This window comes from Komarekiella delphini-convector SJRDD-AB1 (assembly GCF_014831675.1).
In the GTDB taxonomy this organism is placed as follows: domain Bacteria; phylum Cyanobacteriota; class Cyanobacteriia; order Cyanobacteriales; family Nostocaceae; genus Komarekiella.
Genome location: NZ_VJXY01000002.1, coordinates 229,780 through 273,941, shown reverse-complemented (window position 1 = coordinate 273,941; position 44,162 = coordinate 229,780). Strand labels below are relative to the sequence as shown.

Annotated in this window: 36 protein-coding genes and 2 tRNA genes (1 of these 38 running past the window's edge); 17 read left to right on the top strand and 21 right to left on the bottom strand. The window is 41.8% G+C overall.

Annotated features, from left to right (window positions below):
* Positions 1–284: 284 nt before the first annotated feature.
* The 3 genes from FNW02_RS03925 to FNW02_RS03915 all read left to right on the top strand — a co-directional run bounded on the left by FNW02_RS03925 (position 285) and on the right by FNW02_RS03915 (position 2,072).
* On the top strand, positions 285–887 hold the full coding sequence (locus FNW02_RS03925; RefSeq protein ID WP_191756270.1) for a Uma2 family endonuclease: 603 nt from the start codon (positions 285–287) through the stop codon (positions 885–887).
* Positions 888–1,437: 550 nt separating this feature from the next.
* Positions 1,438–1,731, top strand: coding sequence for a DUF433 domain-containing protein (locus tag FNW02_RS03920; protein ID WP_191756269.1), 294 nt, complete (start codon positions 1,438–1,440; stop codon positions 1,729–1,731).
* Positions 1,728–2,072, top strand: a complete 345-nt coding sequence (locus FNW02_RS03915) for a DUF5615 family PIN-like protein (protein ID WP_191756268.1) — start codon at positions 1,728–1,730, stop codon at positions 2,070–2,072. The genes FNW02_RS03920 and FNW02_RS03915 overlap by 4 nt, the downstream gene beginning before the upstream one ends.
* Before the next feature lie 62 nt (positions 2,073–2,134).
* On the opposite strand, the gene FNW02_RS03910 is transcribed toward FNW02_RS03915, so the two are convergent.
* Together FNW02_RS03910 and FNW02_RS03905 are read right to left on the bottom strand one after the other, a co-directional pair.
* Complete coding sequence (locus FNW02_RS03910) at positions 2,135–4,024, bottom strand: S9 family peptidase (RefSeq protein ID WP_191756267.1); 1,890 nt, start codon at positions 4,022–4,024, stop codon at positions 2,135–2,137.
* A 500-nt stretch (positions 4,025–4,524) separates the two neighbouring features.
* Entirely contained in the window at positions 4,525–5,967 is a 1,443-nt protein-coding gene (locus FNW02_RS03905; protein ID WP_191756266.1) for a RecQ family ATP-dependent DNA helicase, read from the bottom strand.
* Between the two features lie 163 nt (positions 5,968–6,130).
* Between FNW02_RS03905 and FNW02_RS03900 the strand changes: the two genes are divergently transcribed.
* Positions 6,131–6,568 carry a GNAT family N-acetyltransferase gene (locus FNW02_RS03900; RefSeq protein WP_191756265.1) on the top strand — a complete coding sequence of 146 codons (438 nt, stop codon included), beginning with the start codon at positions 6,131–6,133 and terminating at the stop codon, positions 6,566–6,568.
* Positions 6,569–6,658: 90 nt separating this feature from the next.
* On the opposite strand, the gene FNW02_RS03895 is transcribed toward FNW02_RS03900, so the two are convergent.
* From FNW02_RS03895 to FNW02_RS03880, 4 genes are all read right to left on the bottom strand, one after another.
* Complete coding sequence (locus FNW02_RS03895; protein WP_191756264.1) at positions 6,659–7,321, bottom strand: nuclear transport factor 2 family protein; 663 nt, start codon at positions 7,319–7,321, stop codon at positions 6,659–6,661.
* Between the two features lie 256 nt (positions 7,322–7,577).
* A complete protein-coding gene (locus FNW02_RS03890; protein WP_191756263.1) occupies positions 7,578–8,057 on the bottom strand; it encodes a GNAT family N-acetyltransferase in 480 nt (159 codons plus the stop codon).
* Between the two features lie 231 nt (positions 8,058–8,288).
* The gene (locus FNW02_RS03885) at positions 8,289–9,893 is read right to left on the bottom strand and encodes a 2-isopropylmalate synthase (RefSeq protein ID WP_191756262.1); all 1,605 of its coding nucleotides are present in this window, start codon (positions 9,891–9,893) and stop codon (positions 8,289–8,291) included.
* A 95-nt stretch (positions 9,894–9,988) separates the two neighbouring features.
* Complete coding sequence (locus tag FNW02_RS03880) at positions 9,989–10,510, bottom strand: LabA-like NYN domain-containing protein (RefSeq protein ID WP_162394409.1); 522 nt, start codon at positions 10,508–10,510, stop codon at positions 9,989–9,991.
* A 737-nt stretch (positions 10,511–11,247) separates the two neighbouring features.
* Between FNW02_RS03880 and FNW02_RS03875 the strand changes: the two genes are divergently transcribed.
* A complete protein-coding gene (locus FNW02_RS03875; RefSeq protein WP_191756261.1) occupies positions 11,248–13,563 on the top strand; it encodes a CHASE2 domain-containing serine/threonine-protein kinase in 2,316 nt (771 codons plus the stop codon).
* Positions 13,564–13,755: 192 nt separating this feature from the next.
* Here the strand turns inward: FNW02_RS03875 and gorA are convergent, their stop codons facing one another.
* Together gorA and FNW02_RS03865 are read right to left on the bottom strand one after the other, a co-directional pair.
* Entirely contained in the window at positions 13,756–15,102 is a 1,347-nt protein-coding gene (gorA, locus tag FNW02_RS03870) for a glutathione-disulfide reductase (protein ID WP_191756260.1), read from the bottom strand.
* 257 nt (positions 15,103–15,359) lie between these two features.
* Positions 15,360–17,672 (bottom strand): tetratricopeptide repeat protein, encoded by a 2,313-nt coding sequence (locus FNW02_RS03865; protein WP_191756259.1) that lies wholly within the window; start codon positions 17,670–17,672, stop codon positions 15,360–15,362.
* Between the two features lie 358 nt (positions 17,673–18,030).
* Here FNW02_RS03865 and FNW02_RS03860 point away from each other — a divergent pair, with 358 nt between their 5' ends.
* Positions 18,031–18,876 (top strand): peptidoglycan-binding domain-containing protein, encoded by an 846-nt coding sequence (locus FNW02_RS03860; RefSeq protein ID WP_191756258.1) that lies wholly within the window; start codon positions 18,031–18,033, stop codon positions 18,874–18,876.
* Between the two features lie 115 nt (positions 18,877–18,991).
* On the opposite strand, the gene FNW02_RS03855 is transcribed toward FNW02_RS03860, so the two are convergent.
* The 4 genes from FNW02_RS03855 to FNW02_RS03840 all read right to left on the bottom strand — a co-directional run bounded on the left by FNW02_RS03855 (position 18,992) and on the right by FNW02_RS03840 (position 21,867).
* Complete coding sequence (locus FNW02_RS03855; protein WP_191756257.1) at positions 18,992–19,405, bottom strand: DUF3024 domain-containing protein; 414 nt, start codon at positions 19,403–19,405, stop codon at positions 18,992–18,994.
* 535 nt (positions 19,406–19,940) lie between these two features.
* Positions 19,941–21,539, bottom strand: coding sequence for a TROVE domain-containing protein (locus FNW02_RS03850; protein ID WP_191756256.1), 1,599 nt, complete (start codon positions 21,537–21,539; stop codon positions 19,941–19,943).
* Between the two features lie 37 nt (positions 21,540–21,576).
* A tRNA-OTHER gene (locus tag FNW02_RS03845) sits at positions 21,577–21,701 on the bottom strand.
* 40 nt (positions 21,702–21,741) lie between these two features.
* Positions 21,742–21,867: transfer RNA gene (locus FNW02_RS03840), tRNA-OTHER, on the bottom strand.
* 562 nt (positions 21,868–22,429) lie between these two features.
* Here FNW02_RS03840 and FNW02_RS03835 point away from each other — a divergent pair.
* Positions 22,430–23,158, top strand: coding sequence for a hypothetical protein (locus FNW02_RS03835; RefSeq protein ID WP_191756255.1), 729 nt, complete (start codon positions 22,430–22,432; stop codon positions 23,156–23,158).
* A gap of 81 nt (positions 23,159–23,239) precedes the next feature.
* On the opposite strand, the gene FNW02_RS03830 is transcribed toward FNW02_RS03835, so the two are convergent.
* The gene (locus FNW02_RS03830; protein WP_191756254.1) at positions 23,240–24,376 is read right to left on the bottom strand and encodes a quinone-dependent dihydroorotate dehydrogenase; all 1,137 of its coding nucleotides are present in this window, start codon (positions 24,374–24,376) and stop codon (positions 23,240–23,242) included.
* Between the two features lie 211 nt (positions 24,377–24,587).
* Here FNW02_RS03830 and FNW02_RS03825 point away from each other — a divergent pair, with 211 nt between their 5' ends.
* The 3 genes from FNW02_RS03825 to FNW02_RS03815 all read left to right on the top strand — a co-directional run bounded on the left by FNW02_RS03825 (position 24,588) and on the right by FNW02_RS03815 (position 29,832).
* The gene (locus FNW02_RS03825; protein ID WP_191756253.1) at positions 24,588–27,503 is read left to right on the top strand and encodes a sensor histidine kinase; all 2,916 of its coding nucleotides are present in this window, start codon (positions 24,588–24,590) and stop codon (positions 27,501–27,503) included.
* A 26-nt stretch (positions 27,504–27,529) separates the two neighbouring features.
* Positions 27,530–27,736 (top strand): hypothetical protein, encoded by a 207-nt coding sequence (locus tag FNW02_RS03820; protein ID WP_191756252.1) that lies wholly within the window; start codon positions 27,530–27,532, stop codon positions 27,734–27,736.
* A 542-nt stretch (positions 27,737–28,278) separates the two neighbouring features.
* Complete coding sequence (locus FNW02_RS03815) at positions 28,279–29,832, top strand: tannase/feruloyl esterase family alpha/beta hydrolase (protein ID WP_191756251.1); 1,554 nt, start codon at positions 28,279–28,281, stop codon at positions 29,830–29,832.
* Between the two features lie 772 nt (positions 29,833–30,604).
* On the opposite strand, the gene FNW02_RS03810 is transcribed toward FNW02_RS03815, so the two are convergent.
* Positions 30,605–30,796: a hypothetical protein gene (locus FNW02_RS03810; protein WP_191756285.1), complete on the bottom strand. Its 192-nt coding sequence runs from the start codon at positions 30,794–30,796 to the stop codon at positions 30,605–30,607.
* Between the two features lie 735 nt (positions 30,797–31,531).
* Here FNW02_RS03810 and FNW02_RS03805 point away from each other — a divergent pair.
* Entirely contained in the window at positions 31,532–32,023 is a 492-nt protein-coding gene (locus tag FNW02_RS03805; RefSeq protein ID WP_191756250.1) for a DUF1499 domain-containing protein, read from the top strand.
* Positions 32,024–32,073: 50 nt separating this feature from the next.
* On the opposite strand, the gene FNW02_RS03800 is transcribed toward FNW02_RS03805, so the two are convergent.
* Positions 32,074–32,478 (bottom strand): DUF4112 domain-containing protein, encoded by a 405-nt coding sequence (locus FNW02_RS03800; RefSeq protein ID WP_191756249.1) that lies wholly within the window; start codon positions 32,476–32,478, stop codon positions 32,074–32,076.
* Positions 32,479–32,664: 186 nt separating this feature from the next.
* Here FNW02_RS03800 and FNW02_RS03795 point away from each other — a divergent pair, with 186 nt between their 5' ends.
* The gene (locus tag FNW02_RS03795) at positions 32,665–32,832 is read left to right on the top strand and encodes a hypothetical protein (protein ID WP_191756284.1); all 168 of its coding nucleotides are present in this window, start codon (positions 32,665–32,667) and stop codon (positions 32,830–32,832) included.
* Between the two features lie 311 nt (positions 32,833–33,143).
* On the opposite strand, the gene FNW02_RS03790 is transcribed toward FNW02_RS03795, so the two are convergent.
* Positions 33,144–33,518 carry a hypothetical protein gene (locus FNW02_RS03790; RefSeq protein ID WP_191756248.1) on the bottom strand — a complete coding sequence of 125 codons (375 nt, stop codon included), beginning with the start codon at positions 33,516–33,518 and terminating at the stop codon, positions 33,144–33,146.
* Positions 33,519–33,621: 103 nt separating this feature from the next.
* Positions 33,622–33,987, bottom strand: coding sequence for a hypothetical protein (locus FNW02_RS03785; protein WP_191756247.1), 366 nt, complete (start codon positions 33,985–33,987; stop codon positions 33,622–33,624).
* Between the two features lie 526 nt (positions 33,988–34,513).
* Between FNW02_RS03785 and FNW02_RS03780 the strand changes: the two genes are divergently transcribed.
* From FNW02_RS03780 to FNW02_RS03760, 5 genes are all read left to right on the top strand, one after another.
* Positions 34,514–35,773 (top strand): substrate-binding domain-containing protein, encoded by a 1,260-nt coding sequence (locus FNW02_RS03780; RefSeq protein ID WP_191756246.1) that lies wholly within the window; start codon positions 34,514–34,516, stop codon positions 35,771–35,773.
* A gap of 566 nt (positions 35,774–36,339) precedes the next feature.
* Positions 36,340–37,317: a nitrogenase iron protein gene (gene nifH / locus FNW02_RS03775; RefSeq protein WP_191756245.1), complete on the top strand. Its 978-nt coding sequence runs from the start codon at positions 36,340–36,342 to the stop codon at positions 37,315–37,317.
* Between the two features lie 331 nt (positions 37,318–37,648).
* Positions 37,649–38,989 (top strand): nitrogenase iron-molybdenum cofactor biosynthesis protein NifE, encoded by a 1,341-nt coding sequence (gene nifE, locus FNW02_RS03770; protein WP_191756244.1) that lies wholly within the window; start codon positions 37,649–37,651, stop codon positions 38,987–38,989.
* A gap of 150 nt (positions 38,990–39,139) precedes the next feature.
* Positions 39,140–40,453, top strand: coding sequence for a nitrogenase iron-molybdenum cofactor biosynthesis protein NifN (nifN, locus tag FNW02_RS03765; protein ID WP_191756243.1), 1,314 nt, complete (start codon positions 39,140–39,142; stop codon positions 40,451–40,453).
* Between the two features lie 129 nt (positions 40,454–40,582).
* Complete coding sequence (locus FNW02_RS03760; protein ID WP_191756242.1) at positions 40,583–40,792, top strand: TOBE domain-containing protein; 210 nt, start codon at positions 40,583–40,585, stop codon at positions 40,790–40,792.
* 222 nt (positions 40,793–41,014) lie between these two features.
* Here FNW02_RS03760 and FNW02_RS03755 read toward each other — a convergent pair whose 3' ends face one another.
* The 4 genes from FNW02_RS03755 to FNW02_RS03740 all read right to left on the bottom strand — a co-directional run.
* On the bottom strand, positions 41,015–41,851 hold the full coding sequence (locus tag FNW02_RS03755; protein WP_191756241.1) for a PEP-CTERM sorting domain-containing protein: 837 nt from the start codon (positions 41,849–41,851) through the stop codon (positions 41,015–41,017).
* A gap of 182 nt (positions 41,852–42,033) precedes the next feature.
* A complete protein-coding gene (locus FNW02_RS03750; RefSeq protein WP_191756240.1) occupies positions 42,034–42,249 on the bottom strand; it encodes a hypothetical protein in 216 nt (71 codons plus the stop codon).
* Positions 42,242–43,192, bottom strand: coding sequence for a molybdate ABC transporter substrate-binding protein (locus tag FNW02_RS03745; RefSeq protein WP_191756239.1), 951 nt, complete (start codon positions 43,190–43,192; stop codon positions 42,242–42,244). The genes FNW02_RS03750 and FNW02_RS03745 overlap by 8 nt, the downstream gene beginning before the upstream one ends.
* A 588-nt stretch (positions 43,193–43,780) precedes the next feature.
* Positions 43,781–44,162, bottom strand: a protein-coding gene (locus FNW02_RS03740; RefSeq protein ID WP_191756238.1) for an IS630 family transposase (it continues 727 nt past the right edge of the window). Within the gene, positions 43,781–44,162 belong to an annotated coding region that runs on past the window's edge; the region does not span the whole gene.

Below are 44,162 nucleotides of genomic sequence, written 5' to 3'. Positions count from 1 at the left end.
AACGAGTCTCGTGATAACAGAATACTGGAGAGCCGTGTACCTGGAAATCTCGTAAGCACGGTTCGGAGGGGGCTAGTTAGAAAAGGAGCCAAACAGTGGCAACCTCGCTAGCTGGCTACCCACTTTCAAGGCCAAGGCAGGTGAGCAGGGGTATCAAGTGCTAATTAATCAGGCATTGGCAGAGTATATCTTAGCAAAAACAGTGGATTTGTCAGTTTCAGAAGTCAACGAGATTTTACCAGATTGAAGTAAACTATTCAGTACGCAACTCCCCTTTACGCGATATGACCGCAATTACTGGCAAATTTCTAACGCTTGAGGAATATTTGAAATATGACGATGGCACTGATAGCCAGTATGAACTGGTGGCAGGTGAGTTAGTTGCAATGCCACCTGAAAGCCCAAAAAATGTTCAGATATCTCTGTTTTTGCTAGTAAATTTGCTTAAGTTTGTCCCAATCAATCGGTTGAGTAACAAAGCTGAAATTGTCGTTGGTGGTTTACGTGCGACAACTCGCGTTCCTGACTTAGTTGTGCTAACAGATGAATTAGCAAAAGTCTTGCAAGGCTCAACAAGATCCACAATTACTTTGGATATGCCACCTCCAGCGCTGGTTATCGAAGTCGTTTCTCCTGGCAAAGCTAATGAAGACTGGGACTACCGCTACAAACGTTCTGAGTATGCTGCTAGGGGAATTGCTGAATATTGGATTGTTGACCCCCAAAGGAACAAGATTACTTTACTAACATTAGTTGATGGGTTTTATGAAGAAGCTGTTTTTGTAGGAAATACATTATTTGTTTCTACTATCTTTCCAGAATTACAGCTAACCGCAGAGCAAATACTCAACGCTGGAGAAAGCAATGCGGGTGATGCCATTTGTTAGTTTAAATTTAAAAAGAAGACAGATGAAGTGATTTTAGAGATGCGATCGTGCAGTTTTATTGGAGGACATTGGTTATATCTGCCCCCTTAAGTGCAATCGTACCTCAACAAGCTAAAAGTGGGCAGGCAATCAGTAGGAGGAAGTTAAAAAAACCAGGATAAATAAATCCTGGTAAGTTAGTATTTTAGATTTTTATTAAAAGTTATACCATGTCCTTAAGTAATGAAATGTTGACTTCTGTATTTTCGAGGACTAACTCAAGTATACATCTTTCTCCTTCATCACTTGGCAACAGCCTGTTTATTTCATCAAATGCCACCTTTTTAACTTCTAATAATTTTTGAAAAGTTCTTTTCATAATAGTTGATACAATAAATTGTAAATAATTGGCTACTATGAAAAAGGCTAAAACCTTTCAAAACTAATGTCACATAAATTTAAAAATTAAACACCATGATTATTACTGAATTTTTATACTTTTGTATAAAACTATTAAGTAAAGATACTGTAAACTAAAGACAACGCTAGTTCTGCTTCCTTCATTCGTTCTATGTTTGCTGAAACCTCCTCGCGCTACGTTACCCACAACCCTGAAATTTTGAGTGGAGAGCCAATTATTATAGGTACTCGGACATCTGTTCGTGCCATTGTCGGTTTGTGGCGACTGGGGATTATGCCAGAAGAAATCCTGAACCATTTGCCGCATTTAACGCTGGCACAAGTGTTTGATGCCTTGAGTTTTTATCTCGATCATCAAGCAGAGATTAATGAATACATTGAGCGAAACCGAGTACCCGATGAATTAATACATCCATCTGTAAAAGCTATATTGGGCCAATCGTGACGGTTTTTGCTGCACTTTATAACGATGAGGACATGTCAGCGTTGGTTGCTACACTGTTACGTTCGCGTGGTCTGGATGTCGCAACCGTTACTGAACAAGCAACTCTCGGCAAAACTGACCGTGAGCAGCTTGAATTTGCAACTTCTATGGATAGATGTATCCTGACACATAACCGTGTCGATTTTGAGCGGTTGCATCTCCAATATATAGAGGAGAATAGAGAACATTTTGGGATTATCGTCGTGCCTCAGAAAAACGCTTATGAAGTGGCGCAACGGATTGGTATTCTAGTAAGCACACTAACGGCTGATGAAATGAGGAATCAGTTGTTGTATGCATGAATTGTTCCAAAGTAAAAATATTAAGGTGGTCAGTGAATTACACTAACCACCCTTTTGAGAATTTATTTAACTATTCCTGAATGACCTGGGATATCTCCTAAAGGTTCAAATCTTCCGCCTAAATATTTAGCGAGAAACTCCTCTGCGATCGCAAAAAAGTGCAAGCGATTTTCTGGTCTAGCAAAGCCATGTCCTTCGTCGGGATACAGTACATATTGCACTGGCAAACCAGCTTGCTGCATGGCTGTGACAATTTGGTCACTTTCTGACTGTTTCACCCGTGGATCGTTTGCACCTTGACCAATGAGTAAAGGTTTTTGAATCCGGTCAGCGAAAAATAAAGGCGATCGCGATTTGAGGAACTCCTCTTCTGTCTCTAAATTACCAACACGGTGATAAAGCATTGCTTTGAGTGGTTCCCAATAAGGCGGTATAGTTTCTATCAGAGTAATCAAGCTACTTGGCCCCACAATATCTATACCAGCAGCAAAAACTTCTGGTGTAAAAGTCAATCCCACCAAGGTGGCGTAACCGCCATAAGAACCGCCCATAATCACAATCTTTTGCGGATCAGAAATACCTTGTTGCACTAACCAGTTAACAGCATCAATTAAGTCGTCGTGCATTTTGCCAGCCCATTCGCGATTGCCAGCATTCACAAATGCTTTACCATAGCCAGTGGAACCCCGATAATTAACTTGCAGCACAGCGTAACCGCGGTTAGCTAGCCATTGTGCCTCTGGATCTAAACCCCATGTATCCCGCACCCAAGGGCCACCGTGAACTAGTAATACTGTTGGTAGATTCTCACTAGGTATACGCACCGGAGTTGTTAAGTAACCGTGGATAGTCAAACCATCCCGCGCCTCGAAGGTGATTGGTTGCATTGATGCTAACTGCAACCCTTCAAGTTTAGGTTGATTACTAAAGAGGAAAGTGCTAGTTTTCGTTTCTCGCTTGTAAGAATAGTAATAAACTGGGCCATCATCAGTGTTGTAACCTACCAGCCAGTTTTTATCTTCCAAGTCACGGCTAATTAAAGAGAACTCCCCGGAACGCACCTTAGTAATTGCTTCAAAATCAGCAGCGATACTTTGGTCAATTACCTGCCATTCCTGTTTATCTTTGTAGAAAGAAACTGCTTGAATGACTCGCGTCACTGGCTGAATGACTATCCCCATAACATCATACTGCTCATCTTGGGCGATCGCTGTTTCTTCACGGGTATCTAAGTCAACAGCTAGCAGACGTTGGGCGTTAGCATCATGACTGCCTTCAATATAAAGTGTTTTGCCATCAGCCGAGAAGCTAACAGAATTCCCTTGTTCTTCTAGTCCCCAGTGACGGAGAACATCCCACTCTTTATCCGTGGTTTCCCGTAATAACAAATCGTAACCACCATCAGGAGTACTAGCTATTGCTGCACGTACTTGGAAATCAGCATCAGCTGTCCAACTGATAATATTACCGGGGTTGTCAGTGTCAAAATCTACTGCACCATTTTTCAGGTTTATACGGTAAACGTCGAACTTTTGCGGATTATTTAAGTTCAACGCCACCAGTGCTTGGTCTGGAAATTTCGGTTCCAGTTCCACTAGTTCTGCTTTCACACACTGAAATGGCGTTAAATCACGGACACTCTTGGAGTGAATGTTGACCAAATAGAGGTGAAAATTTTCATCCCCGTCTGAATCCTGCATGTAAATCAACTGGTCAGCATTATAAGTCCAGAAGAAAATGCGGATACCGCGTTTTTTGTCCGCAGTTAGTATTTGGTCATCTTCTTGTCCCACAGTTCGCAACCATACCTGCAAGATATTTTTCTCGTCGGGGGCGATATATGCCAAATATTTGCCATTGGGCGACAGTCTTGGGCTAGCTTTTTCAGGATTTCCAAAGAGAATTTCACGCGGAATCAGCGGCGGTAGTGAAGTTGCTGTTGCAGATGACATATTTTTATCCTCTAGTTGAGTGAATAATTCGTAATTGATAATTTGTAATTGGTAATTCGTAATTAATGTACAGGACTTACGCACAGCTAACGGAAAATCGTAGACGCAAAGCGGCTTTCCGCAGGGTACCGCAGAGGGCATCGAGAAATAAGAGTTTTAGACAGTTCTTGCGTAAGTCCTAATGTATTACAGTTTCATCCCCCAATTTCGTTACGGGTCAAAATAAACATTTTTCGTAGCTTCAAGCAAGGGGATTAATCTGTGGGGCAGGAATTACGAATTATGTTGACTACCCTATTATCGCTTGGTGGTAAAAATGATAATTCACGCATTATGTGGATTAGACGCTAAAACCCTTAATTTATCGTTGTAGAGACGTTGCACTGCAACGTCTCTACAGGGCGCTATAATTTGGTATCAATTAAGATTCCTGAATGAGTCTTTGATACTCGTGAATGAGTCTTTGATACTCGGTGACAATGATAGAGAACAGGACAAGGTTAGCGACAATTGTCACAATGTCCGCAACGCCAATTAGTTGCTTCTTTGTCAAAACCAAAGGCGTTTAACATAAACTGCCAACGACACTGCTTGGTAGTGAGATATTGATGCATTTGTTTTGCAGCGTGTAATTGTGTTGATGGCTGATTTTTCGCGCCTTGCTGAATGCTGTAATGGAAAGGATCAAGCCAGTTTAGCTGACCACTGTTGTGGAGTGAAGCTAAAGCGATCGCAGCTTCGGGAAATTGTCGCGTCACTGCATTCACTTCTCCCTGTTTTGGTAATTTTTTCACAAGTTGTTGTGCTATTTGTTGTTGCGATCGCATTTGTTCTTGAAAAAACTGCTGTCTTTGCTTATCTTCTGGGTCTAACCACCCCGTCGGTTCACTCACCAAAGTCAGCGCCTCGGCTGGTTTACCATCTCTTCCAGCACGTCCAATTTCTTGCACATATTCAGATAACAGATGCGGTGCGTGAAAGTGAATTACCCAACGCACATCTGGTTTATTTATCCCCATCCCAAACGCACAGGTACAGACTACAAAGAGCATTTTTCCGCCTAACCAGCTTGCTTCTACTGCACGGCGTTCTGCTGCATCCAATCCCGCATGATAACTAGCTGTTGCATAACCCATCTCTGCTAACCATTGGGCTAAATTCTCGCTATCTCGCCGGGTGCGAACATAAACTAACCCAGCTTGTTGCGGTCTATTTTGAATAAATTTTAATAATTGTTGTTTCCTGCCTTGTGGTGTCCAAGCTATGCGAACGCTGGGATGCAAATTAGAACGGTAAGGATTCAAGCGAAAAATCTCTGGTTGCTGTAATTGTAAAACTGTTTGAATGATTTTTTGAGCTAAGGGGTCAGCAGTCGCAGTGAAAGCAGCAATGCTAATTTTTGTTCCTGGTGGTTTTGATTTGAGTAGTGCAGGACGTACTGCTCCTAATCTGCGATAAGCTGGTCGAAAAGTATCACCCCATTGCACTAAACAATGGGCTTCATCCAAAATCAAACCGTTAATTTGCAATTCCGGGTGACATAATCTTTCCCATACTGGTGGACTCAGTAAAGTCTCTGGCGATAAATAAAGTAATCTTAGCTGTTGACGTTCCAAAGCTTGCAGAGTTGCACGGCGTTGAGATGAAGACAATTCACTATGTAAAAGTGCAGCTTTTTGGTGGCTTTGTCGTAATTCCTGTACTTGATTCTCCATCAGTGCTACCAAGGGCGAAACTACTAAAGTTAATCCTGTTTGTAGCAGTGCAGGAAGTTGAAAGCAAATCGACTTTCCGCCACCTGTGGGCATAATAATCAGTGCATCTTTTTGTGCCAATAAACTGCTGACAATTTCTCCTTGTGGTGGACGAAAATCTTCATAACCCCAGATTTTTTTAAAAGCTGCGCGAACTTCTTGCCAAGATTTTGTTGTTGGCTGATTCATAATCAATAGTAGATGCACCCATATCTTTGAACACTGAATATAGCTTCTGCTTTCCAGCTAATGGTTCAGTAATTTCATCATCTTATGTTGCAATCCACTGATCACAAGAATGAATTAGAATTAATTATCACGTTTCAATATATTAAATAAAAGATGCAATCCGATGAACGAAGAATTAAAACATAGATTTTATATTAATAGTGATAAATCTAAATTAGATATTCAAATGATTCATGATTTCTTGCAGACTTCCTATTGGGCTGAAAACATCCCATTAGCCACTGTGGAAAAGGCAATAAAAAATTCTTTATGTTTTGGACTGTATGAAGATGAACAACAAGTTGGTTTTGCTAGAGTTATTACTGATTATGCAACTTCTGCGTTGTTAAAAGATGTTTTTATTCTGGAGCCTTATCGAGGACAGGGTTTAGGAAAATGGTTTGTAGAATATATTTTAGAATATCCAGAGTTACAAGACGTTCAAAGGTGGTTGTTAGGCACAAAAGATGCTCATGGACTTTATCGCCGTTATGGTTTTAAAAATTTGACAGAGCCGGAAAAAATTATGATGCGTTTAAATCCCAATGCTTATCAAGTGTAAGCGATCGCAAGTATGTTAGTTAGGGTGAAGAAGGCAAAAAGCAGAAGGAATGTAATATGGTGAGTGTTTCATAACCCCCACCATATAATTTTAGGAATGGAAAGGACAACCACCTGCGGTTAGTTTTTGCAAAAAGGTATTATTATCAAAATAATGCTCTAAAGACTCAATCTTTAAATCCTCAGTTACACGAGCAATACTAACTCCTACTACTTCTATTGTTTCTCCTGTGGGTGCATAATCTTTATAAGAACCATTAAATGTTCCCCAATGCCGCCACTTAAAGGTAACATTAGGCGGCCCTGAAAGAACTTCTGTCAATTCCCAAAGAAATCCATTAGAAAAGGCATTATGAAAAAGTTCAAATGAAGATTCAAAGGATTCAGATTTGGAGCTATACTGCTCACTTTCACCCAGAAACAAGTTATAAGTACCTTCTACTGCGACATCTTGAGCAGTGTATTGTTGTCCCCCATTGCTACTCATCTTAAACTTATCAGTCACAATCGAAAGCCACTGTTGAGGATTAGTTTTATGAGAAGCTTCCATCTCAAAAGTTCGGACTAAATTTTGGGCGATCGCTTCTAAAGAACCTTCTGGATGTTGAAATTTACTCTCTTGATGAAGAAATGCATTGGTGTAAGAATAATCAGGCCGTCTTCCTTCTCGCCACTGTACTGCTTCATCATGAGAAATTACTGTATCTCTATCTTGTACCCAGAGTGGCAATTCTGTAGTTTTCTCGCTACTCATACAAGTTGATTGATTATAAACATCGTTTTTCAGAATAAAGTTTTTTGGATCTTAAATCAATCATAAAATCTAAAAATTAAAAAATATTCATATTTAACTCTTTGGCAATGGCGGGGTTGATTTCAGCTAGAGGAATCACACAGTGTGGATTGCCAATAGTTACTGCACAAAAGGTAAAAGTTTCATCGTTAATATTAATTATTTCTTCAATTACTTCTGTGCGATCGCCAACTATAAGGCAAAAAAATTGCTGTACTTAAATCAAATCTAATTGCATTAGATTCCCTTCAGAAAAACCGAGGCTGGAGTAAACTGGTTTACCCGATGGCGAGGCATTAAGAACCACTCGCGTGCAACCGAGCACTTTTAAATATTCAATTGCTTGATTAGTTAGACATTTAGCAATACCTTGTCTGCGGTAAGATTGTTCAACGTAAACACCCCAAATATATCCAAATTTGCGGTATTCATCTTTGAAAACAATTGGGTATAAACCTGCGAAAAGTTGACAACTTGCAGAACCTACAACTGTATTATCAATCTCTGCAATAAAAGCCTTGTAAAACAAATCCCGACGCGACTCTTCTATGAATTGGCGGGTAATATTCTGCCAATCAAGATGGATATTACTCTCATGAACACCAATATCTAACCACATTTGGTAAAAATGTTTTGCAATCAGTGAGTCTTCTTTGGTGGTGGCTTCTCTGATAATAATATGTTTTTCTGTCAGCATGATTTCCAACAAATTTTCGTAACCACACGTTTAACTCCTCCCCTCAGTAGCCGTCATGAATTATGTACACCATAACGAATGAAAATCCTTTTTCTCTTTGTGCCTTAGTGGTAATAAATATTGAACCACAGAGACACCAAGACACAAAGTATTTTCAACTTAGAGAAGGAGTTTTTTAGCATCAGCTAAAAATCAGATGTGGTACTTTTATTATGGGAGACAGGTACGATCTCAGACTTTCTGTGCAGATACTTCCTCTGACTTTTGTTGAGTTTGCAAAGATGCGTAAAGCCGATTAAGGGCATTAACGTAGGCTTGTGCAGAAGCAACGATGATATCTGTGTTCGCCGCATGACCAGAAAATACTCTAGATTCATGTCTTAAACGGATGGTTACTTCCCCAATAGCATCGATACCAGCTGTTACTGACTGTACAGAAAACTCAATCAATTGGTTGGGTACATTCACTACACGGTTGATAGCCTTATAAACTGCATCTACTGGGCCAGTACCAATAGCCGCATCGGTTAATTCTTCACCTTCTGGAGTGCGGAGGGTAACTGTAGCGGTGGGACGGGCGTTACTCCCGCAGGAAACTTGCACCAGTTCAACACGGAATAAATCGGGTGCTTGTTGGATTTCATCATTAACAATCGCTTCCAAATCCCGATCAGAAATTTCTTTCTTTTTATCTGCTACCTCTTTAAATTTGACGAATGCTTTATTTAATTCGGTTTCCGATAGTTCAAAGCCCAATTCTTTCAAGCGGGTACGGAAAGCATTTCTACCTGAATGTTTGCCCAAAACTATTTGATTGTCTGTCAAACCAATCAATTGGGCATCCATAATTTCATAGGTGAGCCGATTTTTTAACACCCCATCTTGGTGGATACCAGACTCATGAGCAAAAGCATTTGCCCCGACTATTGCTTTATTTGGTTGTACTAGCATTCCCGTCAAATTGGAAACTAGACGCGAGGTTCTATAAATTTCACGGGTGTCAATATTTGTCAGGGCTTCTTGAGATTCAGCTGGTCTTCCGAAATAAAAGTTAAAATATTGTCTGCGGACATGTAATGCCATCACTAACTCTTCTAGTGCTGCATTTCCTGCTCGTTCACCAATACCATTAATCGTGCATTCTAGTTGCCGCGCACCATTTTTTACGGCTTCTAAGAAGTTAGCAACTGCCAGGCCTAAATCATTATGTCCGTGAACAGAAATGATCGCTTGATCAATGTTGGGGACATTTTCTTTAATGCCCTTAATTATTGCTCCAAATTCACTGGGAGTAATGTAACCCACAGTATCAGGAATATTAACTGTTGTTGCACCAGCAGCGATTGTTCGCTCTAATACTTGGTAAAGAAATTCTGGATCGGAACGAGCAGCATCCATCGGAGAAAATTCTACATCTGCCATGAAGGACTTGGCATAAGCTACCATTTCTTCGGCGATCGCTAACACTTCTGCTCGTGACTTCCGCAGTTGATACTCTAAATGAATATCAGAAGTAGAAATAAATGTGTGAATTCTACCTTTAACTGCTGGTTTTAATGCTTCTGCCGCAGCTTCAATATCTGCCTTAATTGCTCTTGCCAAACTACAAATTACAGGCCCATTTTCTGTTCCCACAACTTGGGCAATTTTGCTAACTGCCTCAAAATCTCCAGGACTAGCAAAGGCAAAGCCGGCCTCAATCACATCCACACCCAGACGAGCTAGTTGCTTAGCTATAACTAACTTTTCGTCTATATTTAAAGTTGCCCCTGGACACTGTTCTCCATCTCGAAGTGTAGTATCAAAAATGATGATTCGCTCTGTTTTGTTTGTCATTTCCACTTTGCTGTTTAATGTTTACTTGTAGCTCAAAATATCTTCAACCTTGGTTTTTATTTTACTATTACGTTTGTAAATAATTGTTAAGATGATTAGCCTTCTGTTTTTTCTATTTGATCTCTGATATCATTTAAATCTATATATCTGTCAGTAGCATTACGCAATTCTCTAGCTATCATCCCTTCTGTAGATACTACTGTAATATAAGTATTTTTTCCTCGTAATAGTTCAATAGCCCTTTCAAAATCTCCATCACCACTAAATAATACTACCCGGTCATACTGCTCTACTGTATTAAACATATCTACAACAATTTCAATATCTAAATTAGCTTTTTGCGAGTAACGACCAGAAGAATCATCGTAGTATTCTTTGAGAATTTTAGTTCGTACTGTATATCCCAAACTAATTAGAGCATCTCTGAAACCTCGTTGATCTTGTGGATCTTTTAAACCAGTGTACCAGAATGCATTAATTAGAGCTGTATCTGGTTGTTCGTATTTGAAGTATTCTAAGACTCGCCGCGGGTCGAAAAACCAACCATTTTTTTGTTGAGCATAGAACATATTGTTTCCGTCTACAAAAATAGACAGACGATTCATTGGAGAACCCATAGAAATTTACACCTAATAATAGAAAAGAATTTAGATGGAACAATAGATTATAGCAATTCTCAAATGACAAGTTTGCTAATATCTATAAAGTGACTCTTCATCTATAGCTTTTATGTTACAGCTTTCAAAGCATAAAATCGGCTAAAACATTCGAGTTGAGATACTGGGCGCTAGACCTTTTTCACCTCCGGCACTGCAAGAGCCACCCTGTGATCAAAATCTACCAATAAAATAGACTGAGTAACAGCATTCTTTGCTGTATAACACTAAAGTTTACTCCTAAAGAGGTATAGCATAGGCTTAAGGTAGGATATAACTTGATGCCTATCTATCGGTTTTGCTGTCAATAGAAGGCTCGCTTTATAGAAAGCACCAACATTGCACTAGAGACAGAATCCGCCTTTGTAACAGCTTCAGGTAAACCTCGTAGTTTGGGTTGTACCTGTTGGCTACTCTAGAGTAAAATCTTGCTGCAACCAAGTGCAGAGGCGAAGTATCTCTAGCTGGTGAATCTGTGGAATAATCACAAGTTAAAACTCACTCAGAGAGAGAAAATAAATCAGACAGTACTTGAGTTTGAATCTTCGGAGGGCTAGTACCTACACAAGTTCGTTGAGGAAGAAAGGATAATTTACAAATATATAAGTTTTTCATTTAAGTCTTATTTCAAGGTGATTGCTCTCAAACAGGGACTAAATAAATAAAAGTGTTGTACCTAAATCAATCAGTAGCATGATATGGCAGAAGAACCTACATCTACATTAACCAAAAAATATGTCTCTGCTGCCAATAGACTTTTAAGTAAACCTACAAAAGCAACTTCGACGGTATCAGCACGTCAGTCCAAGCTAATGGCTCGTCTAGGTCATCTACTTGCTGGTACTTTAACAATGGGGACAGCACTGCTGAGTGCTTCTAATTTAGGCTTGATTCAATTAATGGAAAATCAAGCACTTTCTACTTTTTTTCAACTGCGCGGGCCGATTGTGCCTCCAGAAGATATTGTAATTTTAGCTATAGATGATCAGTCAATCTCAGTCCCCGAACAGTACTATAAAACAGATACGCAACAGTATGCCTACTTAGAAACACTGAAATCTTTTCCCTATAAACGTGCTGCATACGCCCAGGTGATTTCAAAGTTAATTAAGGCTGGTGTACGCTCTGTAGCGATAGATGTCGTTTTTGACACACCAAGTAGCTACGGAGTCGCCGATGATCGCCAACTTCAAAGAGTATTGCAGAAGTATGGCAGCAAAGTCACTTTAGCAGCACTCTACGAAAATTTTGAAACGCACCAGGGGCCGTTCATGCAACTGACACAGCCGCAACAAATTTTTCGTACAGGGTCAGTGTCCATTGGTTCAGCTAATTTTCCTATAGAGGTTGACGGTAAGGTTCACCGACTAGCAAGCGAGTTTCCCAAATTGTTAGCTGAAAATAATTTGTTAACGGCGAAACTACCCTCATTTGGTGAAGCAGTACTAAGAGCAGCCCAAGTAAAATACCCTCAGCCAAAAGGCGATCGCATTTATTTTTGGGGACGTGCAGGTACATTTGAACCAATTCCTTTTTGGTACGTATTCGAGCCGGAAAACTGGAATAATTATTTGCAGCAAGGAAAGGTTTTCAAAGATAAGATTGTCCTGATTGGTTCGACAGATAAGTTAAGCAATGATTATCATGCAACTGCAACCAACAGCACTGAGCGGATGTCTGGAGTAGAAATTCATGCCAATGCGATCGCAACTTTAATAACAGGTAAAGCGATCACCGTTGCAATTAAAAGTCCACTGCTGCGGGGTTTATTTGTACTAGTTTTGGTTGGTGGTACAGTTTTGCTCATTACTAGAAGCAAGCGCGGCATTAATAGATTGCTGTCTAGCATCGCCTTGGCTAGTATTTGGGGAGGAATCAGCTATGTGTTATTTATCTATGGCCAGTTAATTTTTCCTACTACTATACCAATGCTTGCGATCGCCATGAGCGGACTTTCCTACCTGGGAACTGAAGTAGCTAGGGATAAGCTCAGAACGCGTCAATTAATAGATATTTTTCAAAGATATAAATCTTCCCCTGTTGTCCAAGAGATTATTAGCCAGCAAAATGATTTGCAAGACTTACTCCAGCAGCGAGATTTAGCTGTATCGGGAAAAGTACTTGCTGGACGCTACAAAATTGTGAAAGTTCTCGGTTCAGGTGGATTCAGTGAAACCTACATTGCAGAAGATATCCAACGTCCTGGCTACCCGCGATGTGTTGTTAAACAGCTAAAACCAGTCAACACTAAATCAGAAGGGTTACAACTTGCTAGACGTTTATTTAACTCCGAGGCGCAAACACTAGAAAAACTCGGAACACACAACCAAATTCCTCAACTTTTGGCTTATTTTGAGCAAGACGAAGAATTTTATTTAGTTCAAGAGTACATAGTTGGTCATCCACTGAGTCAAGAACTGCTATCAGACAAACCCCTTTTGGAAACCGTAGTCATCGAAATTGTTAAAGATTTATTGCAAACATTAACATTTGTCCATAAAAACGATGTGATTCACCGGGATATTAAACCTGGTAATATTATTCGGCGACACTCAGACAGCAAGTTGGTACTAATTGACTTTGGTGCTGTCAAAGAAGTCATAGCAAATCAGCCTGATAGTCAAGAGCAAACCCCCTTTACCATCGGCATTGGGACTCAAGGTTATGCTCCAAGCGAGCAATGTTTTGGGCGTCCCCAGTATAGTAGTGACATCTATGCAGTCGGCATGATTGGGATTAAAGCCTTAACTGGTATAGCTCCTCATGAGCTAGATAGAGATGCTTATGGTGAGTTAAGGTGGAGCGATCGCGCCCATGTAAGCAACTCCTTGGCTGAGATTCTCAGTACAATGGTGCAAGATGACTTCAAACAGCGATATCAGTCTGCATCAGAAGCCCTTGAGGCGCTAGACAAGGTAGTATCTCAAGGCATAAACTCTGTACTACAAGACAACTCATCTTTATTTTTAGACGATTCCGAAGCTCCCACTAAACCTTGGCCAGGAGCATCTTAGGCTGCGTTAACTACTCCACTTTGCCTCTTTGTGTCTCTGTTCCTTGGTGGTTAAAAATTGACTTTTCAACCATAAGCCCATTAAAATCCGAAAGTAAAAAGCCCAAAAATCGGTAAATTTTTTAGGCTTTTTACCCAAGTGCTTTTAACTCTTGACTTTTGACTCTCGGAATTAGTCAGTCCTGTACCTAATTTAACTTAACGATAGGAACTCTTCTCCTGCTGTAGGATGAATACCTATTGTTTCATCTATGTCTTCTTTGGTGATACCCTTACGAATTGCCACACCCAAACTTTGAATGATATCGGCTGCGTGTTCACCCACCATGTGAGCGCCCAAAACTTGCCCAGAATTGCCGTCTACCACTAACTTTATTGTTGTTTGCTCATCCTGTTTAGTCATCTGAGATAACAACGGTTGAAATTGGGTGCAGTAGCATTTTACAGATTCACCAAATTTTTCTCGCGCCTTTGCCTCTGTCATTCCTACGCTTGCTGCTTCTGGACGGCAAAAAACAGCAGATGGTACATAATCATAATTCAGTTTTTGTGGCTTATTGCCAAAGACTGTATCGGCAAAGGCTTTACCTTCTGCCTTAGCAACTGGTGTCAATTGCAAGCGGCTGGTACAGTCACCCACAGCAAAAATGTTTTCTTGAGTAGTGCGGCTGTATTCATCTACTTTGATTGCGCCTTGTTCGTTAAGTTCAACATTGGCATTTTCTAAACCCAGATTCTTAGTATGTGGGGTGTAACCTGCGGCAACTAAGATAGTATCTGCTGTAATGATTTCTTGGCGCTTACCAGCAATCATTAACAACAAACCCTCTTCTGAGTATTTGATTTCTTGAGCAGTGCTGTTGGTGAAAAACTGAATTCCCCGTTTGCTCAAACCCTGTTGCATCGCAGAGCGGATGTCATCATCAAACCCCGATAAAATCATCTCATCTTTTTCGATAACTGTTACCTCGCAGTCAAAAGCGTGCATCATGCTAGAAAATTCTGTGCCAATATAGCCGCCGCCAATAATTGCCAACCGTTTTGGCAAATAGGGTAAGTGAAACATCTGGCGGGATGTGATGGCGTATTCTATACCTGGGATGTCTGGCTTGACGGGTTGACCTCCCACAGCAATTAAAATTTTGTCTGCTGTAACTTTGCGTCCATCAATATTGATAGTATGGGCATCAACAAAAGTGGCATGTTCACTGATTAGATCAATTCCAGCTTCTTGCAACTGCTGAAAATAGGAGTGGTTAATGCTGTCAATATGCTGGTGTACTGACTTAATAAATATTGTCCAGTCAAAGTGTGCTTGACACTCACTCCATCCGTAACTGTACGCCATTTGATTTTGCAGGGCGAAGTCAGCAGCGTAGACAATTAGTTTTTTGGGAATACAGCCGCGATTCACACAAGTACCACCGGGGGCTTCTTGTTCAGCTACGGCGACACGCACACCGTAACTTGCTGCTTTTTTAGCTGCTGCCAATCCCCCAGGCCCAGCACCAATGACAAACAAGTCGTAATCAAATGTCATAAAAATCTGTTCCTTTTTAACTGTTTGGAAAGCAGAGCTATTTCATCCCTTATAGTTATTTAGTTAAAACTTCATCTACTGTCTTTGGGTGGACAAAGTGGGATGAAAACACTCATACAAGTAGCAGACTGTCAATTTTCTAGCAATTAGATACAAAATAAACGGCGATCGCAGCCTTAAAAAATTGAGATGAAAGACTCAGTAATTTCAGTCATGAATTGAGCGATCGCTACTTTCAAAATTGGCAGCAATTACGGTTAATCAAGTAAATTTTGCATCTTTTCTACATCCCGTGTCATTCCCAAGTGCTTAAAACCATTGATGGCCTTAGTTGACAATTGGTAAGCTTTTTCTGCACTTCCCCACCTTTTTTCCCAGCGGGCAAGAGAACGCTGATAACGAGCTAAACGCCGTTTATTGTTGCTGCTTTCGGCGACAGTTAAGCCTTGAACTAATAGCTTTTGGGCTTCATCGCGATCGCCTTGTTCAATTGCCAGATCAGCTAGCCAATTTTGAGCAGAATTAATCACCCGATGCCAATTAATTTTTTCTGCACTTTTCATCACCTCTTGAAAAAGCATCTTAGCTTCTAAATATTTATGTTCTTGATAAAAGATGATCGCCCGATGGTAATGAACAGGAATATAATGACGAATGTGCTTTTGCTCCTCTAGATTAGCCTGAGTCACTAACTTCTGTTCTATGTCCAGCCATGTACGCGCATCTGGATAATTTTGTTCTCTGATTCGTAGCCTAGCGAGATTCTCAGCCAAGTCAGCCTGAACGCATAAGTCAGCATGGTCGCGTAAAACCCATGCTCGTCGTAACATTTCGTCTGCTTCTTTCAAACTTTGCTCTGAACATTCCCGAATCAGCAGCCAGGTTTTGCGAATCATAAATTTTACTAAAGAAGACCATTCACCACGGCGTTCTGATTGTTCTATGAGCCATTGCAACCAATCGAGGCGATCGTCCCAATAAGCGTAGAGATTTGCGTAGTGGTTCAAGAGCAACCATAAACTTCTAACTTCTTGATAATGGTCTTGGTCTTTACACCAATAAAGTACTGCCCGCAGATTTCCTTCTTCTTCCTCTATCCTGTCGTAATGTATCCACTTTTCCCAATCTTCTCCAGCATAACTATAGGCAAAGTCTAAATACCATTTCACCCAGCGTCTACGTGCTTCTTTCTCGAAATCTGGGTAAGCAGCTAACTCTGCTAAAGCGTACTCACGAGTCAGAGACAACATCTCATATCGCTTAGTATCTGAGTTCAAATTCACCAAAGAGAGTTGCTGCAAACGCGCCAAACCACTATTTACAGAATCAGGAGCAAATGTTAGTCCTGCAACCTCAGCGACAGCAGCGAGGATGGGAGAGTCAGGAAAAATCGCCAGTGACATTAGTAACTTGTGGGGTGACTGTCCCTTTATGCTTTGCACTGATTGCTCAAAGCAAAAACGAGCCACATCACCTGTAGCTGAGGCTAACTGCTCCAACACCGAGTTCAGGGGATAACCACTCGATACTTGACCGATCGCATAAACAATGGCGAGGGGGATGCCTCCAGTGCGTGTATAAAGCAACTCAGAGTCCTCATCGTTGATAGTTATCCCTTTTTCTCCAGCTTGTTGCTGAATCAACTGCAAACCATCATCTAGGGGTAAGTTTCGCAGACTAATTGGTAACAAGGCAATCCGTTCGCGGGTTGTAATTACTACTTTGACGCAAATCGGCAGATTATAAAGGAACTCGATTACCTCATTCCTATCCTCTATAGTCTCCATGTTGTCCACAATCAATAATGTTCGCTGTCTCGAAAGAATTTGGCGCACACGGTCAAATTGGTCACTGGAAGGAGATTGAATAATAGTAGGGTCATTTAAAGCATTAGCAATCACCCGAAAAATCTCGCGCAAGTTACGCTGTCCTTGCCGTCTTAAAATATTATCGGGAATTAGTTCTTGTTGTTTGGCTGAAGTGAAAATAATCGCATCAAATCTAGGTGCATCAGAAAGGTTTTCATTACTGGCTTTTAAGCACAGGTAAGCAGCTGCTAACACCAGCGCCGTTTTACCTACACCACCGATACCATGCATCGTGATCATGTGTGCGCCATGATCCGGCGAAAGGCGTTCCAGTAGTGTGTTCATCTCTACCTCACGACCAATGAATGCTGTGTAGGTTGGTGATGGCAGATTGTGAGGGATAGAGCGACTGTAGATAGGCGATGGAGCAATACCTCTGCGATATCCATATTTCTCCAAAATATGAACTAGGTTACTTGACTTAACGCTATTATTTGACTCTCCTGTCAAAGTTTCGATGTTTCGATAAATATTGCTCAATCCGGCTCTCACACCAGCGTTATCCCTGTGCAAGTCTTTACTAATTTTCTTTAAGCTATACCCACATAGCAACCCAAGTAACAAATCTTTCTTGGTATTTTGCCTGTATCGCTGTTGAGTTCTTGACTCCAAGTCAGTTAGTAGACGGTCTATTTCCCAGCCCTTCAAAACCTTGCGATACCAAGTTTTGGACAGATTCCCACTCTCGGACTGACCTGACATAAATATCACCCTATAAATCCATCATAGATGTTGTGTTAGCAACATTTTAACGGACAAAATTTTGACAATGTTGTAGTAGCAACATTTTAACTAACAAAGCGTTAACAAATTTATAACTCTGTCAATTGGCTATTTGTAGTTATGACAATGTTGTAATAGCAACATTTTAACTAACAAAGCGTTAACAAATTTATAACTCTGTCAATTGGCTATTTGTAGTTAATTTAGTAGGTTAATCTCTAAGTTCATAAAATCTCGCTCGTAAGCGTGGTGCAGAGATAACACTCACCACCAAGTTTTATCAAAAATCTTGCCAGATTATTTATTCTTTTCAGGTATTACTACATAGGAGTACTAGATGAACAGAGCTATTAGATCACTAACTATATTGCTGGGGCTGAAATCAATAAAGCCTTATTTCCCAGAGGAAAAACAAGTTTGTTTATTCAATAAACGTCCCATACTTTACCGAGATTTTACGCCAAAGTCCGTGCAGGAATCAATTAATGAGTTGCAACAGCGTTTGCAAGCTCAAGGTTTTCTGGCAAATATTAGTGGTAAATTCGACTTAGAAACAGAAGAAGCAGTAAAAGAATTCCAAAAAAGAAATAACCTCAGAGTAGATGGAGTAGTTGGGCCACTGAGTTGGGCTTGTCTTTTCTACCCAAAGCTTTCCCGCATTCATAGAATAAGGCCTCCAGAGTTACAAGATGCTGTTAAGGAACTGCAAAATATCCTGTATGAAGAAGGATTTTCCAAAAAAAAGCCTGATGGATACTTTGATAGAGAAACTGAAAGAGCCGTTAAACGTTTCCAAAGAATCTATGGATTGAAAGATGATGGTTTGGTTGGGGCTGCAACTTGGGCTGTGCTTTTGGGAATGCGACAAAAAATAGACAAAAGCTTTCCCAGATTAGTTTATTTTTTATCACCTCATTCTTTATTTTTTTGGGAACAATTTTTAATGATTTCTTCGATTCTCTTAGGTATTTATCATAGCCCCATACCAGGGCCTTCTCCCCAGTTGAATACAGCCCTAGCAACTGCCTATGCACTCACCTGTATAGTGCCTTTTCTATTAGATTGTCTACCACTGAAGCCTTCAGACAAGCCAAGCTTACCGCTTTTGCAATATGCTCCTTATGTGTTAACTGGTATTTTTTGGAAACCAATTATCAATTTTATAGGAACATTGTTTAATTAAATGATCAGAATAAGCGATCGCTCATCTAGCTTGATTTATGTAGCGACATCTAAAGCTTGGCTAAAGTGCGATGACCTACGGTCGGTCGGAGACCATCGCTAACCTCAAATATCCCTCAACTAATAGGTTGCAACAAAGGATTATTTCTGATCTCAGACAAACACTCTTCTAAAGGCAAATTTTGCATAATTTGCCACCACTGCCCAGTATGCCTCATATAAGCCAAATTGAAATAATTTTTACCTATGTACTCTAACCGAACAAATCTGGATTCAAATGACGGGGAAATTGAATTTTCTCCAGGACAGTTATAGATAGAACAAAAGTAAAAATAGTTGCGATACCATTTGCCAAAAATATCTACCAAATAATTCCACTGATAATCTTCAGGTCTGGATAAAATAAATTTTGGCTTCAGTTCTGTGACAATTAAATCATTACATAGCTGCTCAATTAGTTGTTTTTCGCTGATAGGCACTTGCGGTTTAAGCTTTTTCTCAGGTAAGCGAATCCATCTTCTCTTTGCCATAGGATTTGCTACTAAAAATTATTTTATCGACCATTACCATATCACCGAGTCAGGACTTACGCAAAATATCTCTCAAACTCTCATTTCTCCGTGCCCTCTGCGCCCACCGAAGTTTTGAGCGGCGGAAGCCGCCGCTCAAACTTCTCTCTGCGGTTCGTTATTGCGTAACTCGTGCGTAAGTCCTACGAGTCATACTAGTTGAGCAAAATAGAAAAATTATGTGATGATTTGTAAAATTTCACACATTACAGATGAATAGACCACAATAGGGTGGGCATTACAATGCCCACCCTACAAGCTTCGTTCGTGTAGCCACAAATTCCATTTGTCTTGACTATATTCAGAATCGAAAATAACGGCGGGTGCGGGGGTTGAACCCGCTAATCCCCAAAATGTTGGAGATGTTACCGATAACCCTAAATTCCTGGCTGACGCCACGCTTCGCGAACGTCCCCGAAAGGCAAGTTGCGAATCAGGATAACCCGCCATAAAGTATGAAAGATAAAGTTTTTCATGCTTTATCCTTCAGCAATGTCTACAACTCACCCGTTGCCAGCATTTGGATAATGCGAGGCGTTCCCGGATCAAACCCCCCCAAATCCCAAGACAGCGAATCTTGAGGATCTACCAGCGTGATCTGATAAGGTGCAAGGGTGACATACACCGCCTTAACACTCGGATTCACCTTTTTGCGATACTGCGCCAGCGCTTGACTTGGATGCTTATAACCAGCCCAGCTTTCTGAGTCAGTCCAGAAGCACACTACATCTGCTTTGAACTTGTTCTTAATCATCCAGTCATAAGCCACAGACGCATCTGTTCCGCCGAAGTTTTGGTTGCTAGCTTTGCGAACAGCTGAACTAAAACTATCTTTAGCAGTGATACCCAATTCACGAAATTCGGTAGCAAAGCCGCGAATCATATAGTTTTGTTCTGCTTTTGCTGTTACCAGTGCCATTGCGGTGGCAATTTCACAACAACTTAATCCCATATCTGCAACCAAGCTACCCATAGAACCAGAAACATCCACGGCGTGCATGAACACTTTACCTGTAGGTTGCACAACATCAAAAGACAGTTCAACCGCCTTTTCTAAGATGTCCACAATACGAGGAACTGGGTTCCAAGTTTTATGGCTGCGTCCTAATCTTCCCCCAAATTGGTAAGTTTTGAGTGCTTTCAAAACATCAATCGGATGAATACGACCTTTACGCAGATGTTCCTTATTGTTAAGAACTGCTTCCACACGCAGTATATTTGCGTTTTCATCAGTTCGCAACACACCCAAGTCAGTCAGAGAACCCAGGTTACGCAACATTGCACCTATTGGCATTTCCTGAAATAGCAGCTGCCAAGCTTGCTTATCCATTTTGCCCACAGGTGCAGCCATTTCGTGAGTTAGGCGTCCTTGTGAAATAGCTTCATGAGTTTGGGTGGGATTCCGTTTGAGCCACTCATACCACCAAATCTGCGCCAATGCTTGAGAGGGTATTTCTGCTGGCAATTCTTCCCAGCCTTTGACTACCCACTCAAATAGTTGTCGGTGATTTTCTGTAGGTGGTTTGACATGGAACAACCGCAATGCATCCCGGTGGGAAAAGCCTTGACGTTGTTGATATTTCAATAGCTGATAAGCTAAACCCTTAACATCTTCTCGTGAGAGCCAAGTTTTACCAGCTTCCCGCACCACTTTACCAAATCCCCGCAGAGATTTAGTGTAGCTTAGCCATTCGTAGAAGTGGCTACCAGTGCGGACAACTTGCGAAAAGATTTCACCAAATGCCTGTTTTGCTTCTGGTGCTTCACCCATTGACAGTAGAACTAAAGCCAAGATTGGCGCACTGTTGTTGATGGCGCGGCCATCGCTAGCATACAGAATTTCTTCAGCTACACGGCTAGGATTTTCGGTAACAGCTTGTTTGATAATCGTCACAAAATCCTCAGTTAATTCCTGCTTCCCAGCGTAGTAAGTGCTTTTTGCTGTGCCAACCAATAAACAGCGGCGCAGCATTTTCCAAATGCCAGCATCAAACATCCAGCCACCACTACGCCCCTGGATCATCTCTGCTTCCCGTCCGGGGATAGGCTGAGATTGTGGTGTAACTGTCTTCTTTTTAGTAAAAAAGTTGTACATGGCTTCATCTCCCGGCCCTTGCGGGCAAAAATGAAAGGTGGCAGGGCGGGATTTGAACCCGCGACAACCGGCTTAAAAAGGCGATAACCCTAATTCGTCGGCCTTTTTAGGCAAGGTGTGAACAAGGATGTTTTCGGCGCTCTACCACTGAGCTACCTGCCACATGAAAAATTTGAGATTTTGGACTGAACCTAAAATTAGTTGGTGTAGCAGGGCGGGATTTGAACCCGCGACCTCTCGAACCCAATCGATAACCCTTATTCGTCGGCCTTTTCAGGCAAGGGGTGAATAAGGATGTTTAGCGCTCTACCACTGAGCTACCTGCCACATATAAAATTTTGGATTCTAAACTTAAGTTTTGTTTAAGGGGTTTTACTGATGTTTTCGTAAAGAATTATGAGTTTTAAATTTACTCGGTGCTTAATTTGATGTAGCGGAGCAGGATTTTTACCTGCACCTCCAGAAGTTTGGATCAAGGATGTTTAAGTTATGTGCGATAACCCTCGATATGTCGGCCCTTGCGGGCAAGGTGGGCGCTCTATCATTTGAGCTATCCGCTACGGGTGAAAGCTAACTCCTTAATGAATGTCAGCTTGTATTATTAATGTAGTATATGTATTACTGGTTGTCAAGTAGCTGGTGAGCTAATTTATGTAGGTGCGGATTTAATTCAAAAATCTTACCCTCAGAACCCTCTTTTTGCTTGGGAAAAAACTTTTGCCCGATCGCTAACCAATGGTAGATATATAGAGCGTACGAAAGTTACAACACCTACTTATGCTAATTTTTGCTGGCAAATTTGCCACAACTTTGCCAAATGATACAAAAAAATGTCACAATTTTTGCCAAGATAATATTATTTACAGAAAATTCACTTGGCAAAAATCGGCATGAGTGAAAAACTAATCGAGGGCGACGGGAAAGCTTTTCTCGTTCTACTTTTGCCCATATCGTTTTTGATTATTTTCCTGGTTTCCACTTGGAAAATTTTGCTGGCCATAATTGTGCTGATTATTGGCTTCAATCTGTGGCAATGGTATCAATGGCAACAATGGTCTCAGCGAGTTAACCCAATTTTCCATCAGATGATTCGGGAAAACCAGGGCAGATTAACGCCAATGGACTTGGCTATTAGAGGCAATTTTTCTGGGACAATGGCAAAACGCTACCTAGATGGTAAAGCTTCTGAATTTGGTGCCAGTCTAATTAACTCCGAAGACGGGGGTCAGTCTTATTACTTCATAACTGCTAGCATTTTGGGCAACATACTTGACAGTAGTGAGCCTGTAAAAGAACTTCCGGCTCAACCAGTTGTCAAAACGGCGCGATCGCTGCTAGCACCACCACCACCAACACCACGCGAGGAAGAACCAGAAACAGAATCACTACCGAAGCCAACCCATGAGCAAGCAAAACAATCATTGGAAAAACAGTTAGTTTTTGGCTCTCTCATTCAATCTGAACTTGCCAAGCGGCTAAATGTTTATTCCAGTACTGTTTACAAACGACGAAACGATCCAGATTTTCCAGAGTGGAGTCGCAGCAGAGACCCCGATGGTATTGCTTGGACGTTTTCCGAAAAAGCTAAGGAGTTTTTTCCATTGGATAAGGAAGGGTAAAAATTAAAATCACAAAGCCGCCCCGCCGCTTGGGGCATGTCCAAAAACTCCATCCCAAGAGTGAGTGGAGTTTTTCATTTTTTAACTTTTGCACCCTAGACCTACAGCTTCGCTGATGGTAATCAATCCATTTTGCTCTAACTTTGAAAGCAAACCTGTGAGAATCCGGCGTACCATCAATGGGCCTTCATAAATCCAGCCTGTATAAACTTGGATCAAGCTAGCGCCAGCAGTAATTTTTTCCCAAGCATCTTCAGAAGAAAAAATGCCACCAACGCCAATTATTGGGATTTGCCCCTGAGTTTGCTGCCAAATAAACCGAATTACTTCAGTGGAGCGATCGCGTAATGGCTCACCGCTAATTCCGCCAGCTTCTTCTTGGGGTGATTTGCCAGTTTGTTCAATGACTTGGGTTTTCAGTCGATCACGGCTGATGGTTGTGTTAGTAGCAATAATCCCAGCTAGCTGGTAGGTTTTGGCTAGAGAAATAATGTCGGCGATCGCTTCCCATGCCAAATCTGGTGCTATCTTGACAAAAATTGGTTTTTGTGAATAATTTTCCTGTTGCAATAAATTTAAGATGGCACTGAGCATAGAAGCATCTTGGAGCGCTCGCAACCCAGGCGTATTTGGGGAAGAGACATTAACTACAAAATAGTCGCCCAACTCCTTCAGTAAGCGAAAACTCTGAAGATAATCTTCTGCTGCTACCTCTAGAGGAGTTACTTTAGATTTGCCTAAATTTATCCCTATGGGTATTGACTGGGTTAACTTCTGCTTTTCCCGTGTCAAATATGCTGCCATTGCAGTTGCACCGAGATTATTGAAACCCATCCGGTTGAGAGCAGCTTTGTCTAAAGGCAAGCGAAACAAGCGAGGACGAGTATTTCCTGGCTGTGCATGAAAAGTTACAGTTCCCAGTTCCGCAAATCCAAAACCTAAACTTGACCAGATATTAACAGCAACGCCATCTTTATCAAAACCTGCTGCCAACCCCACAGGATTGGGGAATTTTAGCCCAAACAAACTTTGTTCTAAGCGCTGATCGTGCAGGCATAAGGACTGCTGTAAGCGTCGATTTATCCAACTAGCAGGAGGGCGATCGCCTGTTTGCGACAGCCAACTCAAACTACGAATTGTCTGCTGATGTAACCATTCTGGATCTGTTTTTGCCAGATTGAACACAAGCGGACGAATAGCGACTTGATAAATATCCATTTCGATCCCTAGTAGGGATTAATATACAACAGCTTGCTTGCTCATCTATCGAAATATCGGCTCATGCTGGATTGATGCTGAGTTTAATCTGGACAGTGAAAAAGAAATGCTCTGATTACCCATAACTTACAGCAAACACCCGTAGCTATATTAGTGAGGGCAATTTTCTGGGCATCTTATATATTACAAGCTATTTTAACCAATAATTCAGATGGGGCAGCCGCAAAAACTTATAGCCGCCGAACAGCAGATCGTTTCCTTGGGGCGCGTCCTCCAGAGTCTCAGAGAAGAAGATCATGTTGAAGTTCTGATTGAATCCACTATTTCTTATCTTAAAGAGCAGTTTGACTACAAACTGGTTTGGATTGCTCTTTACGATCGCCTAAATCACATATTGTTTGGTAAAGGCGGGATCACGCCCGATAGTGACACGAGTTTTTTAAAAAAACGGGTTGTTCTCAATCCTGGAGATTTATTAGAACAAGTAGTAATTGAACAGCGTCCCTTGGGTGTGGCAGATTTGCGAGTTGAAATCCGCGTTGCAGAATGGCACAAAGTTGCAGATAAATTCCAGATTCAGGGAACGATTGTTTTACCAATTCGCTATAAAGACCGCTGTTTGGGTTTGATTTTACTGGGTTCAGAACGCTGGGGCTATTTATTGCCTGGGGAAGCAAAAGCACGTTTAATGATGGTTTTAGGCGAACTGGGGGCAGTGCTTTATCAACATGAAATAAAGTTGCAGCAAAAGCAAACTAAGCGACCCGATGAACCATTATTAGGATTGCTGGACAATTTACGTACCCTGAATAATCTAGATCAAAGATTAGAAGCTGTAGTACAGGCAACCCATCAATTTGTCTCTCCTAACCGAACAAATATTTACTGGTTTGAGCGCGAAGGGCGCTACTTTTGGTGTCGGATGAGCAATCAGCTTGTCAAAATCAATCGTGAATCTAGCAGTCAGCAAGCAGCAGCGGGAATGACGGTGCAGGAATTGAGCGACTTTTATTATGCTTTAGCAGTTAATCAAATTGTCTCAATTGGCGACGCCCGGAGTTCTTTGAAAAGTCATTTTACAGCAAAGTTACTGCAACGCCTAGGAGTGCGATCGCTCCTAGCAGCTCCGATCATTTGGCAAAAGAACCTACTAGGTTTTTTGGCGGTAGAAAGCAATGAACCTCGGATCTGGACAGAGACAGACAAAAATTTTGTCCAAGGTGCTGCTGGCTTAATTTCTTTAGTCGCCCCCACCGAAGGCATGGAAAGCACCATCAAACAGATTCAAGATGATACTCAACTAACTAGTCAAGTCGCTCAAGCTATCTATAGCGAGCATGACCTACATAAAACTTTACATATCTGCGCTACAAGAGTTTTAACTAGACTATCTGCCACCCGCTTTTTACTGTTACAGTACAATCCTGAACAGAATAATTATCAATTTATTTACCAAAGTCAGCCCAATAATCGCCGACCTTTGACATTTACCCTTGATGCTCTCAAACAATTGGATGGACAGCTTTTACAACGTTCAAATCAAGCGGTAGAGATTGAAAATTTAGATGAAGATTTGCGCTTTTTTAACTGGCGTCTCCCTCTGTTAGAAAACGGTGTGCGATCGCTACTGGTTTGTCAATGTACTAAAGGTAATACACCCGCAGCGCTTTTAATCATCGCTCACGAGACCCATCGTTCATGGACAACATTGGAAAAGGAATTACTGTGGGCTGTCAGTCAACAAATTGGTGTGATTGTTCGTCAATGGCAATTGCACACCCGCACCCAGCAGCAAGAAAAAATTTCCCAGACCTTTGAACAATGTCTAAACATTCTGGCACAAGTCCAGAACGGCAAAGCATCAGGAGAAAACTATTTGGAACGCACGGCACTAGAACAAATAGCATCCGTTCTAGATTGCCCTCTGGCGGTATTGCTATCCTGGTCGCCTGGTCAGCGTTGGGCAGAAGTTATACCAGGAGTAATTACTAATACACAGTTTGGGGTTTTTTCTGATGCATCTATTCCCATTAAAGCTGAGGCGTTAATTCAGCGGGCGCTTGCTCAAAAGGGTCACTTAACTCTGAAGATGGATGATTTACCCTCAGAAACACGGAAATGGTTTAATGGGCCTGACATCGGTCAAATTTTGGTGATGGCATTACGCACTAATACTGATTGTGAGCCTACAGGTGTAGTTTTGTTGGCAGACCATAATGAGCGTCGCTGGTCAGAACAAAGCCTCAGTGCTACAGCAACACTAATTTCACAATTAGCTTGGTGGCGTCGTCAAAAGCAAATTACTCAACTTTTAGAGTCCACAACAGAGGAATTGCGACAACTCAATTGGTACAAAAATCGTCGTCTGGAGGAAATGCAAAGAACAGCGGCGCTGTCACTCAGTCAAATACATGATTTGGGCATTCCAACCAATGAACTGGCCCAGATGCGCTACCAGCTATTGCTGCGGCAGTTAGACCAGACTACCACCTCCATGAGTGGGCTACTAAAACTTGAGCAGTGGCAGTTACATATGAGCTGGGAAACTATGCCAATAGCCAGTTTACTGAAGCGATCGCTCGAACGAGTTGAAAATTTACTCAAACAACAAAAACTGTGGATTGGTGTGCATGGTTTGGGACAGCCGATTGAGGATGGGGAATTACCAAAAAACTCTTCATTAATCAGAGGCGTCCTTGCCTCAAATTCTCAATCTTCAATGGCGATTGCCGGCGATATTGTCAAAATTGAATTAGTTCTTCATGAATTGTTAGTTGCTGCTTGTTGCCGTTCTTACGGGAGCAGAATTGATATCTGGTGTCGTCGCTTAGATGAGTGTAGACCCGTTGACGGAGCCTCTAGTACAGAAGCGGCTTGTCGTCAGATATCGCTAGAACTGTCGATTACAGACAACGGCAAAATCGAACCACAGCTAATGGCAGCGCTATCTCACAATACACCCAAGGATGTGCTTGCTCCCTCTAATCTCGACCAACCACCAGGTTTACATCTGCTAATCTGCCAAAACCTTATGCACCAACTTGGAGGAGAATTACATTTCTATCAATTACCCGATCATCGGGTAGTCAGCCGCTTACTTTTGCCGTTAGCTGATAATAATTCTTAGATTAAAGACGGGAGCGATCGCTCAGCTTGATTGTAAAGGCCTGCGTGGGACGTAGCGATCGCAGTGGAATTAAGCCAGTGCTGCTGGCAGCACAGATTCTTGGTGCTTCGATCAAGAAGATGATCACAGATCAACAAATAGACAAAGATTGGATCATTGACGGCGACTTTAATGCTGAGCTTGCTACTCAAGATTTTCTGGCATTGAGAAGCCCGTGTTGTCCCAGAGGGTAGCGTAGGGAGTATGCCACGGCATCGAGTATAATACCTTAGAAATGGATTGCACTAAAAAAGTAATTCCTGATTGCTTCGGTTGTTCTTACCCTTCGGGTTTGCCAGTTCCCTACAGCGGGAAACCTGCCTACATGACTGGACTCACCATCAATCGATCAATATTACACACTTATTTAATTATTTAATCAATGGCTCTAGCGCAACTCTATGCTTCAACTTAGTCCTGTAGATAGAGGAAATTTTTAGAATTGTCTACCAAAAATTATTAAATCGTTTGCCCATTTGAAGCATCTGAATTGATTTTTGCGCTTTGCAGATGCGGAATATTGAAAATTTAGACTGCAAACAATCAGAGGGGATTTGTTGTGAGATGTCGAAGACTGCAATCATTGTTCCAAGATGGCTCGATCATTCTGCGCTTCTTGCTCATCACCCTTGTATTTTCAGTCCTGTTGTTAAGCTCTAAGGCAAGATTGTTCCAGACTTCTGCAATCGCACAAGCTCCTATGCAATCAATGCCGTCTAATTCCTGTAGTACTTTGATGCAGAGAGATTTTGCATCCCTTCGGGATGCTCCCACCGCAATTCTTTCGGCTCAAGTTATTCCTGCTACTGCTCAGACTCCTGAATACTGTGAGGTGAAAGGATACGTTACACCGCAGATTCAGTTTGAGGTGCGGTTGCCTACCCAAAATTGGAATCGTCGCTATCTTCAGGTTGGCTGTGGTGGATATTGCGGCAGTTTGAGAGCTTCACCAGAATCTACCACTGCACTTAATCAAAACTTTGCGGTGGCTTTCGACAACACTGGACATGTTGGCGGCGGCTTAGGCACGGGGAGCGCACTCTGGGGACTGGATCAACCCCAACTGCGGGCTGATTTCGGCTATCGCTCAGAGCATGTTACGTCGCTAGCCGCAAAAGCGATCGCCACCGCGTTCTATGGCAAAAGTCCCAGTTATTCTTACTTCCAGGGTTGTTCCAATGGCGGACGACAAGCCCTCTCTGAAGCACAGCGATACCCAAACGACTTTAACGGCATCATTGCTGGCGCACCTGCCGCAATCCAAGCGCCACTCAATGGAGAATACGAAACGTGGAATGGGCGCGCGAACCAAGATTCACAAGGGAATTCCATTCTGCCTTCTGATAAACTCGCGCTGATTCATAAGGCTGCGCTCGCAAATTGTGATGGTCAGGATGGATTATTAGATGGGCAAATCACCGATCCAAGAGTCTGCACATTTAAATCTGAATCGCTTCTTTGTACTGACAATCGCGCTACTGCAACCTGTTTAACAACCGCTCAGATTGCCGTCGTGAATAAACTTTATGGCGGTGCTGTGGATCGTCAGGGGAGGTTACTTTATCCAGGTAGCCAAACAATTGGGTCAGAGCTTGGATGGGCAGGTTCGAGTATCGGTAGAGATGGAATGCTGCCAATGGCAGCCGAAATCTCTAACAGCTATCTGAAATATCTCGCCTTTCCCAAGAGTCCCCCTGCATCCTTCTCTTACAAAGACTGGCAATTTACAGCTGAGGGTTTTGATCGGCTGCGTCCTCTAGGCAAAGTGTACAACGCCACCAACCCTAACCTCAAAGCATTCCGCGATCGCGGTGGAAAACTCATTCTATATCATGGATGGGCTGATCCAGCGATTCCCCCTCAAGGCACGCTCGCTTACTATCAGGCTGTTCAAGATACGATGGGCGGTCTTGCCAAGGTGCAATCGTTTGCCAGATTGTTCATGCTGCCTGGAGTGTATCATTGTCAAGGCGGAACCAGTCCTAGCCGCGTGGATTGGCTCACACCGATTGTGGCATGGGTTGAACAAGGCACTCCCCCAACTAAAATTATTGCCTCCCAAACGGCTGATGATTCAGCAAGTGGTGGGTTCAGCAACCCCACCCAAGGATCGACAAGCAGCAATGCAACCATTGTCATAACAAGACCGATATTTCCTTACCCGATGCAAGCTAGGTATAACGGCAAGCGAAGCATTGACGATGCCGCCAACTTTGTCGGGGTAATGCCTTCCCAAATCCCAAATGATCGTATTGATTGGATTGGCAATGATTTGTTTGAGCCTCAGTAATCTGAGAAAGTTTCAACGTTATGGTTGAGCGTTGGCGCAGCCTCTCGGCACGAGAATCGCGACCTATCCCTGCAACCTACATTCACAAGTAGTAGTCTAGACCCGTTGATTATAAATATCCGGCGTTGCTGAATCATGGGATGAAATTTGATGTATTAAAAGCTCAAACTCCTTATCCTCTCTGTCTTGAAAAGTTTCCTAGGTTGGGCTAACCCTCCTTCTCCTGACGGAGACCGGAGGCGAACAGAACTTTTCGCGGCGTCTGTGCCTTGAAAAGTTATGAACGCTATGCGGGTCTTACTGCCCAACCGTTCTAAAAGAACGGTTGCCTTGTGTCCTCTGGACACAAGGGAGAGGCGCAAGGCTTTGCGCCTCTCGGCAGTGAACAGACCATCGCCGGAAGGCGGTGCACCCTGCGGGATCTTGCTACAGACTTTCCGCTGCGTGAGAGTAATTATCCCGTAATTATGCAACGCCCTTTTTTCAAAGACGCGATTCGTCGCGTCTTTAAAAGAGTGAGTCAAAAGTATAAACCCACAGAGTGGGGAATGAACCCAAAGGAGTTCAAAGTGAGCGTAATGCAGCAATCTGCCTGTCCCACCGTTCAAATACGGTATGTGGTTCATGCAACGAGAAGGTTTCTCCAGACAGGACATCAGCGTACGTAGCGACAAGATGGCGAATACTTTCGACCTGAGCCTCGAAGAAGGTTAGGGGAACGCCTTCAATTTTCTTATTAATCTGTTGCGTTCGCATCTCGCACACGCCCTTCTCAAATGGAACGACCATCGTCAGCCGCCCATCCCGCAGCAAGTTCTGCTTTGGGATCGACGGGGTGATCGGTTTCAATGTATTGCCCCTTGAACTTCTTGATATGTGCGATCGCAGAGCGCAAATCGTTGATGTTCGGAACATTCCACCCAAGTGGGTGATCTGCTTTGGCTTGCTCGGTATCGTTCGACATAAGAAATCTCTTTGTTGCGAATTGAAATCAGAACTCAAGCAGTTCTTAACAAATTTAGCGAATCTAACCAACAAGGAAATGAAGCAAGGTTTACTCGAATTGTCACATTAATTAGAATGCTACTGTTGGTTAGTCGTCTCCAACTTAAGTTAGATTTTATGCATCTAAAGCTCTAACCATAAGCAAAGATTCTAGGATCGGTCGGTTGTAAGATCTTTTCTATAACTCCTAAGGTATCGGCGACTAGGAGCGGTGGTCTGGGCAAGCCCGTCAGACCAAGCCAAGCACGAATCCTTCGTGCTTACCCCCCAATACTCCACCCAGGTCGTCAACGATAACTCCAAAGACGTGTTCCCAGATCCAATCTACATAAGCAGACATTGATTAGCTGGTTGGCAAATGTTGTCTTTACATTTACGATTGGAGGTTGGCGTGGAAACTAGTAATTGCGATCGCTTTGCCTAACTTGCAATTCTTAAAGGAAATGCCCTATCGCCACCATCTGATTAATTAAAAAGTAGCCTAGATATGCCCTTGAGCAAATTGAGAAAAATCTGTATATAATCTGCACATCTTTTCGTGTTGGCTGTTGACGGTTGACAGTTAACCGTCAGCAGTTAACGAACCTCATAAGTGACTGTGCAATTTAAAAGCGTAATAGCTTAACTCCAGTAGTAACCCAAAATGACCGAAAATAAGCGAAGTGCTATTTAAACCTTGAGGAATCAATTTATCATGTCCCATCTGCTAAAAGCTTTCCGGCAGAGATTCTTACAGAGTCTCACTTTTGCAATACTCCTAACTTTGATTAGTAGTTTAATATTTCCTACTGCTACTTGGGCTGCTTCTTCTGGCTTGGGAGTTGATAATGGTCATCTTAGTTCTTGTCCGGTTTCAAACAACTGTGTTGTAAGTCAGGATGCTGACCCCAAACACGCCATCGAGCCGATTGCCTATCATGTAGACCACGATGCAGCTAGAGAAATCTTACTAAAAGTTCTCACTGTTGTCCCACGCACAGAAGTTATAGAACAGACTCCTAATTACATTCATGCTCTTTCTAAAAGCCGCATCTTCAAATTTGTTGATGACGTAGAGTTTTATTTACCTCCCAATGAGTCAGTAATTCATCTACGCTCGGCATCTCGCGTGGGAGAGTCGGATCTTGGTGTTAATCGCAGGCGTGTAGAACAAATTCGTTTGGCTCTACGCGATTTAAATATTTGATTTTACTAGCTGTAAGGAGTGCCAAGATTAGTGATGCGATGACGACCAACTTAAACTTGGCTGAACTTACGAGAGTAAAGTTCATCAGACACTTCTTTAAGTTCTGGTTCAACTACTGTTAGATGTTGCTCTAAAATTGCCAAATTACGAATATTGGACTTATAGAAAGCATCAAATAAATCACCCACAAAAGGCACAGTACCAACAACTGTTTCCAAACCAACATTAAAAATCATTTTGGCTAAGTCTTGACGTGGGATGCCGAAGCGGGTAGCTAAAAATATAATGTAAGCCGAAAACGCTGTACTGATTAAATCACCAGCACCAGGAACTAAACCAATAATTGGGTCTATTCCAATATGAAAACCTGTCAGAGGGATGCGTATTGATGTATCCATCAGACGGCTGAGTTTGCGGATGCGGTTGAGAGTGGTAAGGCGTTTAGCAGCGTCCATAATTTACGATATTTGTACTACTTTTAAATTGCACTATTTTTAGTTATTTGTCTTATATCGTTAGAAATAACAACTATGAGTCAAAATACATCATTATTTTTGAGGGAATTTCCAGATTTTGACCATAAGAGCGATCGCTTGTCTCATGAAGCTGGAATAGTACCCTAATTCACCTAGCAGTTGCATTTGCCTAAAATAAACGGTTCTTGGCTGTTAGAGCGGGGGTTGACTCCCAAATATGCCCATCTTGGAACTCATAAAGAAGGTTGCGGCGGTTTGTGGGAACAGTACCCATATCAAGGTATTGATCCAGTGAGCATCATCAACAAGGTGAAGAAGTTACTTGAAAAATAATACCTTTTGCAGGAATGTTGGGAGGATGACCCTGCATTGCAGATTGTTATTAAGAAACTGTTGCTGAAGTTTCCGCAATGGGGTTATCGGTTGTTTCTATAGATAGGAAGTTGGTTAACTCCAATGAGTAGCGAAGCGCTCGTGTAGGAAGTTGGTTAACTCCAATGAGTAGCGAAGCGCTCGTGATTGATTGCTGGCATATTTCAGCACTCGTTCCCACTCCCCGCACCCAAGCTCTTAAACACGCTTTCTTGGTAAATTCTGCCCTGCGACCACTTTAAAGAAGAGGCGATCGCTACAAGGTTTAGTTATTAGGTAGTGGGCAAGTCCTCTTCAGGCAAGATGTTATCTATACTGAGTATCCAAGGTGTACCTTGGTCAAGTGGAGAACTGACAGTAATTTTAGCTCTGTTAGTAAAGTATTTTAACTTGTCAGCAAATTGGGGAACAGTTTTCATAATGTTCCGATAACTTTCCATATTGTGACAAATCATGATTAACGTCAGAATACCACTATTGATTTGGAAATACCAATGACAACTACATAACAAAACGCGTGTCATTTTGTCGCACGCCAAGAAAAAGCTGTTTTTAGTTGCTTCTTCAAGTTGTCTGAACAGTATTTCACTTACCCTGATTGTTTGATGTGAAGGTAAATCATCTGGAGGTAAACATAATTGATTCATAAGATTTTGACAAGCTCCAAAACTAATTCGTGCGGCATTAAGATTGGTATTGCCGATTTTGTGCAAAGAATATTGCACAAAGATTCGGTTTTCATAATTAACCTTATTGTTCTTGCGTGACAACCCAGAGCAGGTCTAACCACAAATGAGGATAAGTTTCCTTAAGATTTGACAAAGGATCTCGCATCAAGTTGTTGGCATTCAAACAAACAACCTCAACTAATCCTACATATTCTGCTACTTCTGTGAGTAAGTTTTTTTGGGCTTTTACTGCATTAATGAGTCGGTTAGGGCAGTAAATTCCAATATATCTTGTATAGCGGATACACGTTTTGATATTCGCTATTGTTAAGTAAGATTTAGAATTAATTACCTTTACATAACACTGGCGTAGCAATTCCCATACCTGTGGATGAGTGTACTCAATAATTACAGTAAATTGTTGGGCTAAGTCTTCTTCAGTAATCATTATTCTCTCCATTGCTGTGGTGCTAAAAACTATAATTTCCTCTCGTCTATTGCATACTTTGGTAGATACCCAATTGTGTAACAGATGTCTGCATATTCCCCTAAGTAAAAACGGTAATTTTTAGTGAGGGTAAAATTTACCTCAAAGAGCTTTTATTGGTTGGTGGTAGATTCCTTAAGGCTTGTATAACTCACCTATCAAGCATCAAAGCCCAAATCAATTTCCAAAACTGTATTGAGAGCTACTAATTACCAACTAAATTGGTAAAAAGCAAATGTTTAGATAAGTCTTTTGTTGACGATGATTGGGGACTTTTATAGGTCAAAAACAGTTTTCAGCAAAAAAATTTGCTGATCGCAAGTAAATTTGCAAAAAGTATGATATTCTTTGAATAGAGGGAATCAAAACAACGAAAGCACAGTCATGTCGTTACAGAGAAATGATATAGCCTCAAAGACTATGCTTTCGCCTTGGCAGATGCTTTGTTAAATCCGCTACGGCTTTTTGAAACTGAGAGATAAAGCCAATGAAGCAGGATAATGATCTTCGTAACAACTTGAAGTCAATTAGAACCCGCCTAGGCATGAGCCAACAAGATTTGGCTAATCTAGCTGGAGTTACCCGTCAGACTATTAGTGGTGTAGAGTCGGGACAATACGCTCCCTCAGTGGCCATAACACTTCGCTTGGCGAAGGCGCTTGGCTGTCAAGTTGAGGATTTATTCTGGTTAGAGCGGGATTTACTTGAAATTGAAGCAGTCCTTGCCAAACCTGCCGCTACTGGTCAGCAGACGCGAGTCAGTTTGGCTCGCGTGGGAGGACAATGGATAGCTTATCCCTTAATTGGCAAGGATGCTTTTCGCCAAGACATGATTCCGGCTGATGGTGAGGCAGTTGCAGTTAGCCACCCAGTTATAGGGAGTGGCCTTAGCATAAGCGGTAGCGACGTAGGAGCGTCACCCGTAATCAGAGGCGTAAGCAAACTGCCATTAGCGAAGAACGAGCATCACCCGAAGGGAGAAGGTACTAGCCAAACAGATAAAGTTCGAGTCCGGCTCCTAAACGATAATCTGGATACACTTCACAACACCGTTGTGATTGCTGGCTGTGCGCCTGTGATTTCACTTTGGGCGAGGGCCACCGAACGTTGGCATCCCCAACTGCGAGTGCAATTTAATTTTGCCAACAGTATGTCTGCATTGGACAGTCTATGCCGAGGTGAAGCTCACATCGCTGGGATGCATCTTTATGACTCCCAAGCTGATGAGTATAATACTCCTTTTGTTCGAGATGTTCTGGCTGGAAGGGGAGCAGTTTTGATTACTCTCGGTGTTTGGGAGGAGGGGCTTTTAGTTCAGTCTGGCAACCCGATGGGAATTAGAACGGTTACTGACTTAGTTGCAGGGGGAGCCGCCATTGTCAACCGCGAAATCGGTGCTGGTACTCGTTTACTTTTGGAACAAAAACTCGAACAGCAACAGATACCGTTCCATGCTGTCCAGGGTTTTGACCATATTGTCACAAGTCACCAAGATGTTGCCCAAGCTGTAGCATTAGGGGTTGCTGATGTAGGTATCAGCACGGCATCTGTAGCGGCCGCCTTTGGGCTGGGATTTATCCCCTTACATCACTCAAGATACGACTTGGTGATTCTCAAGGAATATCTAGAAGAAGCGCCAGTACAGCAGTTGCTTAGTACTTTGGGACATCGGATGATTCACTCACAATTTGAAATTCTCGGCGGCTACGATATTAGCAGAATCGGGGAAGTTGTAGCGACCGTTTAGAGTGGATTGCAATGCGAGGTTGGTTGTGTGGTTTAGGAAAAAACTCTGCATAAATTTGAATTCCTGCTGCAATCACTCTCATACCATTTCACGAAAAATCTGATGCGGATGTAGCCTCAAAGTCTTGTAATTGTTGGGTTTCACTTCGTTCAACCCAACCTACGCATCTGTTTCATTCTTTTCTGGAATTGGTATTAGGTATGAGCAACCGAATGGGATTTGGTTACAACAACTAACGACGTTGCTAAATCGGGAGATATAGAGTTTTTCTGTCTATTGTGAAATAGAATCACTATTTCCTAAAGAATCATCTGACTAGGAGTCTGGTAACACTTGCAATATCCCTTAAGCAGTACTCCACAAGCATATCTGGCTCTATGCAGAGAGCAGCAAATGCAGTGTAAGTAAGAAAAACACGGCGACGCATTAGCTAAAACCGTACATTCGATGCATTGCTGTCATTAATCAGGACAAATGACAAGCAAAAACTTCACAACAAATCAACGGTGTGAATACCTGATAAACCAAAAGACCCACCGAACAAACAATTGTAGGAATAAATCATCATGTCGGACGAAAGAATTAGACAAATTGCTTTCTACGGTAAAGGCGGTATCGGTAAATCTACCACCTCCCAAAATACCCTAGCTGCTATGGCAGAAGTGGGTAAACGCATCTTGATTGTCGGATGCGACCCGAAAGCTGACTCCACCCGTTTGATTCTGCACTGTAAAGCTCAAACCACCGTATTGCACCTCGCTGCTGAACGGGGTGCTGTGGAAGATATCGAACTCGAAGAAGTAGTTATCACTGGTTTCCGGGATATAAGATGCGTGGAATCTGGTGGGCCTGAACCTGGCGTAGGTTGCGCCGGTCGCGGTATTATCACCGCTATCAACTTCTTGGAAGAAAATGGTGCATATCAAGATGTAGATTTCGTATCTTACGATGTGTTAGGTGACGTTGTGTGTGGTGGTTTCGCTATGCCTATCCGTGAAGGTAAAGCCCAAGAAATCTACATCGTTACCTCTGGTGAAATGATGGCGATGTTTGCTGCTAACAACATCTCTCGCGGTGTTCTCAAGTACGCCCATACTGGCGGTGTGCGCTTGGGTGGTCTAATTTGTAACAGTCGTAATACTGACCGGGAAGACGAACTGATTAGCACATTGGCAGCCAGATTAAGTACTCAGATGATTCACTTTGTTCCCCGCGACAACATTGTGCAACATGCCGAATTGCGGCGGATGACTGTCAATGAGTACGCACCCGATAGCAATCAAGCTAATCAATACCGGACATTAGCGGACAAGATTATCAACAATACAAATCTTGCCATTCCCACACCTATTGAGATGGACGAGCTAGAAGATTTGTTGATTGAATTTGGTATTCTCGAAAGCGAAGAAAATGCTGCAAAACTGATAGGTGCTGCCAATGCTCAAGCTGATACTGAGAAGAAGCTAGAAGACTCCCAAGGCGAAGCACTAGAAGCGCTGAAAAAAGGCAATGTAGAGATTGTTGCTGGTAGCGAGAAGAAGTAAAACCTTTACTCTTGCTTGTTAAGTAAGCATTCAGGTGGGTAAATAGTTCAAATGACCCTCATCGTTGAACAAATATGGAGGTAGTCTAATGACTAATTTACAGTTGCGATCGCAACTGCGGAACAAATAGTTTAATTTTTCTTTACTTGGTTGGTGTCTATTTTCTTCGGGAATGGGAAATTCCTCTTCCTATTCCCTTTTATCTAATGAGTTTAAAAACGAAAATCACCTGTTTTAGCAACTCAGTTATATATCTGCAAATACATAACACAGACAAGAAATATGACCCAACACAGTTCATTCACAATGTACACCTATCTTCAACAGCGCAATGAAAACTAGCCAAGAGGAAATCAATGACCAACCTAATAAGCAAAAATCAGAAAGTGAAAATAAGTCTGGTATGATACCCATTCAACCAGAGGGTCAAGAGGATTGCGCTTTTGATGGTGCAATGATTACCCTAGTTCCAATTACTGATGCTGCTCATTTAATCCACGGGCCTAGCGGCTGCATCAACAAATCTTGGGGAAGTCGCGGTAGTCTGTCTTCTAGTTCGGTAATACACAAAGTCCGCTTTACCACTGATATGGAAGAGAGCGATATTATCTTCGGTGGTGCGAAAAAAGTTCAAAGAGCCATTCTAGAATTAGTCAGACGCTATAAACCTACAGCAGTATTTGTTTACTCTACTTGTGTTTCATCTTTGATTGGTGATGATATCAATAGAGCATGTATTGCGGCTACTGAGCAAACAAGAACGCCGATTATTCCTGTAGATTCTCCTGGGTTTCTTGGTCATTACAATCTAGGTATTAGTAATGCTGGGGAAGCATTGCTAGAACATGTAATTGGCACAGATGAACCAGAATTTACCACACCTTACGATATTAACTTGATTGGTGAATATAACGTTGCTGGTGCTATCTGGAATGTACTGCCACTGTTGACAAAGTTGGGTATTCGAGTTCTGGCAAAAATTACTGGCGATGCTACTTATAAAGAAATCTGCTACGCTCACCGCGCCAAGCTAAATGTCATAATTTCTGCTAAACCACTAGTAAAAATGGCGAAAAAGATGGAGGAGCGCTTTAGTATTCCCTACATTGAAGAATCTTTTTGTGGGATAGAAGATATAAGCCGATGTCTGCGGAATATTGCAGCGAAATTAGGCGACTCCAACTTACAAGAACACACAGAAAAGTTGATTGCTGAAGAAACGGCGGCTTTAGCGCAGCAACTTGCTCCCTATGGAAATCGCCTCCAGGGTAAGCGTATTGTCATTTTGAGCGAAAGTCTCAAGAGTTGGGCGATGATTTCGGCAGCCAATAACCTCAAAATGGAAGTAATTACTGTTAGTGCTCAAAAGATGAAAAAGGAGGATAGAGCCAGAATTAAAAACTTATTGGGTGAGGATGCCATCATTCTGGAATACAAAAGTCCTAGAGACATTTTACAGCTAATTAATCAACATCAAGCTGAGATGTTAATTGCTAGCGATCGCTATCAATCCACTGCCTTGGATGCTCAGGTTCCTTTGTTAGATATTAACCAAGAACTTCATCATTCTTATGCGGGGTATGCAGGAATTTTAGCAGTGTCACAACAATTGTATGCAAGTCTTTACAGCCCTATCTGGAAACAAGTACGTAAATCTGCACCTTGGGAGTGATGTAAGAAGGCAGCTATGCTGATGGCAGAAAAAACATTATTTGTATAGTAAGCCATTGTTACCTTTTTCAACTAAATAGTTGTTTCCACCACACTGCACTAATCAATTCAAAATTCAAAACAAGTTTGAATTGCATCTTGGAGATTAAATATGGCCATTCTTAGTGTTACAAGTACATCAGTTGCAGTTAATCCCCTCAAGCAAAGCCAATCTGTAGGTGCAACCTTAGCTTTTTTAGGATTGAAGGGAATGTTGCCGTTATTACACGGTTCTCCTGGTTGTAGTGCTTTTACGAAAATTCCTCTTGTACAGCATTTGCGTGAGGTGATTCCTCTAACCAGTACAGCCATGACAGAAGTTGCAACTATCTTGGGTGGTGAAGAGAAAGTTGAACAGGCAATTCTGATATTGGTGCAGAGATACCAGCCAGAAATTATTGGTCTTTATACAACAGGATTGACAGAAACCAGAGGCGATGATATGAAAGGTTTTGTCAAACAGATTCGCCAAAATCACCCAGAACTCGATTATTTGCCAATTGTGCCAGTCTCTACACCGGATTTTAAGGGGACGTTACAAGATGGGTTTGCCGCAGCTGTGGAAAGCATAGTCAAAGAAATTTCGCCAATAAGTGAAAGCCTAGCCTGTTATCCCAAACAAATTACTATTTTGGCTGGTTCGGCTTTTACTTCAGGAGATGTACAGGAGATCAAAGATATTGTTAGCTCTTTTGGATTGCAGGCGATCATTGTCCCTGACCTGTCTGTAATACTCGAAGCTAACTTTCATGACTCTAATAGTTCTATTACAGCTAATGGTACTACTGTGGCACAATTGCGCTCAATTGGCAGTTCCGTCTTTACTCTAGCATTAGGCGAGAGTATGCGCTGTTGCGCGCAAATTTTAGAACAGAGCTTCAGTATACCTTATGAAGTGTTTGGTGAACTGACGGGATTAGAAGCTACAGATAAATTTTTGCAAGCATTAGCAGACATCAGTGGCATCAGCGTACCAGAAAAATATCGCCGCCAACGCCGTCAGCTACAAAATTTGATGCTGGAAACTCATTCTTACTTTGGTTGCAAGCGCGTTTCCTTAGCATTAGAACCAGACTTACTCTGGTCAACAATTTACTTCCTGCAATCGATGGGGGTTCAAATTCACTCAGCTGTAACGACAACACGCTCTCCTGTGTTGGAAAAACTTCCAATTACAAGTGTTACAATAGGTGATTTTGAAGATTTTGAGCAACTAGCGGTTGGGTCTGACCTGCTGATTGCCAACTCCCACGCAGTTGCGATCGCCAAACGCTTAAAAATTCCTCTCTATCGTCAAGGGATTCCCATTTTTGACCGCTTGGGTAATAGCCAGTTAACCAAAGTTAGCTACCAAGGTACAATGCAGCTTTTATTTGATATTGGCAACCTCTTTTTAGAGGCACAGATGATATCCTCTTATCACTAACCTGCACTAGGGGAAAGTAACTAATTGGTATAGAAAATGCGCTAATATTTCTACCTATAGATGTGGATATAAATGTAACTAATTGCTATTATCTACATATAAAGAAAAAGCCAAGAAAAAGGATCTAAGATGCAAGTTAGCGCTCGTAATGCTCTCAAAGGAACTGTGAAAAACGTTGTCGTTGGTTCCGTAAATACTGAAGTTACAGTAGAAATAGTACCAGGAGTAGAGGTAACTGCTATTATTACCAAATCATCAGCAGAAAATTTAAAACTTACTGAAGGCAAACAAGTTTACGCTATAGTCAAATCATCAGATGTCATGATTGCCGTAGATTAAAGTAATTGTTGACATTTTATTAAAGGAGGGGCAATCAAACTGCCCCTTGTTAATGTTGTGGGGATGGCTACGGCAACCCCTTCAGTGTACATATAAATAAACTATATTGGCGCTAGCGCATGGTGATAATGCCCCTCAGGTTATACAGAAGTAAACCAACACCAACAGCTGCTAATGTAGCAACTATTGAATCCGATTCGGGAACTGCTCTGATGCAATTTACTACAATACTTGGCGATGTTTACGCAATTTCCATGCTGTTAGACAAGATGTGCCAATTAGTAAGAAACCTGAAATTGATGGTTCTGGAACTTTAGTAATTACTAATAAAAGATTATCTGCATAAGCATCGTTAACCCGTCCTCTTGTGTAATTGGCATTCAACAGTACATTAATTTGACGTGTACCTATAGGTACAAAGCCATCAGCTGACTGTAAAAACAAGCCTGTGGTGTTGTTTCTTTGCGCGGCAGTCGGCGAAGCAATACTAGCTATACCTAAAGACTGAGTAGCTTGATTGAGGAAAATAATGTTTAGTGCTGCGCTATCTTCATCGGTGCTATATCCGCCTAACCAGCCGCTCAAGTTAAATGTACCTTGACCTGCATCAATAGTTGAAGCTAGATCAGATACATCGACTAGTTGTGAAGCACTAGAAGAAGCTCTATCAGCGCCGCCAAAGAATAAATTAGCGCCGCGTACATCAGAGGGGTTGCCGTAGGCATCGCTTGGCCCGGGAACATCAGTGCCAGGAAGAGTAACATTTACTACATTGCCTAACGGGTTGGTAAAGCTAAAACCTGTTGCCCCGTACTTTAATACACTGAAACTACCGATTGAAGTCCAGCCAGGGATAGTAGGTATATCAGCCCCAACAGCATTACCGATTGGATCTCCTTGTCCTTGTTCTGCATCGCCATTAACTATCAAGTTAGTACCAAACGTGGCAGCATAGATAGGACTAGAAAGCAATAGGCTAGATGCAAGTCCTGCTATCAAAGTTGTACTAATCTTGACTATTGCTTGAGAAAAGAAAGGAAATATATTTAACTTATTCATCGCTTGTTTCCTCGTTGGGTTAACTAACAGCTTGTTTCAAAATCAAACAAGATTCTCGGTTTTGTGAAATACTTCGACAACGTAATCTCCTAAAGGATTGCTTACAGGTCGGGTAATGCCTAATTTAATATTGGGATCGAGAAACTTATCAGGCAGATTCTCTGTTGTGAGTGAAACCTTTGCTATGGCAATCGCATAGATAGGATTACTGACGAATTTCTGACTTCTCCACTTAAGTTGCTTTGGTTTAGTGCGATCGCATATCTATCTTTGAGTGAACCAAAAGAGGCAAATTCTGTTCTAACAGGAATCCCGTATTCCTGGGTAAAAGCATTAGCAACTTCTGAAAGCACACCGCTCAAACGACCATCTACGCCACGCCGCTTGTTATTAAACATCCCCTACTTTGACTGATTGCTTTTTGAAATATGCCTGTCTTTTCTTCAGGGCAAAAGCTATACCAACTGCAAGAATTGCTCCACTTATACTAATAGGTTCAGGAACCGCAGTAGAGGGGGGTGTAAATTTATACTTATCAACCAAAATGTCTTGCGCCTTTGGTGAAAGGATGTAGTCAACTAGTTTTTGACTATCAGGGTCAGCCTTTTTCACTATAGTCAGTCCATAATCAGCCTTTGTTGCTAAATAGTCGGGTAAATCTACTATTTGCAAATCATTACCTTGTTCCAGTTCTTGAGCAGATTTGCCACTGGTGTAATAGGCTAAAAAAATATCTACCTTGGAATTTTTCTTAAGGAAGTAGACTAGATTATTTTCCCCAGTTGGAACTGATGGTGCAGAGGGATTTCCCCCAACTAATTGTAAAGCTTTATTCTTGAGAATCTGAGCACTACCTGGTTTAACCGTATCTGCCTTATCAAATATCTGCCATGCATAGTCTCCAGATGGATCAGCTCCAGGTGTTGAAATACCAACTTTGATGTTGGTATCTAAAAGCAAGTCTAATAAATTATTTGATGTTACATCAGTTAATCCTGGCCTGATAATAGCTGTTATGCGGTTACTGATGAAATTTTTAACAGGCCCACTCAAACCCTTTTCAAAGAGTTTTTGGGGATTACCTAAATCAGCACTGGCAAAAACATCAGCTGATTTACCTTTAGTCAGTATCTCTTGCTCTATCTTTTGTTGTGTTAAACCTGATGGCCCAAAGTATGTATCTACGTTGATACTATACTCGTTTGTAAAAGCTTGTGCCACTTCTGTAAGGCTATTCCGCAAACTACCTGCACCATATAAGGTGACAGCAAAAGACTGGGTTGGTAATATAACATCGACAGCACAAGCTATCAATGAAAAGGCAAAAAGTTGCTTTTTCATACTGGTATAAAGTTCTGTTTTATTTGTATTAGTAATAAACTAATTCTTGGTCAATCAAGCTCAAATTATTAGTCTTATTGAGCACTATAATTTTATTTGTTTCATTTATGCTTGCATTAATAATTTGCACATATACGTAATTTTACTCTCGTCGTTATCATACCAACTAAGTTGGAAAAAATCAATTTAATTGGGTAGGCAAATACTGAGTTGTTAAGCTCATCCCACTCCTAAAAGGGGATGGGATAACACGAAAGACTGTTGACAGTTGACTGTTAACCGTCAACTGTACGTCTAATAAATCGGGCTATACCTGAATAATCTCGCCAATGATGCGGCGATCGCTTGCTGCAATTTTATGTTTCACCATCGCTATAATTAGTCACTGCATCGTAAAAATAGATCGAGTTGATTTTAGTCAGGACTTACGCACTCAGATCCCCCAACCCACTTAAAAAGGGGGCTTTAGAAGTTTCCCCCCTTTTAAGGGGAGCCAGCGCGGTCTTCTCTACGAGAGGCTGCGCCAAGGGGGTTTCCCCCATGAGCGACTGGCGTGGGCTAGTAGTCTGCCAAGATAACTTTGCTAGGTTAAACGCTAGGATATAAACGTTGCATTTTGTTACGTGCATCCTTGGTTTTAAAAGCCCAATAAACACTAGCTTTTTTTTGATTACGTTCTGTCTCCCAAGCAGTAATTTCAGAAGATAATATCTCTACATTAGGAATACGCTGTTCTAAACATTGGCGAGATAAAACGGATAATTCAATTTCTACTTGATTCAGCCAAGATGCGTGTTTGGGAGTATAATGAAACTCTACTTTTTGAATAATTCGGCGTGCTTTTTGAGGAGAAAAAACTTCATATAATGCACTTGGAGTATGAATATTTAGGTTATCAACGACTAAACGAATTACATCAGCTTGGGGGTAATAAACATCTACCAAGTCTTTTAATTGTTTTGCAAAGTCT

Coding starts and splice junctions, on each gene's coding strand:
- FNW02_RS03925 (WP_191756270.1), top strand. CDS start 285: ATGACCGCAATTACTGGCAAATTTCTAACGCTTGAGGAATATTTGAAA.
- FNW02_RS03920 (WP_191756269.1), top strand. CDS start 1,438: ATGTTTGCTGAAACCTCCTCGCGCTACGTTACCCACAACCCTGAAATT.
- FNW02_RS03910 (WP_191756267.1), bottom strand. CDS start 4,024: ATGTCATCTGCAACAGCAACTTCACTACCGCCGCTGATTCCGCGTGAA.
- FNW02_RS03905 (WP_191756266.1), bottom strand. CDS start 5,967: ATGAATCAGCCAACAACAAAATCTTGGCAAGAAGTTCGCGCAGCTTTT.
- FNW02_RS03900 (WP_191756265.1), top strand. CDS start 6,131: ATGAACGAAGAATTAAAACATAGATTTTATATTAATAGTGATAAATCT.
- FNW02_RS03895 (WP_191756264.1), bottom strand. CDS start 7,321: ATGAGTAGCGAGAAAACTACAGAATTGCCACTCTGGGTACAAGATAGA.
- FNW02_RS03890 (WP_191756263.1), bottom strand. CDS start 8,057: ATGCTGACAGAAAAACATATTATTATCAGAGAAGCCACCACCAAAGAA.
- FNW02_RS03885 (WP_191756262.1), bottom strand. CDS start 9,893: ATGACAAACAAAACAGAGCGAATCATCATTTTTGATACTACACTTCGA.
- FNW02_RS03880 (WP_162394409.1), bottom strand. CDS start 10,510: ATGGGTTCTCCAATGAATCGTCTGTCTATTTTTGTAGACGGAAACAAT.
- FNW02_RS03875 (WP_191756261.1), top strand. CDS start 11,248: ATGGCAGAAGAACCTACATCTACATTAACCAAAAAATATGTCTCTGCT.
- gorA (WP_191756260.1), bottom strand. CDS start 15,102: ATGACATTTGATTACGACTTGTTTGTCATTGGTGCTGGGCCTGGGGGA.
- FNW02_RS03865 (WP_191756259.1), bottom strand. CDS start 17,672: ATGTCAGGTCAGTCCGAGAGTGGGAATCTGTCCAAAACTTGGTATCGC.
- FNW02_RS03860 (WP_191756258.1), top strand. CDS start 18,031: ATGAACAGAGCTATTAGATCACTAACTATATTGCTGGGGCTGAAATCA.
- FNW02_RS03855 (WP_191756257.1), bottom strand. CDS start 19,405: ATGGCAAAGAGAAGATGGATTCGCTTACCTGAGAAAAAGCTTAAACCG.
- FNW02_RS03850 (WP_191756256.1), bottom strand. CDS start 21,539: ATGTACAACTTTTTTACTAAAAAGAAGACAGTTACACCACAATCTCAG.
- FNW02_RS03835 (WP_191756255.1), top strand. CDS start 22,430: ATGAGTGAAAAACTAATCGAGGGCGACGGGAAAGCTTTTCTCGTTCTA.
- FNW02_RS03830 (WP_191756254.1), bottom strand. CDS start 24,376: ATGGATATTTATCAAGTCGCTATTCGTCCGCTTGTGTTCAATCTGGCA.
- FNW02_RS03825 (WP_191756253.1), top strand. CDS start 24,588: ATGGGGCAGCCGCAAAAACTTATAGCCGCCGAACAGCAGATCGTTTCC.
- FNW02_RS03815 (WP_191756251.1), top strand. CDS start 28,279: ATGCAGAGAGATTTTGCATCCCTTCGGGATGCTCCCACCGCAATTCTT.
- FNW02_RS03810 (WP_191756285.1), bottom strand. CDS start 30,796: ATGTCGAACGATACCGAGCAAGCCAAAGCAGATCACCCACTTGGGTGG.
- FNW02_RS03805 (WP_191756250.1), top strand. CDS start 31,532: ATGTCCCATCTGCTAAAAGCTTTCCGGCAGAGATTCTTACAGAGTCTC.
- FNW02_RS03800 (WP_191756249.1), bottom strand. CDS start 32,478: ATGGACGCTGCTAAACGCCTTACCACTCTCAACCGCATCCGCAAACTC.
- FNW02_RS03790 (WP_191756248.1), bottom strand. CDS start 33,518: ATGAATCAATTATGTTTACCTCCAGATGATTTACCTTCACATCAAACA.
- FNW02_RS03785 (WP_191756247.1), bottom strand. CDS start 33,987: ATGATTACTGAAGAAGACTTAGCCCAACAATTTACTGTAATTATTGAG.
- FNW02_RS03780 (WP_191756246.1), top strand. CDS start 34,514: ATGAAGCAGGATAATGATCTTCGTAACAACTTGAAGTCAATTAGAACC.
- nifH (WP_191756245.1), top strand. CDS start 36,340: ATGTCGGACGAAAGAATTAGACAAATTGCTTTCTACGGTAAAGGCGGT.
- nifE (WP_191756244.1), top strand. CDS start 37,649: ATGAAAACTAGCCAAGAGGAAATCAATGACCAACCTAATAAGCAAAAA.
- nifN (WP_191756243.1), top strand. CDS start 39,140: ATGGCCATTCTTAGTGTTACAAGTACATCAGTTGCAGTTAATCCCCTC.
- FNW02_RS03760 (WP_191756242.1), top strand. CDS start 40,583: ATGCAAGTTAGCGCTCGTAATGCTCTCAAAGGAACTGTGAAAAACGTT.
- FNW02_RS03755 (WP_191756241.1), bottom strand. CDS start 41,851: ATGAATAAGTTAAATATATTTCCTTTCTTTTCTCAAGCAATAGTCAAG.
- FNW02_RS03750 (WP_191756240.1), bottom strand. CDS start 42,249: ATGTTTAATAACAAGCGGCGTGGCGTAGATGGTCGTTTGAGCGGTGTG.
- FNW02_RS03745 (WP_191756239.1), bottom strand. CDS start 43,192: ATGAAAAAGCAACTTTTTGCCTTTTCATTGATAGCTTGTGCTGTCGAT.